59 protein-coding genes and 1 tRNA gene (2 of these 60 running past the window's edge) are annotated in these 56,171 nt (G+C 42.7%); 34 read left to right on the top strand and 26 right to left on the bottom strand.

The window, feature by feature from the left end; translation table 11 throughout:
- From LZG94_RS20835 to LZG94_RS20820, 4 genes are all read left to right on the top strand, one after another.
- Positions 1-545, top strand: the 3' portion of a protein-coding gene (locus LZG94_RS20835) for a hypothetical protein (protein WP_233793703.1). It extends 166 nt beyond the left edge of the window; only the last 545 of its 711 coding nucleotides appear in the window; the start codon falls outside the window, past its left edge; the stop codon is at positions 543-545.
- Positions 526-1,059, top strand: a complete 534-nt coding sequence (locus LZG94_RS20830) for a hypothetical protein (RefSeq protein ID WP_233793701.1) — start codon at positions 526-528, stop codon at positions 1,057-1,059. The genes LZG94_RS20835 and LZG94_RS20830 overlap by 20 nt, the downstream gene beginning before the upstream one ends.
- 224 nt (positions 1,060-1,283) lie before the next feature.
- Positions 1,284-1,613 carry a plasmid mobilization protein gene (locus LZG94_RS20825; RefSeq protein WP_233793700.1) on the top strand — a complete coding sequence of 110 codons (330 nt, stop codon included), beginning with the start codon at positions 1,284-1,286 and terminating at the stop codon, positions 1,611-1,613.
- Positions 1,610-2,428 (top strand): relaxase/mobilization nuclease domain-containing protein, encoded by an 819-nt coding sequence (locus tag LZG94_RS20820; protein WP_233793699.1) that lies wholly within the window; start codon positions 1,610-1,612, stop codon positions 2,426-2,428. The genes LZG94_RS20825 and LZG94_RS20820 overlap by 4 nt, the downstream gene beginning before the upstream one ends.
- Before the next feature lie 252 nt (positions 2,429-2,680).
- Here the strand turns inward: LZG94_RS20820 and LZG94_RS20815 are convergent, their stop codons facing one another.
- Positions 2,681-3,757 (bottom strand): type II toxin-antitoxin system antitoxin SocA domain-containing protein, encoded by a 1,077-nt coding sequence (locus LZG94_RS20815; RefSeq protein ID WP_233793698.1) that lies wholly within the window; start codon positions 3,755-3,757, stop codon positions 2,681-2,683.
- A 5-nt stretch (positions 3,758-3,762) separates the two neighbouring features.
- A complete protein-coding gene (locus LZG94_RS20810; protein WP_233793697.1) occupies positions 3,763-4,113 on the bottom strand; it encodes a hypothetical protein in 351 nt (116 codons plus the stop codon).
- A 299-nt stretch (positions 4,114-4,412) separates the two neighbouring features.
- Between LZG94_RS20810 and LZG94_RS20805 the strand changes: the two genes are divergently transcribed.
- The 3 genes from LZG94_RS20805 (at position 4,413) to LZG94_RS20795 (ending at position 6,305) form a co-directional block, all read left to right on the top strand.
- Entirely contained in the window at positions 4,413-4,691 is a 279-nt protein-coding gene (locus LZG94_RS20805) for a DUF2188 domain-containing protein (protein WP_233793696.1), read from the top strand.
- A gap of 117 nt (positions 4,692-4,808) precedes the next feature.
- On the top strand, positions 4,809-5,855 hold the full coding sequence (locus LZG94_RS20800; RefSeq protein ID WP_233793695.1) for a CHAT domain-containing protein: 1,047 nt from the start codon (positions 4,809-4,811) through the stop codon (positions 5,853-5,855).
- A 96-nt stretch (positions 5,856-5,951) separates the two neighbouring features.
- The gene (locus LZG94_RS20795) at positions 5,952-6,305 is read left to right on the top strand and encodes a hypothetical protein (protein WP_233793694.1); all 354 of its coding nucleotides are present in this window, start codon (positions 5,952-5,954) and stop codon (positions 6,303-6,305) included.
- 50 nt (positions 6,306-6,355) lie between these two features.
- Here the strand turns inward: LZG94_RS20795 and LZG94_RS26580 are convergent, their stop codons facing one another.
- From LZG94_RS26580 to LZG94_RS20755, 9 genes are all read right to left on the bottom strand, one after another.
- Positions 6,356-6,691, bottom strand: a complete 336-nt coding sequence (locus LZG94_RS26580) for a DUF6883 domain-containing protein (RefSeq protein ID WP_409013333.1) — start codon at positions 6,689-6,691, stop codon at positions 6,356-6,358.
- Between the two features lies 1 nt (position 6,692).
- Positions 6,693-9,422: a GIY-YIG nuclease family protein gene (locus LZG94_RS20790; RefSeq protein WP_233793693.1), complete on the bottom strand. Its 2,730-nt coding sequence runs from the start codon at positions 9,420-9,422 to the stop codon at positions 6,693-6,695.
- Entirely contained in the window at positions 9,415-10,977 is a 1,563-nt protein-coding gene (locus tag LZG94_RS20785; RefSeq protein ID WP_233793692.1) for an Eco57I restriction-modification methylase domain-containing protein, read from the bottom strand. Before LZG94_RS20785 ends, LZG94_RS20790 begins: the two co-directional genes overlap by 8 nt.
- Positions 10,974-11,627, bottom strand: coding sequence for an SAM-dependent DNA methyltransferase (locus tag LZG94_RS20780; protein WP_233793691.1), 654 nt, complete (start codon positions 11,625-11,627; stop codon positions 10,974-10,976). The genes LZG94_RS20785 and LZG94_RS20780 overlap by 4 nt, the downstream gene beginning before the upstream one ends.
- Positions 11,628-11,687: 60 nt before the next feature.
- Entirely contained in the window at positions 11,688-12,176 is a 489-nt protein-coding gene (locus LZG94_RS20775) for a type II toxin-antitoxin system death-on-curing family toxin (RefSeq protein WP_233793690.1), read from the bottom strand.
- Positions 12,177-12,178: 2 nt separating this feature from the next.
- Positions 12,179-13,264: a DNA-binding protein gene (locus LZG94_RS20770; protein WP_233793689.1), complete on the bottom strand. Its 1,086-nt coding sequence runs from the start codon at positions 13,262-13,264 to the stop codon at positions 12,179-12,181.
- Positions 13,265-13,812: 548 nt separating this feature from the next.
- Positions 13,813-14,277 (bottom strand): hypothetical protein, encoded by a 465-nt coding sequence (locus LZG94_RS20765; RefSeq protein ID WP_233793688.1) that lies wholly within the window; start codon positions 14,275-14,277, stop codon positions 13,813-13,815.
- Positions 14,278-14,279: 2 nt separating this feature from the next.
- Positions 14,280-15,548 carry a site-specific integrase gene (locus tag LZG94_RS20760; protein WP_233793687.1) on the bottom strand — a complete coding sequence of 423 codons (1,269 nt, stop codon included), beginning with the start codon at positions 15,546-15,548 and terminating at the stop codon, positions 14,280-14,282.
- A gap of 273 nt (positions 15,549-15,821) precedes the next feature.
- Entirely contained in the window at positions 15,822-16,079 is a 258-nt protein-coding gene (locus LZG94_RS20755) for a hypothetical protein (RefSeq protein ID WP_233793686.1), read from the bottom strand.
- Positions 16,080-16,284: 205 nt separating this feature from the next.
- Between LZG94_RS20755 and LZG94_RS20750 the strand changes: the two genes are divergently transcribed.
- The gene (locus LZG94_RS20750) at positions 16,285-16,542 is read left to right on the top strand and encodes a hypothetical protein (RefSeq protein ID WP_233793685.1); all 258 of its coding nucleotides are present in this window, start codon (positions 16,285-16,287) and stop codon (positions 16,540-16,542) included.
- Here the strand turns inward: LZG94_RS20750 and LZG94_RS20745 are convergent.
- Positions 16,539-17,120 carry a hypothetical protein gene (locus LZG94_RS20745; protein WP_233793684.1) on the bottom strand — a complete coding sequence of 194 codons (582 nt, stop codon included), beginning with the start codon at positions 17,118-17,120 and terminating at the stop codon, positions 16,539-16,541. The genes LZG94_RS20750 and LZG94_RS20745 overlap by 4 nt on opposite strands.
- 21 nt (positions 17,121-17,141) lie before the next feature.
- Entirely contained in the window at positions 17,142-17,927 is a 786-nt protein-coding gene (locus LZG94_RS20740) for a hypothetical protein (protein ID WP_233793683.1), read from the bottom strand.
- Between the two features lie 150 nt (positions 17,928-18,077).
- On the opposite strand from LZG94_RS20740, the gene ubiE reads away from it, so the two are divergent.
- The 3 genes from ubiE to LZG94_RS20725 all read left to right on the top strand — a co-directional run bounded on the left by ubiE (position 18,078) and on the right by LZG94_RS20725 (position 19,664).
- The gene (gene ubiE / locus LZG94_RS20735) at positions 18,078-18,800 is read left to right on the top strand and encodes a bifunctional demethylmenaquinone methyltransferase/2-methoxy-6-polyprenyl-1,4-benzoquinol methylase UbiE (protein WP_215235014.1); all 723 of its coding nucleotides are present in this window, start codon (positions 18,078-18,080) and stop codon (positions 18,798-18,800) included.
- Positions 18,801-18,811: 11 nt separating this feature from the next.
- Positions 18,812-19,480: a porin family protein gene (locus tag LZG94_RS20730; protein ID WP_233793682.1), complete on the top strand. Its 669-nt coding sequence runs from the start codon at positions 18,812-18,814 to the stop codon at positions 19,478-19,480.
- Between the two features lie 109 nt (positions 19,481-19,589).
- A tRNA-Val gene (locus tag LZG94_RS20725) sits at positions 19,590-19,664 on the top strand.
- A 320-nt stretch (positions 19,665-19,984) separates the two neighbouring features.
- Here the strand turns inward: LZG94_RS20725 and LZG94_RS20720 are convergent.
- From LZG94_RS20720 to LZG94_RS20710, 3 genes are all read right to left on the bottom strand, one after another.
- Positions 19,985-20,155, bottom strand: a complete 171-nt coding sequence (locus LZG94_RS20720) for a hypothetical protein (RefSeq protein WP_233793681.1) — start codon at positions 20,153-20,155, stop codon at positions 19,985-19,987.
- Between the two features lie 470 nt (positions 20,156-20,625).
- Positions 20,626-21,471 carry a sugar phosphate isomerase/epimerase gene (locus tag LZG94_RS20715; RefSeq protein ID WP_233793680.1) on the bottom strand — a complete coding sequence of 282 codons (846 nt, stop codon included), beginning with the start codon at positions 21,469-21,471 and terminating at the stop codon, positions 20,626-20,628.
- Positions 21,472-21,556: 85 nt separating this feature from the next.
- The gene (locus LZG94_RS20710; protein WP_233793679.1) at positions 21,557-22,714 is read right to left on the bottom strand and encodes a Gfo/Idh/MocA family protein; all 1,158 of its coding nucleotides are present in this window, start codon (positions 22,712-22,714) and stop codon (positions 21,557-21,559) included.
- 119 nt (positions 22,715-22,833) lie between these two features.
- On the opposite strand from LZG94_RS20710, the gene LZG94_RS20705 reads away from it, so the two are divergent.
- The 7 genes from LZG94_RS20705 to LZG94_RS20675 all read left to right on the top strand — a co-directional run bounded on the left by LZG94_RS20705 (position 22,834) and on the right by LZG94_RS20675 (position 30,822).
- Entirely contained in the window at positions 22,834-24,930 is a 2,097-nt protein-coding gene (locus tag LZG94_RS20705) for a bi-domain-containing oxidoreductase (protein WP_233793678.1), read from the top strand.
- 44 nt (positions 24,931-24,974) lie between these two features.
- A complete protein-coding gene (locus LZG94_RS20700; RefSeq protein WP_233793677.1) occupies positions 24,975-26,825 on the top strand; it encodes an alginate lyase family protein in 1,851 nt (616 codons plus the stop codon).
- A gap of 5 nt (positions 26,826-26,830) precedes the next feature.
- The gene (locus LZG94_RS20695; protein WP_233793676.1) at positions 26,831-28,075 is read left to right on the top strand and encodes a glycosyltransferase family 4 protein; all 1,245 of its coding nucleotides are present in this window, start codon (positions 26,831-26,833) and stop codon (positions 28,073-28,075) included.
- A 132-nt stretch (positions 28,076-28,207) separates the two neighbouring features.
- Complete coding sequence (locus tag LZG94_RS20690; RefSeq protein WP_233793675.1) at positions 28,208-29,473, top strand: 4Fe-4S binding protein; 1,266 nt, start codon at positions 28,208-28,210, stop codon at positions 29,471-29,473.
- A 33-nt stretch (positions 29,474-29,506) separates the two neighbouring features.
- The gene (locus tag LZG94_RS20685; RefSeq protein ID WP_233793674.1) at positions 29,507-30,028 is read left to right on the top strand and encodes an NADH-quinone oxidoreductase subunit J; all 522 of its coding nucleotides are present in this window, start codon (positions 29,507-29,509) and stop codon (positions 30,026-30,028) included.
- On the top strand, positions 30,025-30,336 hold the full coding sequence (gene nuoK / locus LZG94_RS20680; protein WP_233793673.1) for an NADH-quinone oxidoreductase subunit NuoK: 312 nt from the start codon (positions 30,025-30,027) through the stop codon (positions 30,334-30,336). Before LZG94_RS20685 ends, nuoK begins: the two co-directional genes overlap by 4 nt.
- Positions 30,337-30,375: 39 nt before the next feature.
- Positions 30,376-30,822: a DMT family transporter gene (locus tag LZG94_RS20675; RefSeq protein ID WP_233793672.1), complete on the top strand. Its 447-nt coding sequence runs from the start codon at positions 30,376-30,378 to the stop codon at positions 30,820-30,822.
- 53 nt (positions 30,823-30,875) lie between these two features.
- Here the strand turns inward: LZG94_RS20675 and LZG94_RS20670 are convergent, their stop codons facing one another.
- Positions 30,876-31,391, bottom strand: a complete 516-nt coding sequence (locus tag LZG94_RS20670; RefSeq protein WP_215235004.1) for a DUF6265 family protein — start codon at positions 31,389-31,391, stop codon at positions 30,876-30,878.
- A gap of 104 nt (positions 31,392-31,495) precedes the next feature.
- A complete protein-coding gene (locus LZG94_RS20665; RefSeq protein ID WP_233793671.1) occupies positions 31,496-33,388 on the bottom strand; it encodes an amidophosphoribosyltransferase in 1,893 nt (630 codons plus the stop codon).
- A 297-nt stretch (positions 33,389-33,685) separates the two neighbouring features.
- On the opposite strand from LZG94_RS20665, the gene recO reads away from it, so the two are divergent.
- A complete protein-coding gene (gene recO / locus LZG94_RS20660) occupies positions 33,686-34,381 on the top strand; it encodes a DNA repair protein RecO (RefSeq protein WP_233793670.1) in 696 nt (231 codons plus the stop codon).
- Between the two features lie 69 nt (positions 34,382-34,450).
- On the top strand, positions 34,451-35,155 hold the full coding sequence (locus LZG94_RS20655) for a hypothetical protein (RefSeq protein ID WP_233793669.1): 705 nt from the start codon (positions 34,451-34,453) through the stop codon (positions 35,153-35,155).
- 344 nt (positions 35,156-35,499) lie between these two features.
- On the opposite strand, the gene lptB is transcribed toward LZG94_RS20655, so the two are convergent.
- Together lptB and recJ are read right to left on the bottom strand one after the other, a co-directional pair.
- Complete coding sequence (lptB, locus tag LZG94_RS20650; RefSeq protein ID WP_215235000.1) at positions 35,500-36,231, bottom strand: LPS export ABC transporter ATP-binding protein; 732 nt, start codon at positions 36,229-36,231, stop codon at positions 35,500-35,502.
- 30 nt (positions 36,232-36,261) lie between these two features.
- The gene (recJ, locus tag LZG94_RS20645) at positions 36,262-37,974 is read right to left on the bottom strand and encodes a single-stranded-DNA-specific exonuclease RecJ (RefSeq protein WP_233793668.1); all 1,713 of its coding nucleotides are present in this window, start codon (positions 37,972-37,974) and stop codon (positions 36,262-36,264) included.
- A gap of 115 nt (positions 37,975-38,089) precedes the next feature.
- Between recJ and ruvX the strand changes: the two genes are divergently transcribed.
- From ruvX to LZG94_RS20630, 3 genes are read left to right on the top strand one after another with little or no spacing between them, the layout of a single operon-like run.
- The gene (gene ruvX / locus LZG94_RS20640; RefSeq protein WP_215234998.1) at positions 38,090-38,521 is read left to right on the top strand and encodes a Holliday junction resolvase RuvX; all 432 of its coding nucleotides are present in this window, start codon (positions 38,090-38,092) and stop codon (positions 38,519-38,521) included.
- 22 nt (positions 38,522-38,543) lie between these two features.
- A complete protein-coding gene (gene def, locus LZG94_RS20635) occupies positions 38,544-39,128 on the top strand; it encodes a peptide deformylase (protein ID WP_215234997.1) in 585 nt (194 codons plus the stop codon).
- 36 nt (positions 39,129-39,164) lie between these two features.
- On the top strand, positions 39,165-39,956 hold the full coding sequence (locus tag LZG94_RS20630; protein ID WP_233793667.1) for an amidohydrolase: 792 nt from the start codon (positions 39,165-39,167) through the stop codon (positions 39,954-39,956).
- 12 nt (positions 39,957-39,968) lie between these two features.
- On the opposite strand, the gene gatC is transcribed toward LZG94_RS20630, so the two are convergent.
- Complete coding sequence (gene gatC, locus LZG94_RS20625) at positions 39,969-40,256, bottom strand: Asp-tRNA(Asn)/Glu-tRNA(Gln) amidotransferase subunit GatC (protein ID WP_233793666.1); 288 nt, start codon at positions 40,254-40,256, stop codon at positions 39,969-39,971.
- Between the two features lie 624 nt (positions 40,257-40,880).
- Between gatC and LZG94_RS20620 the strand changes: the two genes are divergently transcribed.
- The 6 genes from LZG94_RS20620 (at position 40,881) to LZG94_RS20595 (ending at position 46,893) form a co-directional block, all read left to right on the top strand.
- The gene (locus LZG94_RS20620; RefSeq protein ID WP_215234994.1) at positions 40,881-41,720 is read left to right on the top strand and encodes a MotA/TolQ/ExbB proton channel family protein; all 840 of its coding nucleotides are present in this window, start codon (positions 40,881-40,883) and stop codon (positions 41,718-41,720) included.
- 64 nt (positions 41,721-41,784) lie between these two features.
- Positions 41,785-42,399: a biopolymer transporter ExbD gene (locus LZG94_RS20615; RefSeq protein WP_215234993.1), complete on the top strand. Its 615-nt coding sequence runs from the start codon at positions 41,785-41,787 to the stop codon at positions 42,397-42,399.
- Between the two features lie 38 nt (positions 42,400-42,437).
- Positions 42,438-43,019, top strand: a complete 582-nt coding sequence (locus tag LZG94_RS20610) for a biopolymer transporter ExbD (protein ID WP_215234992.1) — start codon at positions 42,438-42,440, stop codon at positions 43,017-43,019.
- A gap of 31 nt (positions 43,020-43,050) precedes the next feature.
- Positions 43,051-43,875, top strand: a complete 825-nt coding sequence (locus tag LZG94_RS20605; protein ID WP_215234991.1) for an energy transducer TonB — start codon at positions 43,051-43,053, stop codon at positions 43,873-43,875.
- 221 nt (positions 43,876-44,096) lie between these two features.
- A complete protein-coding gene (locus LZG94_RS20600) occupies positions 44,097-45,053 on the top strand; it encodes a substrate-binding domain-containing protein (protein ID WP_233793665.1) in 957 nt (318 codons plus the stop codon).
- Positions 45,054-45,129: 76 nt separating this feature from the next.
- Positions 45,130-46,893: a tetratricopeptide repeat protein gene (locus LZG94_RS20595; RefSeq protein WP_233793664.1), complete on the top strand. Its 1,764-nt coding sequence runs from the start codon at positions 45,130-45,132 to the stop codon at positions 46,891-46,893.
- A gap of 170 nt (positions 46,894-47,063) precedes the next feature.
- On the opposite strand, the gene LZG94_RS20590 is transcribed toward LZG94_RS20595, so the two are convergent.
- Positions 47,064-47,267, bottom strand: a complete 204-nt coding sequence (locus LZG94_RS20590) for a hypothetical protein (protein ID WP_229254738.1) — start codon at positions 47,265-47,267, stop codon at positions 47,064-47,066.
- A 183-nt stretch (positions 47,268-47,450) separates the two neighbouring features.
- Here LZG94_RS20590 and LZG94_RS20585 point away from each other — a divergent pair, with 183 nt between their 5' ends.
- Positions 47,451-48,752: a BatD family protein gene (locus LZG94_RS20585; RefSeq protein ID WP_233793663.1), complete on the top strand. Its 1,302-nt coding sequence runs from the start codon at positions 47,451-47,453 to the stop codon at positions 48,750-48,752.
- A 4-nt stretch (positions 48,753-48,756) separates the two neighbouring features.
- A complete protein-coding gene (aroC, locus tag LZG94_RS20580) occupies positions 48,757-49,836 on the top strand; it encodes a chorismate synthase (protein WP_233793662.1) in 1,080 nt (359 codons plus the stop codon).
- A 5-nt stretch (positions 49,837-49,841) separates the two neighbouring features.
- On the opposite strand, the gene LZG94_RS20575 is transcribed toward aroC, so the two are convergent.
- The 3 genes from LZG94_RS20575 to LZG94_RS20565 form a co-directional block, all read right to left on the bottom strand.
- On the bottom strand, positions 49,842-50,072 hold the full coding sequence (locus LZG94_RS20575) for a hypothetical protein (protein WP_233793661.1): 231 nt from the start codon (positions 50,070-50,072) through the stop codon (positions 49,842-49,844).
- Positions 50,073-50,179: 107 nt separating this feature from the next.
- Positions 50,180-51,523, bottom strand: a complete 1,344-nt coding sequence (locus LZG94_RS20570; protein ID WP_233793660.1) for a Gfo/Idh/MocA family protein — start codon at positions 51,521-51,523, stop codon at positions 50,180-50,182.
- A 29-nt stretch (positions 51,524-51,552) separates the two neighbouring features.
- Positions 51,553-52,539, bottom strand: a complete 987-nt coding sequence (locus tag LZG94_RS20565; protein ID WP_233793659.1) for a formylglycine-generating enzyme family protein — start codon at positions 52,537-52,539, stop codon at positions 51,553-51,555.
- Positions 52,540-52,678: 139 nt separating this feature from the next.
- Here LZG94_RS20565 and LZG94_RS20560 point away from each other — a divergent pair, with 139 nt between their 5' ends.
- Together LZG94_RS20560 and LZG94_RS20555 are read left to right on the top strand one after the other, a co-directional pair.
- Positions 52,679-54,586: an ABC-F family ATP-binding cassette domain-containing protein gene (locus LZG94_RS20560; RefSeq protein ID WP_233793658.1), complete on the top strand. Its 1,908-nt coding sequence runs from the start codon at positions 52,679-52,681 to the stop codon at positions 54,584-54,586.
- A 55-nt stretch (positions 54,587-54,641) separates the two neighbouring features.
- The gene (locus LZG94_RS20555) at positions 54,642-55,271 is read left to right on the top strand and encodes a DedA family protein (protein ID WP_233793657.1); all 630 of its coding nucleotides are present in this window, start codon (positions 54,642-54,644) and stop codon (positions 55,269-55,271) included.
- A 15-nt stretch (positions 55,272-55,286) separates the two neighbouring features.
- On the opposite strand, the gene LZG94_RS20550 is transcribed toward LZG94_RS20555, so the two are convergent.
- A complete protein-coding gene (locus LZG94_RS20550) occupies positions 55,287-55,805 on the bottom strand; it encodes a gamma carbonic anhydrase family protein (RefSeq protein WP_233793656.1) in 519 nt (172 codons plus the stop codon).
- Between the two features lie 145 nt (positions 55,806-55,950).
- Between LZG94_RS20550 and LZG94_RS20545 the strand changes: the two genes are divergently transcribed.
- A protein-coding gene (locus LZG94_RS20545) for a YqgE/AlgH family protein (protein WP_233793655.1) crosses the window boundary here: on the top strand, positions 55,951-56,171 show its beginning. 340 nt of this gene lie beyond the right edge of the window; the window shows 221 of its 561 coding nt (coding positions 1-221); it begins with the start codon at positions 55,951-55,953; its stop codon lies beyond the right edge, outside the window.

Genomic DNA, 56,171 nt, shown 5'->3' with positions numbered 1-56,171 from the left:
GCACTGAGATGGTATCCCTACTTAACGAAAAAGAGGTTTTGGTTAGAGATAATTTGGTGTCCTACCTGGAAAGCTTGGCAGAATCCCCATTTAATCGTGTCTATTTCGATTTCGGAGCTCCGGAATCTGAGCAACTACCTGCCTTGATTGAGAGAGATTTGCCATTCAGAGCATTTGTTGACGAGCTGGGATTCAAGGCTAATTTTCATGTGGTTATCGGTGGTGGCGGTGCTTACACATCGAGTGTAGATTACCTTCAAAAATTATTGATAGCGCTTCGGGGTGAGTTTGAGGTGACTGTTTGGCAAAGCATCACAACGTTTAACAATTTCTCTGCATTGGCAGATGAATTGAAAAATAATTGCGAAGCCTTGGGTTTGCGATTCCGGACATTTGGAGATTTCGATCCGGGTTCAAATTTGGGAAGTCAAATTCTGGATGGAGTAAGAAAAGGGTACGGTATCAATGAATACCAGACAGGTGCGAGAATGAGATTGAAAAAAGAACTTAACGACCATTTTAAAGATGAGCTCACAAATCACTAAGGAAGAACTGACCCGGATTAAAGGCAGTTTTCAAGCCAAGTATGGTTACGAAATGGATGAATGGACAGCCGTAATACTAACTGAATTGAATGACAGATTTGGCAGTTTCAGTCAAACGGTACAGCAGTCTACCAAGGAGGTTGGCCATGCAGCTCAACTGATCAAAGGCCAGGTACATGCAGTCCACTTTAAGGATAACCTGCAAGCGTTCTCATTTGGTTTGGGCAAATTCCTCATTCCTTCGCTGGTAGTATTAATAGGGGTCTTCTTTACTGCACATTTTGTTGGTCAGTCGGAAAAGTATGAAACGATCTCAGAGTTTGTAAACCGGTATCCCAACTTCGATGCATTTCGACAAATGATTGAGGTTGCAGAGATACGAGAACTGAAATCTCAGAAGTATTTGATTCTTCGTCCAGCAGCAAATATCAAGTCAATTGAAGTGGGTAAAGAGTATCAATACCTCAAAGAAGAAAATGTTGTTGTGGTTCCGTTAGGATCTGATAATCAGTAATTAGTACAGTATTTTCTGCTAAAATAGACCAAGTTCGACCATTTTCGACTCGTTTATTACGCCTTGTTTTGGCTTTGGTAAGCAAGCCATGTGTTTGTAACTACAATTCTTCCGCTGCGCTCCGAATTGCAGTTACAAACACACCGGTCGTTCCTCCCTTGACTTGTCGGGGCTACGCCCCGAACCCCATCAACATTCAATATCGACAAGCAACCATCAACGCCATGGATGAAAATTCTCATGAAGGAACCCGTCAGCCAAGCCAGGCTAAAAGGGAAACCAAAAACAGAACGATCCCGCTGCGGGTCACGCAGCAGGACTACAATAAAATCAAATCAAAGGCCACCCTGGCCGGACTATCAGTGTCTGAGTATCTGCGTAAACTTGGAACAGGACATCCGGTTCAAGCCAGGTTTGACAAAGACGAAAAACGGAATCTGCAAGGGATCGGAACCAACCTCAATCAGCTGGCCACCTTCGCTAACAAAGGCTATTTCTACGAAAAGCCAATCACAGAAGTCTTGGAAGAACTTAAACGCATTTTGAAAAAATGATAGCAAAGACAACCATTGGATCTAGCTTCCTTGGGGCGATCAATTATGGAGCCGGATATAGTTTGGACGGGAAGGAAATTGAAGGGAAATCAGAGTTGCTGCTTCTGCACAATGTTGTTTCCTTCGATCCACTAGGTATTGCATTGGAAATGCAGCAAGAAGCAGCAGGCAGCCGGTGTAAAAGACCGGTGTGGCATTCTTCGCTCAGCTGGAAGCCGGGAGAGAACCCTACCAAAGAGCAGATGATTGCGGCCGCTAACCAATATTGTACCAAAATGGGCGCCGATCCCGGGGATCACCAGATTGCTGTTTACCAGCATCATGACAAGCCCCACAAGCACATACACATTTACATTAACCGAGTGCCAACAGATGGGAGTAAAGCGTTGGAGACTTCGCACAATTATGCTCGGAATGTGAGGATTTGTAAGGAGATTACGCAGGAGCTTGGTTTTGGTAAGGTAGAGAAGCTGCAAGAAGGGAAACTACGGCGCGTTGACGAGAACCAGAAAGAGGCTCAGAAGTTTGTAAACTTGGCTATTAGGGAGGCTTTTAAGAAGAAATGTAGTTCGCTGGATGATTTAGAACGGCGGTTGAAAGAGAAGGCGATTGAGTGTAAGTTCACGATGGAAGAGGGGAAGTTGAAGTATTCGAGTTACAGCTATCACGGAGTGCCGATTAAGGGGCAGGATGTGGGTTTTACTGCGAAGGAGCTTCAACGCAAATTGGACATTAATATTGGAATGCATTTAAGTCACGCGCATCAGAGTAAGGAAGCAGATCAACGTGAACATCCAAGCAAGTATTTACGTTGATTTGTATTTTAGGAGAAGTTAATCCTGCAATTCATTCCATCAAGTGATGTTAACAAGAATGCATTGTACGCGCCTTACTGAGGAAACGTACTATGGTGGCGAGTAAGTCGTCAGGGATACCTAGGTAGACGGAAATGAAAAGGGGCTAAGAATTTCCCAGCCCCTTCCTAAATTTATTTTTTGAGCAATTTCTAAAAGACCATACTGCCGGAGCTCGTATTACCTATTAAATTGAGCTTTAGGAATTTTATCCTAATTACTGTCATGCTCAATTTCATAACCTTTTTTGCTGAGATCACTAGCTATGTCAAATTTGCAATTAATTGCCTTTGCTAGTTCAAAGGCATATTTATAACTAATCAAAGAACGGCTCTCGTGATTCTCTTTCCAACCACTTTCTTCGTGGCTTTCCTTAACAATCTCATCTGTTGATAATTCACCAAGCATTTCTGCTACTGATTCTAAAATACTAATCTCCACCTTGCTAAAATATGAATCGTTAAATGCAGATTTACTTTGGATTTCGTCTCCGTAGTAGCCATTTCCAAAGTCCTTTTCATTGACTGTCAGTTGCCCATCGTCGCATAACTTTATGTAAAGTTTATCAAAGTGCGATGGAACCGGACCGAATTGAATTGCCCTATATTTCATGCCTGACATTGAATATCCAGATAGCTTGTAGGAATTGAAATCAGCATAAAAAAGCAGCTTGTTCAATTTTGTTTTATAAAGTTGAATCTGTTTTACATCATTAAAATAGCAAATCATGTTTGATATTTTGTGTAAATCTGGAACTCGATATCCATTGTATTCACAAGGTTGGGAGCTTTCGAAAATCTTGTCGGTCAATATTATATCCCATTCATGATTTTTTTGATCGATCATGAGCGACTCACCCTTTCTTAGCAATCTATCGGTTTCTTTTGGTGTTAAAAGATGTGAACTAGCCTTGACCTGCTTTATAAATTGGGCAGGTTGCTTTATTGACAGAAGCAATCTCCCAATAGCGACAGATGGCATTTCACCAGCTTCATAGAGCCGAAATGAATTTGGTCCCAAACCAAGTATTTCCGACATCTTGCTTGCTGAAACATCATACATTGTCCTCAACTGTCGAATTTCGTCAGGAAACGGAATTCCATATTTCTCGCGATATTGATTGTATACTTGATTGAGATTTAAGTTATCCAGGTTATCATTGGTGAATTTCTCCCCCGAGTCTTCGCAAAAGTAATAATGGCTAATAATTTTAAATTCTTCTTTTCTAAACGATAAAGCGGCGACTTCCCGTCGCACTTGCATTTCTTTACCTGTAATAGGACTTTCCATGATGTTCATTTAAATGGATAGGACATGCTGTATTCAGCTATGTGAAATGATATGCAGAGCACGTTTGAATTTGGTCTTCCCAGCGAAATCTTAACGTACAACTCTTCTTTTTGGTGGGCTTTACCAAATACCCATAAACTTGAACCACCGTATAGAGTATCATCTAGCGGACCAGCAACATAGTCCTTGAATGTGAGTGATTCAATTATAGTCCGACGTTTTGCTGGTGATATTTCCAGCAGTAAAAGGGTTTGAGCATTTTTTGGATTAGTTCTCTCGATAAACAGAATGTTAAATATTTTATACTTAACAAAGAACTCTCGTAAAAATTGTTCCACTTCAACCTGTGATGCCACAAATATATAAAATTTTGGTGATTAAGTGGTTTTTGCTGACCATGTTGGGTAAATATGCAACTTTATAGTGGATTTTCGTAGAAATAACTTTGATGAATTCTTGAAAAATGGCCAAACTTATATAGAATACCTTTAAAGTTTAAACTATTTACTAAAATAACTAAAATATCAACTATAAAGTTGAACTAATCTATTGCTCTCATGGTTGTGTACGAAAGATCATATTAACGAAAGGAGGTGTACAATGGCAAGGAAGGTAATAAAAAGCGCAAAGACTGGCAAGTTCGTAACTGCCGCTTATGCAAAGACTCACAAGAGCACAACATTTGTTCAAACAGTTAAAAAGTCAAGTTAAGATGGGAAAAAACCAGCATGTTGTTCCCCACAACGGAAATTGGGGCGTAAGAGGAGAGGGTAATTCCCGTGTAACAGTTGTGACCGATACACAAGCGGAAGCAATTCAACGTGCACGTGAGATAGCAACAAATCAGGGTTCGGAAATGTTGATTCACGGAAGGAATGGTCAGATTCGTGGCCGGGACAGTTATGGCAATGATCCTTTCCCTCCTGAGGGGTGAAATATATGGAGTGGTGCTCAAACGCATCACTCTTTTATAGCATTTTATACCAACTATTATCGCCTGGAGATTCAAATCTATATGCGATAGGATATAAACATCTAACATAAATGTATAATGGCACTTATAGATACCTATCACAGTAATGCCCAGAGAAAAAGCGATGAAGTCGCGCGCTTGCAGCAAGAGCGGGCAAGGGAGGTCAAGAAAATAGCTGAGCTCCTCGGTAAAATCAACACGTCTAGCCAGGCCTTGGCACGAGCATCTAGTCCAAGCACGGTTAGGTCGCGAATGAATGAAATTGCCCGGTTTCGGAATGATCATGCTTCAACTGAAAAAAAACTGTCTGGCATAGATTCCAAACTGACGCAAAAACAAAAAGAACTGAGTGGGGAGCAACGAAAGATTCACAAGGAAGAAGAAAGCATCCAGAAAAAAACAGCACGAACGAATCAGGACCAGATCAATAAAATGAATGCTGCTTTGGCCAAACATGACCGCCTCCACTCAACCGTATCTTCCAGGTTGGACCAATTGGAACGGCTGCCCCAAAGTGTCACAGTTCTTTTCTTGGCCTCGAATCCCGTTGACCAACAGCAATTGCGTCTTGACGAAGAAGCGCGAGAGATCAATGAAATGATCAAAAAAGCGAGACATCGCGATTCAGTGAAGCTGGAAACTCGCTGGGCTATTCGCACTGGAGATATCTTGCAAGCGATCAACGAGCTTGATCCGACAATTATTCATTTCAGTGGCCATGGCTCTAATTCAGATCAGATTGTAGTTTTAAATCCTGATGGTACAGCCAAGTTTGTAAGCAAAGAAGCGATCGTCCAGGTAATCGTTACATCAAGTGATAAAGTCAGACTAGTTTTTTTCAACACTTGTTATTCGTTCACTCAGGCGGAGGCTGTATCCCAATACGTTGATGCAGCGATCGGAATGAGTACAAGTATTGGGGACGATGCTGCAAGGATATTTGCATCTCAGTTTTACTCGTCGATCGGTTTCGGACTTTCCGTAAAGAGAGCATTTGACCAGGCAAGGGCCGCTTTGATGCTGGAAGAAATTGGAGAAGAGGATACTCCTGAGCTGTTTGTGAAAGAGGGGTTAAATGCTGATCAGATATTTCTAGTGGAGCCAGAGCTTAATCCAAACTCCTAGGCTACCTAATAGTAATGCAAGGCGTTAATTTAGAGCGACTTTACTCATCCTTAAATGATAAGTGCCTGATATTCTAATTTAAAATCCAAACTTAAGATGAAAATAACATTTACTAACTGTCGTCGAATTAACCCTGATCGGGATGGCCTAGATCTGCAATATTTTTATAAGGTGGATATGAGCCCAGAGCTGCATGTAATTCATGTCGTTTTAAGGCTCGGAGCACAAATATCGTGGCACATGTCCGCTGATCAACTAGTTAACTATTCCAAGAGCGCCTTTCCTCGCATAGTTGATTTTGTAACCGATCATTGGCTGCACTATAATGAACTCCCTGCAGAAAATAAAGAATATTGGGAAGGGAAGGATTTTGCCCTTGTCAGTTCCGAGGCACTGGAATGGATGAACTACTCCATTGAATTGCCAGGGAGGACTGAAGGCATCTTCTAGAATTCTGGCATTTAGAATTTCGAAGTCTGTTATGAAAGTTCGGTCAGTATTTATTTTCCCGGGTATGCGGTTATGAATCTTGGATCTTCCTGACCTTTCTCCACAATCCAAACTGTCACTACACAAGGATTTCGTTCGTCAGGTGTTTTGATTTCACATTTTAATTCATACCTGACTCCATGGTCTGAATTATTCGTTTTTTCAATGTCTCTATCAATAGAATGTTGCATTAGCGCACTTTTGAACGTGTGTAGATCGGATATTTTAAAACCGAAACGCTTGAAAAAGTCTGCCTTGTGCTTCCCAATTTCGTGTGTATCACTCAGCAAGTACTCCGTTATTTTTCGGTCAGCTACAAAAGATTGGTCGTTATTAGGTATCTTCATTTTACTGTCTTTCTTCTATTTGGTTACTTGATACCGTTTCAACTACACTTGAATCATTTACCAGAAATTCAACTTCATAGGCGTCTTTATTTTCATAAACGTGAACTACTGTTCCAATAGAACCTTTGGGAACTTTTAAAATGTTACTATTCGCTACTACAAGAGCGTATTCATTTATTGATTTTGGTATATTTTCAAAACTCTCTTCATAATCCTTTCGACTAAGTACAGTGTCAAATAGGCCAACGTCCTTACCGCTGTGTCTGCTGATACCAATGTATTCCAAACTCGCATCTTCATAGCGTTTGAATTTGTACACAGCATCATTCATCAATGCTGAATTGAAAACGCCAAGACTTACCAATAATTCAAAATCCCTTACAACCAAGCCAGTTACTTTCCTGAATAATCCTGGTTCTAATTGTGTGATTATGTCTTTTAATGCATGTTCACGAAAATCTGTCAAATACATAAATACAGGGACACGAGTAGCAAACTTGATAAGCTTATCCTGAATCTGTTTTCTTAGGCTTTTGTATTCTTTCTCTTGGTCCGAAAGTTCTTTTTTCTCTTTCTTGGTCAATTCTCGGTCATTCGCGTCCTTTTTTGCTTTTTTAACCGCCTCCGATTTATTGATGATTGTCTCAATCTCCTGGTTTAAGTTTCTGAAACCCTCAATATTCATCAGGGCTTTCATTGCCTCTTGGTTGGCCATCAAGCGGGCAAGCGTATTGTTGTCCACATTCACGAGCAAAGCACTTTCCCAGCGTCTTGCCAAAAGTGTTGCTGTGGTACCACTCATTGCCATATCCAAAATTCCTGCGGCATCAACTTGTCTCATGGAGCTGCCGTCGTAGGCGAGCACAGGTAAGAAATTGATAAATTCAGCAACTTTTGACTCAGGGTTGGACTCATTTATATTAAGTCGACAGCTGTAATCTGCAATTTGACGTAATGCCCGGTCAGGAGCAAAATCAAACACATAGCACTCTTCTTTGAGGATTACTTCCTTGTTGGGCGATTTACTATCCGGGTTTTTTATAACCCAAGGTGTTTGCACCCGAAAAGCTGCCTGAAAGTAAGTTTCAGGACTGGAAGAATTACGTAGCATAAAAATGCCTGTCCAGGGTTTTACTGACACACCAGTGGTGAGTTTGCCACAGGACAGCGTAATTGTTTTTGATTCCAATGGATTATCAGTCATTGCAGCCAAAACGGGCGGCAATGCTTCGATACCAACACCAGCCTGTGTTCCAGCGGCAACTACTACTTTATAGTCATTGTAAAAGGTATTTTGTCGTTTTTCCAATAAACTTGCCATTGCGTTGCAGGCAGCAACGGTAGGCAAAAACCAAAAAGTATGATTTAGCACTCTGAGCAAAGGAGCGTGAGAAAATGGTAAAGGTGGTTTCTTTGCACCCATTTTCAGATTGTCAACAGTGGTTTCACTGAAAGAACCCCGAATTAAATCCAACCACTTTTGTACTTCATCTTCGTATTTGAAACGTGCTTTGTGTCCTTCGCCTTCGGCCGAGAAGAAAATGTTTAAGTCAAACCCATCGAATTCGCCTTGCATTGCAATTTGGCGAATGGAATCAGGTAGTTGATACGTAAGCATTACCATTCTGGGCAAGGATGCATACGGATTTGGACCTTTTGAATCGTCCCAATTTTCTTTGGCTCTTTGTTCGTCCGAGTACGTCCAATTGAAAATTTGTTCTTCAATAAATTCTCCTGAACTAATTGCCCTAAACGGAGTGCCCGATAAATACAAATAGTGATTGGTACTGATCGGTATAATCTCTTCTAAATGTTCAACTTTGTCTTCCTCAGAAAATCCATTCTTTTCTATTTTCTTATATTCTTCTATTTCTTTTTCGGCTTCTAAATCCTTTCCAAACAGATCTCTTGCATTTTCTCGCCAGGCACCATAATGGTACTCATCAAAAATGATACAATCCCAAACCGTGGCGTGTACCCATTCATTTTTTGTCTTTATACCGCCTGTGTTGGTGTTCTTTCCCAGATAATCTTGAAACGACCCGAAACAAACCAATGGCTTTTTGAAGTCAATATTTTTCTCCTCAAATTCACCTTCGTGTTTGGAATAAAACTGCCAACCTTCAAAATCCACGTGTGATAATAAATCTTCTTTCCAGGCATCTTCAACGGCTGGTTTGAATGTAAGGACCAACACTTTTTTCCAACCCATTTTTTTTGCCAATTGGTAACTTGCAAAGGTTTTTCCGAAGCGCATTTTGGCGTTCCAAAGGAAATGGGGCGTTCTGTCTTTGTTTTCTTTCTTGAAACTCCTGAAATAAGCAATGGTCTTATCTACGGCTGTTTCCTGCTCGGGCCGCATACCGAAAGTAAGTACTCTGTTCTCTTCTGTTTTTTCGCCTGTTTTAATTTGATGAATGGCTCTACGCAAGTCGTTTAAGGTGCATTTAAACCATTCTCCACTTTCGTTAACTACTTTCCATTCTCTCAACAACCGGTGAACCTCGTGGTCAGTAAAAGAACTACCGTCACGCTTCATAGCCGATTCTTCAAATACAATTTTGTATTGAATGGCAGCCGTTCCCAGCTGCTCTTTTATGCGTTGTTGCGCATTACGGTCGGTGAAACCGATTTTGAGTAAACCCTTGTGCGTAGCCACGCCAACCAATTCGTAAGCATAAATGGTGGGGTTTATTATCGGACGTGGCGGGAAAAATTCTTTTTTACTCATCCTCTCCACTATTTTGTGATAAGTCCATTGGACGAATCATTGAATCAATGAAAATAATTTCTTCTTCTGTTAAACTATATTTTGTGTAGAGTTTTTCATCAGTCCAAGGTTCTGAAAAGTCTTGAATAGGTACAAATTCATAAACACCCCGTCGAGCTTCCTGAGTTATCTTTTTTAATGAAACCAAAAAGTGAAAAAATTTTGTAGCAATGTAGGATTGAACATTATCCATAATTTTTTTGGATTGGAATGGCCCAATTACTAAGTATGTTTCACTTGAACAGGAGTTCAGGTCTGGAACAAATGGTTTAATTAAATCAGTTTTAGCATTGCCAGTGCCGATTGCTTTTGCTACAAATAATTTATTCTCAGCCAGCCAATCTTCATTTTTTTTAACATATTTCTTATCAATATATCCTAGCCCTTCTTTTCTCCATCCATTATAGTAAAATTTGACAGCTTCCTTGAATGGAGAAAGTTTGTATTTCGGTTTTATACGCGTCATACTTCCCTCAATTCTAACATCAAAGCCAAAGGGATCATTTGCACTTACGAGGTCTGAAAAGCTCTTCTCCTTTTTTTCTTGAATCTTCTTAAGAATTGGAATCGCTTCATTATTACGAATAAAGGTGGATGCCCCTTCTTCTAAAAGATATCTTTCGGATACCGAAACTACACTTTTTCCGATATGGGTATGAACCTTGCATTTACCTTTGTTGTCTCTGTCCCATAAAAAGTAATTTACTCCTCCTTTGATTTCAACACCAGGAAAGCAATCGCGAGCATCTTGAAAATCATGTATAATTCTTATTCGTTTATCCTTTAGCATTTCATCTCTGAAATTAGACAGTTCGCCAACTCTGCCCCCTGCAAACCACCTTGCAGGAATGATCATTGAAATATATTTTGGATTGAGTTTTTGAGCTTGTTCAACAAATTTATGATAGATCGGCTTTGCACTAGCTCCATGTCCACCATCACTTAATTGATAAGGTGGATTACCAACGATAACGTCAAACTTCATATTAAATATTTTTTCTGGTTCGTCTGTATGAATAAAATTGTAGGCGTAAGTTTCTGAGGCATCTTCCCGGTCGTATACTTCTTGATTTGCTCCACAGTATATGCATTTTTCGCCTTGCCAAGTATGTTTCATTCTTTCGTAGCGAATGTTTCCTTGTTCATCAACAAAGGTTTCGCAAACAGAGTATCTGCCATTGGCAGTTTTGGAGCAATATACACTTCTGCGCGAAAGTAAAGAGGTTAAGTCAGTAATGGCAATGCCGTACAATTGTTGGCTAAAAATGTGATTAATGCGTTTTTGCTTGTCGGGTATTTGGCTTTCCAAGCCAAGCATTAATCGCTTTGCCATTTCTCTCAAAAACACGCCGCTTTTTGAAACAGGGTCTAAAAACCTGGCGTGGGGGTTACTCCACAATTCGGAAGGAAGTAAATCCAAAATATCATTCGCCAAACTTGGCGGTGTAAATACTTCGTCATTGCTTAGGTTGGCAAGGCAGGAGAGAACGTCAGGGTTATAGCTCGTTTGCGTCATTTCAGGCCAATTTTGAGATAATGGATTAAGGGGAATTCGCGAACTGGTTCGTCTATCGCAGCAGCATTGCCTTCGTCGTTGAACAAAGAAAATTGATGTGTTTTCTCAACCAAAAATCGAAAGACGTAATCTCTTCGTTTTACAAGATCTCCTAGTGAAAAGCTCCATTCCGAGAAAACAATCGGTTTTTTTGAAATTGGATTGGTAAAGTCAAGTGCGTCGCCCCACAAAATATTTCTTTTAAGAAGGAATTGTACACTTTTTAAAAATTCGAGGTTACCATTTGTACCAAAATTGTTAAAATAGGTTTTAGATACAATCGAAAATAACCGCTCCCGACATTCAATTGCGTTATCTTCCAATATATCCACTCCATAAATTGTTGACACAGCAATAAATGCATTTCGCTCCCATTCAATCTGACTTTTACTATATCGGCTATTCACAACTTCTAGTTTTCGCCTCAATACTTCGGCAAGAAAATTTCCGTTTCCACAGGCCGGTTCCAGGAAGCGTGAATCTATACGTTCTGTTTCATGTTTCACCAAATCGAGCATAGCGTTTACTTCCCGGTCATTAGTAAAAACTTCTCCATGGTCAGTTACACGCTTCTTAGATTTGACTTGCTTTTCAGCTGATAATTTATTCATTAGCCTTGTTACTAATTATATAAAATCTTGGTTTTCAAGAAGTCATCAGAACCTATGCCATCAAAAAAGATCTTTGTAAAATTCTGCACCAAGATTAAGTGCTTCATTCTCCTCTTTTACCTGGCTTAGTGCCGAAATAATTTTCAGTTTTAATTCTTCACTATAATCTTCTTCGTTAATAATTGATGTAATGATTTCTTGGAGTAAGTCTTTATCAATGATGTTATCCGCAACGGTAACAGCAATGTTCTCCATCTCGATGATAAACTTATTTACAAAAATATCAAGTCCATTTATTTCGAGAAAAAAAGCTCCTAATGCAATTGAGGTTCGTTTGTTACAATCATTAAAGCAGTGGAATTTATTGATGGAAAAGACTAAATGACATAGCTTTTCTTCAAATGTTGGATAATAGTCGTCATTTTGGATATGCTGCAAGGGGCTGCTGATATCACCATCCTCTTTAACTCCTTCTAATCCACCTGAAATTTTAAGGATTTTATCATGGATTATGATTGCATATTGTTCCGTGAAGTAATTTAATTCCATGATTAGCGATCTTTAAGACGTTCAAACACATCTTTATTGTCTTCAAGTCGCTTTTCCAGATCCATGCTCCGCTCGCCTAAAAACTTTTCGAAATCGTCAGAGCTTACCGCATCCACGTATTCCTTGAGTTTCTCATGTAAAGCATCCCTAAAAGCCAAATCCCTACTTGCCATCAAGCTTCTGGCTTTTTCCCTTAAAGGGCTTACGAAGGCTTCCATTGTTTTATCAAATTCGGCAAATAGCAAATGAGCTTCCGACAGTTTCAATTTTCTACCAAGGCTTTCAGAACGATTTTTCAGAAAACTCGCGTAACCATTTTCATAACTCGAAATCAGATCTAAAACCTCGGAATACATTGTGCTCCGGACGCTCTCTTTAGAGTTCAAATTTAGGATTTGTCGATATTCTTTGGCGTTTTCTTTGAATATGCATTTGTAAATTTTGTCAGTAAGCTGCCCATACTTGAACTTATTATCGTCAATATAGTAATCTAACGCATTGGTAAATTCCTGCCTATAATTATATTCACGGATTATGCTTGGTATGAATTCTTCCTCCCGCTGGTTGATATATTTGGTTTTACCACCCAGTTTTTTATTCAAGACATCAATCACAATGTCCAGGATGACTGTACGAAGCCTTTGGGCATTTTCAGACCCGGTAAGCAGCATACCTATATTTAGAAAGGCCTTATAAGTGAACGTTCCGAGCTGCGGAGTTTTGGATAGGCTATCTAGTTCATGATCAGTAAGTTGAAGGATGTTCACGACATTCATGTCGTGAACATCCTCATTTTCTCTTGCAACCCTCACGAAATCAACGACTTCTTCTTTAAATCGTTTAAGTTTTAGGCCATTGTATAATTCATAGCCGCTCTGCTCGAGTTCAGCTTTGTTATTCTCAAGCAGCCGGTCAATTGTCCGAATGTCGACATCAAAATAATGGGCAACCTGCTGCTTCGTAAAGCGGTATTTTCCATCAAACTTGATACCATAAAAGCCTACTTGGTCATAGACTTCCTGTAGAGCAAGGTTGTTGTTCAATATGTTTTTCCTGTCAAGGCTTGATTCGGTCAAATTCTTGCTCATGATTGTGCTCAATTAACTATATTCTTAATGCTGCCAATTTATATTATCTACTAAGGCAGCGTTCACAGCATGAGTGTCTAGACTTCACTCACGCGCTACCTAAGTCATTTTTTCAAATTTAGGTCTATTTCAATTCTAACGTGGGTCATCTTTTCAGTTTTTGACCCACGTTCAGAAGAACGTGGGTCAAAGAATCGTTTTTCTACACACTTGAACGAAAACACGAGTCGTTTTTCGCCGTTCATCAGCGTATTGACTTCTTGGTTGATGGTCTAGGCAGTTGGAGAACCTGAGGTATTAGTTGCCAAATGACTGATTGATTATCCCTTCCTCTTTGATCCGTAGAAAAATGATCTGAGCTCTTCTTGTAAAGCAATAGGGATATTATTGATTTTCTTAATATCAACTGCATCTTTTTGAAGTGTGGATAAAGCTGATTTTTTAAAGCATTCAAATTGGTGGAGGATTATTGCTGTGCCCAAAGTAGAAGCCTTCATAGCATAGTCTGGGCCATTTGGATTTTTTACCTCATTGAACAAAAAAGAGAATTAGCGGAGAATTCTATCCTTATCCTCTCCTTTAATCTGTGCCCTGGCTCCAATGTAAATTGGTTCCATTTTATAAGACTCATAAATATCAATAACCCAGTCTAAGCAAGTTTGGAGGCGAACTTTATCCTCCTTTTTGGATATAAGCTGAATTCTAGAAGGAAGCGAGAACTTGAAGTACCGTAAAAATTTCTCTTTATTGTCGAAGTGATCATAATGATACTCAAGGCACTCTATTGCTTCTTCAACTGACCCAAAGTAACATAGATAATTGACTATCTCATTCTGGTACCTTATCCTCGATGGCTTTTCTGGAAATGATAAATTGTAAGGATGAGTTGCAGCTCCTATCTCATACAGAAAGTAAGGAGTAAAATCGAGGCTGTCCTGACTCTTAAATCCGAACATTTTTTGTGCTCTTTGAAATTCAGAATATTCAGAGCGATAGTCGTTGTTTTCAGCCATAATTATTCATCTTTAAACCGTTCTTTCCAGATCTCGGAAAGCTGGCGTGCGTATTGTTTTTTGGTTACTTTGATATATGTTAAAAATGCTTTTTCAGTCCTATGACCGGTAATTGCCATGATGGCATAAGTCGGTGTGCCAGCAAGATACTCATTGGTTGCAAAGGATCGCCTGGCGGTGTGGGATGTTATTAATGAAAATTTACTTACCTTTTTCTGAGTCCGAACCTTTCCTTTCTTTTCAAATAACGCCACATCCTCACTCAGATTGGCTTTTTCACCGACTTCCTTCAGATATTCGTTCATCTTTTGATTAGATATAGCTGGGGGCAAATGATTCGGCGTCCGATCTTTGTATTTCTCCATAACCTTCCTGACAATCGGGTGAATCGGGATTTCCAGGTATTCATCTGTCTTTACAGTCTTGGTTTTCAAATATTTGAAATCAGGGGATACGTTTTCAGCTTGTAAAGTAGTAAGGTCAGAAAACCGTAGACCCGTAAAGCAACCAACAATAAAAAGATCCCGTACTTTCTCTAGTCTTGGTTCAGCAGATAGGTCGAGCTTCATAAGCAACTTTATCTCTTCTTCATCGAGATATATTGAATCAACCGCTTTCCGTGGGGTTGAAAACCGCCTACTCTTGAATTCCAGGTTTTCATTTTCTTTGCGTTCAGTTGCCTCGTTAAGAAAAAACTTTAAAAGGCCAGTGTGTTTGTTCTGTGTGTTTTCATTGTACTTCTTAATCTCTACCATAAAACTTTTGAGATCATGATAGAAGTCAAGCGTAATCTCATTAAAACTGATGCTTTTCTTTTTTGATTCTACCTGGAACTCTAAGAGCATCTTTAAGTGTGAGTTATACGTTTTAATCGTATTGGGATTTTTGAATGCTACTACGGATTGAATGTATTTGGCAATGAATTCCGTCAGTCCGGATTTCTGTTTCAATGGAGCAGCTTCGTATCTGTCGATCCTGATTTCACGCTCAAAAAGCGGCTTTAAATCGGCAGGAGTAATAGGAAGCCTTTGGTATAAACGTTGCTGATATATCTTCTGAACTTCATTTCGCCATTTTTCCAAGTTGGCATTTAGCTCTGAATATCCTTCATGACCTGATTTTAATTTTTGGTTTTTAGAATCCCAGAACTTGGGCTTGGCGAATAGATTTGTCGATATGACAACTTGCTCAGTACCATACCGAAAGTACAGGGAAATCAAGCAGATCCCGTTTGGGTTTGGCTTCTTCAAGTAGTATTTTACAGTTGCCATCAGGTGTTTTACTTTATTTAGACAAAAATATTGTATCCACGCTGGTTTACAAACTGGTTTACAGTAAAATGTTGATAAAGGTTATATTTAATTTAATCCTATTTAATATATTTGTTACTAATAAGCCTGAAAGGCAATAATTTAGATTAAATACAACAATGATGAAGTTCAAAGGTTCGATTCCGTCCATCACCACAACTTAAAGCCGCTACGAGCAATCGTGACGGCTTTTTTTGTTTTGGTGAGGATTTGAATAGGATATCAGTGCCTGTGTTATCGGAACAAGTCGAGGTAGTCTTTGAAAACATACAGTTTATTCCGTTGCCCGCCTGAAACCTCTTGAAGTATCTCCAATCTCTCGAAATCGGCCAACAGCTTATAATTGGTGGCCTTAGATTTCTCAGTGATCGCTTCGATTCTGGATACGTCTATAACCGGTTGTTCGTATAAGTACTCGACAATTTTTTTGGCCTCTGCGGAGCGCGTGCCGAAAGATTGAAGTTTGAAGTCAAGGTTTCGTTGTAGCTGCAAAATTCCATCAAAGGTTGAACTAACAAATTGCTTAGTTTAGAAAAGTGACTAAAATAAGGAAATCGCAAGTTTAGTTTCAATCACAAAACTGAACTAAGTATAGCTTCCATATTAAATTATAACGTTACAACTGATTCGTTGTACGGATTTATTTTGGGCTAATATACCTTCGTAAAATAAATCACGGCAAACAAACTATACATCCATGAACTTCAAAATCATCCACCTCCCAAAAACACAAACCGAAATCTGCCTCCACCGTGATTGTAATGAAGCAGGTGAAGAAATTGTTTGTATCAAAACATTCGTGATCAATTCAGATGGAACAGAGCTCATGCTGGAAACGCAGGCGAAATTTGCTAGTGCAAAATCTGCACAAAGTTTTGTCAGCGATTATTCTGAAACGTCGGCAAAAAGCTTTTTACAGCATTGTCTGAAACAAGACAAAATCTGGACAAACTAACCCCCAAAAATCCGCCGATCTGTAATCACAGCCCTATTCATTTCCAAAAACTCACAAAATGATCTAATCTGCATTTCCTGCTGGGAAAGGTCGAGGGAATGGTCGTATTCTTCTTCGTACACCTGGGTAAAATCGGTGATAATATAGCGAAGACTGCGGATGCCTTTTGAGCGTAAGGCAGGGAGGTAAAAATTCTGGTGATTTACTGCGTAGTTGCCTGGTTTATAGTTGCTTGTCGTCTTAATATCCACGGCGAGCATTTTTCCTAAAACATCTACATAACCATAAAGTAAGACGTCATTGAGCTGGTATTCGCAGTAAAATTGCGTGCGTAACATCGGGCGCGGGAGCAACGCCCGGACTTGCGACAGAATCTCCGGATCGAACATTTCCTCGTCAATACCTTTGATCACAGCATCCTCAAAAGAAATCCCCTTTTTCTGCGCGTCGGTTTGCGGAGTCGGCACGCGGTTAACTCTGTTAATCAGCTCCTGCTCGCTCAGATAACCTTTTTCATAGCGGTCGTAGCAGTTCAGGAGGGAGGGGTAAAGTTTGTAGTTAACGTTGTTAAAAGGCATTTGATCGATGTTAGTAATTGTCTATTTTGGCTTCCCGAATTTGTAGTTCAAAGAAAGTGAAAGAAAGCTGAATTTGTCGTCGGGCGTGCTGCTGTACGATTCGGCTTCTTCCGGATTGATCAGCCTCTGGCCGGAAGTCGCATCCATTTTGTCCGTCCGCACAAAATAAAACCGGTAGTCGACGCTCATTTTCATAGCAGGCAACAATGTAAATTCCAAAGTAGTGCCGACGGGCAATATACCTTCACGCGTTTTCTCAATTCCAAGAGGGCCTCTCGCAGGTCCCCAGCGCAGAAAAAGCGGATTTCTTGCGCTTAACTTACTATTCGTGAACCGCACCATTTCATTGTTATCCAGATCGAATGCATTTGCAGCAAAGTAGATCTGCCCAAATCCTCCATAAACCGACAAATGCAGCGGCCCGGGTTCGAGCCGGTTAAATTGCTCAGTCAGGTCCCATTTTGCGAGCAGTTCGATCGTGTTGAATTCATTGATAAAATATGAATTGAAAAACCGCGATTTCTGACCTCCAACTTTGCCGGCATTGTAATCTGTCTGAATAGCAAACTCTTTTGTCAAATACTTCCCCAAACTCAGCCCAATTACCATTTGCATATCCTGTTCATTCAGTTCACCAAAAAATTGTGTCATCCCGCCGCGCAGGGTCAGGAATACAGGCTGCTTTTCTTTTCGATTGTAACTCTTCTTTCCACTAATACCGTTCGTTGAATATCGATTGGAGGCCGGTTGTCCGTAAACTGTAACCGTTAGAAAAATTGCCAGGAAGGCGAGGTATAATTGTCGCATAGATATTGGTTTTTAGCACTTCACCATTTACCTATTTAGACGCCGGTTTACGCTTTTCGTCAACCAGTTACCGTAATATCGCCCGCCCCGTAAACGCGGAACCGCAATTATCTGTTAGATTTGTTCATAGTTGTATTTACCGAAAACGAAATGAGCGTAGTACCATATAAAGACAAAGAAGGCAGCAAACGGGAGCAGGTGGCCGAAATGTTCGATAATATTTCTCCTAAATATGATCTGCTGAACCACGTGCTCAGCGCGGGTGTGGATATCTATTGGAGAAAAAGAGCGATCAAATTGCTGAGAAAACAGCAGCCAAAGATTATTCTGGATATTGCCACTGGTACAGGCGATTTCGCGATCGAGGCGCTGGCGTTGAATCCTGATAAAATTATCGGCGTCGATATCTCTGAGGGAATGCTCGCAGTGGGCCGGGAGAAGATCGCTAAAATCGGTAAACAAGACATTATATCCCTTCAAACGGGCGATTCGGAAAGTTTGACTTTTGCAGACAATTATTTTGACGCGATTATCGTTTCGTTTGGAGTACGCAATTTTCAGAATTTGCTGGCAGGGTTGACAGAAATGAACCGCGTGATGAAGCCAGGAGGAAATTGTGTGGTAGTGGAATTTTCCAAGCCCCGCAGCTTTCCGTTCAAGCAGTTTTACAATTTTTATTTCAAATACATATTACCAATCATAGGAAAGACCGTCTCAAAGGACAGCGCAGCATATACTTATCTGCCAGAGTCGGTTCAGGCGTTTCCTGATGGAGAAGCCTTTCTGGAAATCTATAAGAAAGCAGGTTTTATTAATACCAAATGCATATCACTTACCTTCGGGATCTGCTCCATTTACATCGGGCAAAAATAGTTTTCGGATTCTTGCTGCTACTTTTCGCAGTGCAGGATATTAAGGCGCAAGGTTTGGGTTATAGGCGAAAGCACCTGGAATATTACGACGACAAGCCGATCCATTATGGGATTCTGTTTGCAGTGCCTTTTACCAGATTTAACGTCAAGCATAATAGTGATTTCCTTGCAAAGGATTCGGCATTTGTGATTCAATCGCCCACCCAGGCTTCGTTCCGCATGGGCTTTACCGTTAATGCTTTCCTGACCGAGCATTTTGACCTGCGTACTACCCCATCGGTTTCTTTGTACGAGCGACAGGTTAAGTTCAGTTATCCAAATGGGACGGATAAAATTGAAAAACGCGAGTCTACCTGGATTGAGGTGCCTTTGCTGCTCAAATATAAATCGCTCCGCCGCGTCAATTCCAGAATGTATATGGTGGCGGGGGTTACGCTGGGAATTGAGACGAATGTGAAACGCAGCCGGGGAAACTCTTCGCGACTTGATACGAAATCGACCGATTTTTCAATAGATTATGGTGTGGGTTATGAGCAGTTTTTCGAGTTTTTCAAATTTGCGCCCGAGCTTCGTTTTTCTCACGGATTGACGAATATGTTTCAGCCTTCTAAAAATTCTATCGGTTCCGGGATCAATAAACTGTCCACACATACCGTAACGCTGTATTTAAACTTTGAGTAATTGTCATTTGATTCTCAGTTATTTGTAAGTTTTTTTAATTTTTTTGTCTAAAATATTTGCAGAGGAAGAATTAGTCGCACATATTTGCACTCCGAAACGACGGGGAAAAGGGAGTTTAGCTCAGTTGGTTCAGAGCATCTGCCTTACAAGCAGAGGGTCGGGGGTTCGAATCCCTCAACTCCCACGATAAGAAAAAGGCGCTATTTTTAGCGCCTTTTTTCGTTTCTGATACAATTCCAGAGCATCTGCCTTACAAGCGGAGGGTCGGGGACGGTCGGCCGCTGCCGTTCGAATCCCTCAACTCCCACGATTACAAAAAGGCGCTAGAAATAGCGCCTTTTTTCGTTTCTGATACAATTCCAGAGCATTCGCCTTACAAGCGGAGGGTCGGGGACGGTCGGCCGCTGCCGTTCGAATCCCTCAACTCCCACGATTACAAAAAGGCGCTATTTTTAGCGCCTTTTTTCGTTTCTGATAATTTGATTGAGCATCTGCATTGCAAGCTCAATCAAACTCATACTTCATCTCCAACTTCACTTCGCCCTGGATCTTTGGCACCAGCGAGGTGAAACCAAACCATTCGCCGCCTTGTTCCAAGCCGCTGCCTTTTCGGCCTGTTACAGTTACTTGTAGCTGGTAGTCTCCACTCGCGTCCTTCGATAAGTTCTGTGCCATTTTACGAATATTAACAGGCGAATCGATAGGATTTCCCGAATCAGCTTTCATCCCGACCAGCAAAGAATTTTTTGAAAAATCTATGGATTGCGGTACAAGACCTTGTTTACAACTAAAAAATGAAATGTAGGTCGCCGTATCGTTGATCACCCTGAAAACGATCGGGCCTTCTTCCTCGTAAGTTTTTGCATACCAGTGGTCCAGGAGACACTGGATCTCGTTTTCCTGAATTTGATATTTACTTCATTAAAATAGGGCATCTCGAAAGGACCCGGATCCGGCTGAACCGGAGGGCGGCAGCTACTTGCCAATATCAAACTTAGAAAGAGGAAGCAGATAAGGTTTTTCATGGAGCTAAGGTTTTGATTGAGAGGAATATACTCAGTCAACGAAGGTGACAAATATTCATTATGTACAAATTAATATTTTTATTATAATAATGAATTGTCCTGATTGAAGACGGCCCGTTTTTATTTATGGTAACTTTCTAAACCTTCTTGGTCGCCGAGTAGGCCTAGTATTTTTTTCAATCCTGCAATATTGATCTTCAATCCATCTTCTGCATCTGGCGCAAATTCTTCATTAATAATGCCAATTGGGCCGTTGTAGCTGCTTTTTTGAATAATCCGCATTATTTCCAACTCAGCGTTTCCCTGACCAACCGGTACCACTTTAACCGGATTACCTTTTACCAATCCCGCCAGATTGATTGCCAGTAAATGCGGCAGTATTTTGGGGTAAAATTTAGGGAAGGTTTCGAGGTCAGCTTCGGCATGATGCAGGTTATATACGATCCCGATATTCGCTTTATTAACGTATTTGATCAGTTCCAACTGATTTTCAGGATCTCCGTACCAGCCTCCATGGTTATAAACGCCCACTTTGCAGCCAATTTCAGCTGCCCTATCTGCTATATACGTCAGTGGTTTTGCATGCGCTTTGATTTTTTCCTGCTGCGACATTTTATCGAGATCCTTAATCCCGGCGATCATACACCAGATCTCTGTTTTGATATTGTGTCTTTTCAAAACGTCCAAAATAACAGGCAGCGTTTTGTCATTTTCAGGATTTGGCCCGGAATGCAGCCAGAATGCCTGCAATTTAATATTGTGACTTTTGAGCGCCTCCATTTCAGCGTCAAACTCTGCAATATGCTTTTCACGCCAGTCGTAAGCCAGCATTCTAATACCCAGCTTATTAAGCATTTCCGACCTTTCCACCGGCCCCCGGTTTTTGCTATCGTAAGGGACAATACACCAGGCGATCAGGTTATCCTTTCGAAAAACACTTTTTTGAGCCTGGGATGAACTTGGCATCAACAGTAAAATAAGAATGCATTTTATCAAAAATGCTGCTGTTTTTCTCATGAGTTTGCGCCTGTTCATCCCGGTTTTGTTTTTGTTATAAAAGAATTTGCTGACCTGATTTGGAAGATTTTAATCCGGCTTCCAAAACCTGCATGATTTTCAGACCGTCAGAAAAATCCGGGCTGATAGGCGTTTTTTCTTCCACCGCTTTTACAAAATCCACAACTGCGTGCACAAATGCATGTTCGTAACCAATAATATGCCCGGCCGGCCACCAGTTACCTACATAAGGATGGCCCGATTCCGTTACCAATATCGTCCGGAATCCCTGGTCGCCTTCGGGATCTGCAAGCGAGAAATATTGCAGCTCATTCATTTTTTCCATATCAAAAACCAAACTTCCCTTACTTCCATAAATTTCAAAGGAAAGGCGGTTTTTTCTGCCCGTAGCAAACCGGGTTGCCTCAAAAGAGCCGACAGCACCATTTTTGAAACGTACCATCATTAATGCCGCATCTTCCACGGTTACTTCGCCCTTTTCACTTCCCAATGCTTCGGCGGACAGATTTCCCGACGAATTTTCATTTGCAATCGGACGCTCAGTAATGAAATTGGAGGTTAAACAGGAAACAGTTGAAATGTCGCCCACCAAAAAATGCGCGAGGTCGACAGCGTGTGAATTCAAATCCCATTGCGGCCCGGCCTGAGCCACTTCCTTTTTTAGTTGCCAGGTAAGTGGAAATTCGGGATCCACGATCCAATCTTGCTGGTAACAGCAGCGCCAATGAAAAATGCGGCCAATCTTTCCGTCTTCGATCATCTTTTTTGCGTGTGCAACAGCGGGTACTCTCCGGTAATTATGGTTGAGATAATGGACAACTTTGTTGTCTTCGCACACTTTCAGCATTTCCTCAGCTTGCCGGCTGCTCATTGATAGCGGCTTTTCGCAAAATATATGCTTCCCCGCTTTGGCCGCTGCGAGTGCAATTTCATAGTGTAGATTTTGGGGTAATGCGATGTCGATCACATCAATATCCGGACGTTCAATAAGTTGCCTCCAATCCGTCTCAGTTTCTTCCCAGCCCCATTTTTGAGCAAAATCTGATACTGATTCCAGCTGTCTTCCGCAGGCAACTTTGAGTACCGGATTAGCAGGAATATCAAAAAATAATGGTGCTTTCAGCCACGCATTGCTGTGTGCGCGGCCCATAAATTTATAACCTATAATACCGATATTGAGCTGTTTCTTCATTATAAAAAGTCAGTTGTACTGGAAAATGGAAAGGGGAATTTAGGAAAATTATAAAGCAGAGTTCATTGTATTGGCCGACAAATTAGTCGCCGCTTGCAAACAAATCACACACAAACACCATGAAACAGCTCGCGCTAAGTCTACGCACTGGAAAAGTTACTATTCACGAAGTTCCAGTGCCAACGATCAGGAAAGGTTACATTCTGATCAAAACCCGAAAAAGTCTTATTTCCGCAGGAACAGAGCGGAAGCTGGTCAATTTCGGCAAATCGTCGCTCCTGTCAAAAATCCGCCAGCAGCCCGAAAAGCTGGACGATGCTTTTGCCAAAATCCGGTCGCACGGTTTCATCAATACAGTGAATATGCTTTCCAGCAGATTGGATCAATTGATGCCGCTCGGTTATTGTCAGGTTGGCGAGATAATGGCAATTGGAGATGGTGTGGGAGGTTTTCGGGTTGGCGATCGCGTTGTCAGTAATGGTTGTCACGCAGAGGTAGTGTGCATTCCGGCCAATCTCGTAGCGAAAGTGCCAGAAAATGTCAGCAATGAAGATGCCGTTTTTACGGTAATAACTGCGGTGGGAATGCAGGGTATAAGGCTGCTGAAACCAGCATTGGACGAAGTGGTAGCAGTTATTGGTCTTGGTTTAATAGGTCTGTTGACGGCCGAACTGCTTCGGATCAACGGCTGTCGGGTGATCTGCGTGGAGACTGATGAGAAGAGGATACAGCTGGCGCGGGACAGAGGATTGCAGGTTATCAATCCAGCGCAAAATCCAATTCAAAATGAAATTTCAGGTCTGAACGGAGGAAATGGTGTTGATGGTGTGTTGATAACTGCCACCTCTACTTCCGATTCGATCTTGCGACAAGCCGCTCGAATTTCAAGAAAACGGGGAAAAATCGTTGTTGTCGGTTCGGTGGGGATGAATATACGTCGAGCTGATTTTTACGAAAAGGAGCTGACTTTTCAAGTTTCCTGCTCTTACGGCCCGGGGCGCTACGACCGGCAATATGAAGAGCAGGGCATTGATTATCCCTATTCGTACGTGCGCTGGACGGAAAACCGGAATTTTCAGTCGGTACTGCATTTATTTGAATCTGGGACACTCAATGTAAAAGGACTGACTTCGGAAACGATCGCTCTTGAAACTGCGCCTCTGATCTATGAAAAAGATTTCCGATCCAATTTGGTCACTGTAATTGATTACCCCACTTCATCAAAAGAACCTGTTAAGCCGCTCAAACAGTTGCTTTTCAAACCTACGGACGCGGTTATTGGCATTATTGGCGCTGGGAATTTTACCCGGCTAACCATGCTGCCGCTGCTGAAAGGTGCTGCTATCAAATACATATCCAGTGCAAATGGGCTGACTGCGTCTGAACTGGCACAAAAGTACCGGATACCGTTTGCGACGACTGGCAGTCGGGATATTCTGGAAGACAGTGAGGTGGATCTGGTGATGATTGCAACCAGGCACAATGAGCACGCGCGGCAGGTAATTGAGGCTCTGAACGCTGGCAAGCATGTTTTTGTAGAAAAGCCGCTGGCAATCTTTCCGCACGAACTGGATGAAGTGATAGCAGCTTGGAGTTTCTCAAAGAAAATGGTGTTTGTTGGATTCAATCGCCGCTTTTCTCCTTATATATTAAAAATGAGGGAATTACTAAGAGATAGTTTAATGCATGTGACCATTTCGGTGAATGCGGGCCACTTGGCGGAAAACGCGTGGCTGAAAGACCGGCAGGTTGGGGGAGGCCGCATTTTGGGTGAGTGCTGCCATTTCATCGATCTGGTCGCATTCCTGACCCAATCACCTACTGCCGCTGTGTGCAGCAATGCATTTCCGACGACTCCGGGGCAGGATCAGGAGAACGTAAGCATTTTGCTACGGCAGGAAAACGGATCCACAGCAGTTGTGAATTACTTTGCTAACGGTCATCATCATTATCAAAAGGAGCGGATTGAAGTCAGCTCGTTGGGTCGAACATTGATTTTAGATGATTTCAAATGTCTTACGGGGTATGGATTCAAGTCTTTCAGTAAAATGAAATCTGCAACTGATAAGGGACACAAGGCTCAGTTTGCACAACTTCTAAATGCTGTTAGAGATGGTGGAGAGCCGCCTGTTTCAAGCCAGGATGTTATTGGTACTACCCGGGCAACATTTGCCGTGGTTGAAAGTTTGTCAACATCCGGCTGGATCTACCTTTGAAGTACCTTCCCCTCGTTCGCGTTGCATTTCAAACGATTAGGTTAATGGGAATCAACTACGTAGTCTTTCGTATATGCTACGAAATTCAACGTAGGGCAGGCTTGCTGGCGAGGCGGTTTCCGAAAAGCTATCGAAAAGTCTCTGCGATTGACGTGTTGAAGTGGCGCGAGCAAAGCGTTAAGTTTTTTATCAATCCAAACTTGAATATCACAAAAAAGCACAGCACGGTACACTTGAACGAGCGGGTTGAGAGAATCAGAAATAACCAATACCTGTTCTTCTTTCACGAATGGTTACAAATGGCAGACTGGCATTCTAATCCAAAATCCGGCTTTTCATATAAACCAAGGATGCACTGGACAAGCATTCCTGATTTTCAGGAGCAGGCCGGAGATATCAAATACGTTTGGGAAAAGTCTCGATTTTGCTTTTTATACGACCTGATCCGCTACGATTATCACTTTGCCGACGATCAGGCCGAGCGCGTATTGAGCAGAATCGAAGATTGGATAGATAGTAATCCTGTCAACCTGGGGCCAAATTGGAAGTGCAGTCAGGAAATTTCCTTGAGAGTGCTGAATTGGATATTCGCGCTTTACTATTATCAGTATTCAGCTCATCTTGATCAGCGGATCTTCGACAAAATCACTTACAGTATCTATTGTCAAATGCGTCATGTGCATTCGAATATGCGCTTTTCACTGACTGCGTTGCATAATAACCACACGCTCACGGAGGCACTGGGGTTATATGCAACTGGCCTGTTATTTCCTTTTTTTCCAGAAAGCGATGTTTGGAAAAAGCAAGGAAAACAGTGTTTTGAATCAGAGATTTGCTCTCAAATTTTTGAAGACGGGACTTACCCTCAATTTTCGATGAACTACCATCGCATTACTGTGCAGTTGCTTTCGTGGGCACTGCGGCTTAGTGAAATCAATGGCGACAAGTTTGATGAAGAGGTTAATAGAAAAGCCCGAAAGTCACTGGCTTTTCTATCTTCTTGTCAGGACAAAACGAGCGGCTGGCTACCCAATTCAGGTAACAACGACGGCGCTTTGTTTTTCCCCCTTACCGCATCTCATTTTCGCGATTTCCGACCGCAACTTAATGCGCTGGCTGCTATTCTGAATATAGATCTGGGTTATTCACAAGGAGGTTGGGAAGAGGAATGTGAATGGTTTGGCATAAAGCAGCCAGTCTTGCCGAAAGTGGATACTGTTCCAGCTACGGCAGTTTTCAGCTATCCCGATGGCGGTTATTACATTGCCCGGGACACACACAGTACTACCTTTTTACGCTGCGCAAAGTATTCAAATCGCCCTTTTCAGGCTGATAATCTGCACCTGGATATTTGGGTAAATGGCGAAAATATCATGCGCGATGCGGGCACTTACCTCTATAACACCACTCCCAAACTGACCCACTATTTCGCCGGAACTGCCTCTCATAATACGATCCAGTTGGGCGACAATAATCAAATGAAAAAAGGACCCAGATTCACCTGGACGCATTGGATCAGAAAAGCAAAAGGGTCAATCAGCGAAGAGAATGGACTTGTGATAATTGACGGCGAGTTTGAGGGATATTCTTTTTTAAAAAAGGGTATTATTCACAAAAGAAAAGTCTCAAAGCGACATAATGAATTGAACTGGCTGGTCGAGGACTGGCTTGAAAATGTCCCCGAGAATATTCCGATGCAACAGATCTGGCACCCTGGTAATGGTTTTTTCGAACAGTATACTATTTATGCTCAGGATGCTGCGGGAAACGAGATTATGCCAGAAACAGGTTGTGGTTGGTATTCCGAGACTTATGGGAAAAAAGTGGAAACTCCGAGATTAACATTTTTGCTGCGCGGCAATTATATCCGCACAGAGATCAAAAAGCTGGATTAGACAAAATGCACATACTTCTGATACATCAGTTTTTTCTCAAAGACCATGAAGGCGGTGGCGCGCGTTGGAACGAAACGACGAGAATCTGGATCGAATGCGGGCATAACGTAACTGTACTTGCTGGAAATGTACATTATATGTCGGGCTTCGGTAACGGAAGGCATCCGCGGTTTTCTGAATATACCAGTGCCGGTGGCGCGCGGGTAATTAGTTGCTACGTTGCGCCCGGGTATCATTCCGGATTTGTTGGCCGGATTTGGAGCTACTTGTCTTTTGTATTGTGTGCTTTGTACGCAGGTTTATTTTTGGTAAAAATCAAATGCGATGCTGTAATAGTGACTTCTCCACCTTTGTTTGTCGGTCTGGCGGGTTGGTTGATTTCTGTTGTGAAACGCATTCCGTTTGTGTTTGAAGTCAGGGACTTGTGGCCCGAATCTGCGATAGAAACCGGCATACTAAAAAATCGCTTGTTGATTCGGTTGTCATTTTGGCTGGAAGCAACTTTATATAGGAAAGCCAGCCTGATCAATGTATTAACCCCAGCTTTCAGAGATTTTTTAATCAGTAAAAAAAGCGTTAGAAATGGGAAAATTGTCGTGATCCCCAACGCTGCGGATTTTGTTTTAGCAGATAAAATTCTGGCAGAGGTAGACAGAAATGCAGTTAGAAACAGGCTCGGTTGGGAAAATCGTTTCGTGCTGATTTACGCGGGTGCACACGGTGTGGCAAATAGTCTGACTCAAATTCTCCAAGCCGCCGCTTTGCTTTCTGATACCAACGCACACTTCGTACTGATTGGAGACGGGCCGGAAAAACGCAGTTTAATCGCAGAAGCTCACGCGAAAGGATTGAACAATATCACATTTATAGATCCACTTCCAAAGCCGGAAGTGTTGGAATATATATGTTCAGCGGATGCCGGAATGTCGGTTTTGAAGCAGGCGGAGATTTTTAAAACGATTTACAGCAACAAAACCTTCGATTATTTCTCCTGCCAAAAACCGGTTTTACTGGCCATCGGCGGCGCTTCCCGCGAGCTGGTTGAATCGGCCAATGCGGGAATTTTCGTTGAGCCCGAAAATCCACAGGACCTTGCTGAAAAAATAAGATATTATATGGATAACCCGAGCGTGGCGGCAACTCAGGGAATGAATGGATATTTATTTGCAAAAAAGCATTTTGACAGGGAAGTTCTCGCAAAGCGGTATTTGACGCATATTATTCAAATGGTCGAAGGTGAGTGTTCTTAGCCTGTGATTTCACCTGAATCAGGCAATATTATTGAACCGAAATGCAGATCAGTAAGTTTTTAAATAAGCAGTATTAAACCAGTTACTCTATCTTTGCCACAGGGCATAGATAGTGTGTTAATATAGATTGATTTGTCAACCTACTTTAAAAATATATCAGAAGGGATCTCGACCACGGTCACAGGGATGCGCCTCACACTCCGGCATTTTTGGAATGCCCGGAAGCGACGCAGCCTTGTAGACATTCGATCAGGCGATTTTTACGATCAGCAGGATGGAATGGTGACGATCCAATACCCGCAGGAAAGTATTCCTATTCCTGACAACGGGCGTTACCGATTGCACAATGAGATGGACGATTGCATTGTTTGCGATAAATGTGTGAAAGTTTGTCCCGTTGATTGCATTGAAATCGAGCCTATTCGTGCAATTGAAGAAGTGGGCCGCGCCTCCGACGGTTCCCCGATCAGGCTTTATGCGGCTAAATTCGACATTGATATGGCAAAGTGCTGCTACTGTGGGCTTTGCACAACGGTTTGTCCGACGGAATGTCTGACAATGACCAAGACTTTTGATTACAGCGAGTTCGATGTCAGGGATATGGTTTACAACTATTCCAATCTGACAGCCGAACAAGCCGATGAAAAGCGTCAGTTGCTCGATCAATTCCAAAAGGAAAAAGAAGCTTTGAAAGTTGCTGCAAAACCTGCTGCCAAGCCTGAAACGGCTGAAACTTCGGCCACAGCGGCTCCTGCTGCTCGCCCGGTTTTCAAACCGAAGCCAAAGCCAGTAGTAAGTGATGAAAATCTTGCGCCTGCGATTGAAGAAAGTAAGGAAGTAAAACCAGCTGCGCGACCAATTTTTAAGCCAAAAAATCCCGCGGCTCCCGTTGCAGATAGTGAACCAAAGATAGAGGCTGAAAAGTTGGAAGAAGCACCTGTCGCGAAGCCTGCATTTCGGCCCACTTTGAAGCCTAAGGTTGTTTCTGAGCAAAAGGAGGAAGAAAAGCCTGTTGCCGAGACGCCAGCGGAAATACCTTTTGCTGCCAAACCTGCATTCAAACCATCGATGAAGCCGAGGGTAGCTCCGACGGAAAAGCCGGAAGAAAAGCCTGTTGCTGAAACGCCAGCGGAAATACCTGTTGCTGCCAAACCTGCATTCAAACCATCGATGAAGCCGAGGGTAGCTCCGACGGAAAACCCGGATGAAAAGCCTGTTGCTGAAACTCCGGCAGAAGCGCCTGCTACTCCAAAGCCTGCATTCAAACCGACGATGAAGCCGAAGGTGGTTGCGGCAGAGAAGGAAGAAGAAAAGCCGACAGCTGAAACTCCGGCAGAAGCGCCTGCACCTGCGAAGCCAGCTTTTAAGCCAACAATGAAGCCCAGGGCGAAGGAATAAGTAGTATTTTAAGAGATCACTAGATTGGAAACAATGGAAGTAGCCGCATTTTATGGATTTTCAGCACTTGCGATTCTGGCTGCGCTTTTCATTTTGTTTTCTAAAAATCTGATATACGGTGCATTTGCATTATTATTAGCGTTTTTGGGCATCGCTGCATTATTCGTTTTAGCCGGCGCCGATTTTCTGGGAGTTGCTCAGATCATGATTTATGTAGGTGGCATTCTCGTATTGCTGATGTTTGGAATCATGCTAACCCAACGCGCCAGTCAGCAGGATGGACCTTCCAGGCACAATAGGGTAGAGGTACCGATCACGCGGAGATTGTGGGGTTTTGCGATTGGAATTGGAATTGTGGGTGTGCTTGCAAAAATCATTTTTTCGGCCAATTTCCGAATGTCAGGCGATGCAGTGAGTCGGAAATCGACGATTAAGACTATTGGCGTGGAATTAATGACTTCACATTTGTTACCTTTTGAGATTGCCGCAATTTTACTTCTTGTAGCGTTGATTGGTGCTGCTTATCTCGCCCTAAACCGTAATCCGGCACAATGAGCGCTATTTCCATATATCATTACTTAATCGTCGCAGCGATACTGTTTGCTACCGGATTGGCTGTGGCGATCACAAAACGACACTTTGTCGGAATTTTATTGGGTATCGAATTAATGCTGAATGCAGTTAATCTAAATCTGGTTGCGTTTAGCAGGTATGACTCAGATCGGCTAAGCGGACAACTTTTCGCTTTATTTGTGATGGTAGTTGCGGCTGCCGAGGTCACGGTTGCGCTTGCGATTGTATTGCGGGTATATGGTCATTTTAAGACTGTCGACCCGGACAAGCTGGACGAATTGAAAAGATAGGCAATGCATTTGTTGCGAAGCTGTATAAATCCTTTATAAATGAATTGGCTTTTCCTGTTTCTGGCTTTTCTGATCGGAATTTCTAATGCCGTGCAGTCGGGAGTCAATGTGCAGCTCCGCGAATCGATTAACAATCCTATCCTGGCTGCAATCAGCTCTTTCTTTGTTGGATTAGTGATCCTGCTGATTGCTTTTGCCTGTTTCAACCAAAATCCTGTTCCTTCTCTCAGCGATTTAAAGCAAATCTCCTGGACGCGATTTATGGGCGGCGCGCTGGGTGCTTTCTATGTTTTGACTGTGATCATGATCGTCAGGCACATCGGTTCGGCGAATATGATCTGTCTGGTAGTAGCCGGACAAATGGTCGCAGTGATGACTATTGACCATTTTGGTTTGCAGGGTTTCGTAGTTCATCAGATTTCTTTCCCAAGGATTGTGGGTGCGATATTACTGGTTGCAGGAGTTTACCTGATCATAAAAAATTAAAGGCGGCAGCTGAATATACAACTTGCCGCCTCTTTTTTGTTTTCGGGCAAAAATTAAGGGATTCTGTTAAAAACAAAAAGGTCTACAAATACCCATTTATTGTTCTCCATTTTTCCTCTCTGTATAACCAGTTGATTCTGAGAGCGTCTTTCGTAGATAATTCTCACAGAGATATCATCTTTTTCAAATAGCGCCTGGTTCTTTTTTGCTTCAATAAAATTGTAAGTATCTGAAACGTCTTTTTCTTCCAAGGCAATCAGCCCGGGTTTGAAATGCTTAACCCTCGCAACCGGACCTTTTTCTGTCTGTTCAAATGCGAAAACCTCGTAAAGTGCAGGCTTGTCGTCTTTGATCATACGAATATAACCCATAATGTTGCCACCTGCCGGCGCAGTCCACGAAGCTTCGATCGGGCCGCCGTTGTATGTTCCCAGCCAGTGACCTTCCAGGAAATTGAGATCATTGAGGGTTCCTGTGGCGGTTTGTGCATTCGAAACACCGCCCAGAAGCAGGAATGTAAAAAGTAATGAAAAGATCTTTACAGATCGGATTTTGTTAAAATGTAGCATCGGTTACAGGTTAGTTTTAAGCCGGCAAGTTAGCCGAATCAGGTCTTTAAAAAAATAGCCGCCCTGGAACAGGGCGGCTGATCTTCTAATTTTTACTCTGAATATTAATAGGCACGTTCCAATTTTCCTTCGTACGAGTTGGAAAATGCTTTGTTAACAACTTTATTTCCACCTTGGGTAGGATAATTTCCAGTGAAATACCAATCACCCAAATGCTCAGGGCAAGCTTTATGCAAGTTCTCGACGGTCTGAAATACAACTGAAATTTCTGCATTCAAATCCTTTGGACGGATGATCTCAGCTATTTTCTGTGAAATCTCTTCATCAGTAAAAGGTTCGTAAAGCGCCTTGACAAAATTGGTATGATATGGATTTTTGGTCGCTATTGAAGTTACACTCTTGGTATAAACATCTTCCAATAGATAATCCAGATCCCGCTCTTCCAAAAGCTTCAAAACCGCTCTGAAAGCCACAAAATCCTTCATTTTTGACATATCAATACCGTAGCAATCCGGAAAACGGATCTGCGGAGCAGATGATGCTACTACGATTTTCTTCGGTTTTAACCTGTCAAGCATAGTCAATATGCTCTTTTCCAGGGTGGTACCCCGAACAATAGAATCATCGATTATCACGACAGTATCAACATTTTTACGCACCACCTCAAAAGTGGTATCGTAAACACTGGATACCATATCATCGCGCAATGCGTCAGCAGTAATGAATGTCCGGGATTTTACATCTTTCGTAACCAACTTTTCGATCCTTGGCCGGAAAGATAATACCTTTTCCAGATCCTCCTCGAACAAGATACCTTCCATAATAGCCTGTTTGCGCTTCTTGGCAAGGTATTCTTCCAAACCTTCGATCATCCCAAGGAATGCGGTTTCAGCAGTGTTTGGAATGTAAGAGAAAATGGTGTTTTCGAGATCGTAATCGATTTCCTTCAAGATCTGAGGAATCAATAATTTACCGAGCTGCTTTCTTTCGTAATATATATTCGGGTCAGTTCCTCTTGAGAAATAGATCCTTTCAAAGCTGCACGAACGTTTTTCAAGTCTCGGCAGAATCGGAAATTCGTTGTACTCTCCGTTTTTATCAACGATCAGCGCAGATCCTGGCGTAATTTCAAGAATTTGATCATAATCCACATTGAATGCAGCTTTGATCGCTTGTTTCTCGGATGCAACTACAACTACTTCATCGTCAGCATAATAATATGCCGGGCGAATACCTGCCGGGTCACGAATTACAAACGAGGCGCCATATCCTGTCAGTCCGCACATTGCATAGCCACCGTCAAAATCACGGCATGAACGGTACAATACACGTTGGAGGTCAATATTATCTTCAATAACGTCCGAAAGTGTCGGATTTTCGTAAACTCCTTTGAAGCGTTCGAATACGCGCTGATTCTCTTCATCCAGAAAATGTCCTATTTTCTCCATGACCGTCACAGTATCAACTTTCTCCTTAGGATGTTGACCTAATGACACCAGTTTTCCGAAAAGTTCGTCAACATTGGTCATATTAAAGTTACCCGCCATCACCAAGTTGCGGCTTCTCCAGTTGCTCTGTCGAAGCATCGGGTGGCAGTTCTCCACTTCGTTGGTTCCATGGGTACCATAGCGAAGGTGGCCAAGCCAGACTTCTCCGGTGAATGCAAGATTTTCCTGCAACCACTTAGCGTCCATAGCACGGTCCCGATGGTTCTTAAGACCTTTGCGAAACTTCTTATGAATTTTGGAGAAAATATCCGTAAGCGGCTGTGGCTCAACGGATCTGTAACGGCTGATGTATCTTTTGCCGGGAGGAACTTCAATTTTAATATTGGCTACACCGGCTCCATCTTGCCCCCGGTTTACCTGTTTTTCCATCATCACCGAAAGCTTGTGTACTGCGTACATGGGCGTTTCGTACTTGTCGATGTAGTATTGATAAGGCTTTCTAAGACGGATAAGTGCTATGCCGCACTCATGCTTAATGGCGTCGCTCATAGGAAGAGAAATGCGTTACAAATATGAATGTTTGCAGCTATGCAAAGCGTATTACCTCAATGTTAACACAACGAATCTGAACTGCTGTTTAGTTCGTTATTTCTTACAAAGGTACAAATCCTTTAGCTCAAAAAACTTCAAAATCAGGTGGATTTTTACTCCCATCACTGATCGCTTCGAAACGCCGATAAATTTTCCGGGACAGCCGCTGGATAAATTGTGTTTCAATCTCATTGCCGCCGGCAGAGAATCTATCTAACAGAAAGATAAGTATTTTTGGTTAAAAAGTGAGTCAATATGCTTCATAAAACCCGTGGGATTGCGCTGAGCTACATTCGTTACCGGGAATCGTCCATTATCGCTAAAATATATACCGAGTCTTTCGGGATTCAGACTTATATCGTCAACGGGGTCAGAAGCGCCAAATCGAAAACGAACAGAATCGCTTTCTTTCAGCCACTTACGCTGCTGGATATGGTGGTTTACCACAAAAGCAAAGAAGATACCATTCACAGGTTGTCGGAAATAAAATGTTACGCGCCGTTCGCATCGATACCTTTCGATGTGGTCAAGTCGAGCCTTGCGTTATTTGTGACGGAGATTTTGGGCAAAACGCTCCGGGAGGAGGAGAGCAATGAACCTTTGTTTCAATTTATACAGGATTCAGTGCTCTTTCTCGATCAGGCAGAAGACAATTTTGAGAATTTTCACATTCAATTTCTTTCCCAATTATCTTCTTACCTCGGCTTTGGTACCGAAACCGGAGAGGACCTGGAAAATGAATTGAGTGAAAATAATTATCCCCGAACGGTCGATCCTATTGAATTGGAAGCAGCCAGGCAGCTTTTGGTTTCCCGATTTGGTAGCGTTGTTCCGCTTGACAGGACCCGCAGAACCAGGATTTTAGAGAAGCTTATTTTCTTTTACAAAATCCACATGGACGGGCTGGGGGAAATCAAATCACTGGAAGTGTTAAAGGAAATTATGCGGTAGCTGCCGCAGGCGCAACCAGACTTGGCATAATTTTGATAACGTATATACCAACATTTAAATGCTGCAAAAATGAAATACATACTGACAACCACCCTGCTATTAATTTCATTAATTACGTTTGGACAGGTCCCCAAAGGTGCCTGGAAATCGCAGGAGCCCACAGGTAGCGCTTCCACACTGATCGTGGCTGACAATTATTTGGTCATTGCATCCTATAGTGTAGGTAATAAATACTTCGAGCGCACGGAAGGTGGCCCTTTTACGATGAGCGGCGATCAAATGACTTATACGCCGGAATTCAATTCTGCTGACACAGCTAAAATCGGCATTCCTATTGTCTTCACTGTTTCGGTAAAAGACAAGATATTAACCCTGAGGTACGAAGAAGCGATGGTTTGGATGCAGGTTGATGATGCGGCGAGTACACCGATGGCGGGTGCGTGGCACATTACCGAGCGCGCAGAGCCGGGAGGGGGTGAACTGGTTAAGATTCACCAGGAAGGCACAAGGAAAACCCTAAAATTATTATCAGCAAGCCGTTTTCAATGGTTTGCGATAGATCCGGCGGTGAAAGGATTTTATGCAACCGGCGGCGGGACTTACACAGTAAAAGACGGAAAGTATACGGAGAATATTCAGTTTTTCTCGAAAGATAACAATCGGGTAGGAACCTCTCTTACATTTAATCACAAGCTCGAAAACGGCCGGTGGGATCACAGCGGAAAGAGCAGCGACGGGAAAGCGATCCATGAGATTTGGGAGAAAATCAAATAAAAGTTCACTGTTATTTAGATTTGTTCAAAACAAATATCTCCAAACATTTGAATCATTCTAAATAGGTATTACATTTGCTTAGGTTTAACTGTCGACGGAATGAGTGTTTTTGGAATTAGCGAATGCAATACGGTTTCTGATCAAGGAAATCTTTGGATGAAATCATTTCCTGATAATTCGGAATGTGTATTCAAAAAGTGTTGCGAGAAGTACAAAAAGAAAGGAAAGCATTGTAAAAAATGCCCGAAGAAATGAGACAGTTGGGCCGTATTAAATTGTAATACAGTTCATGGTGAATAATTATAAGAGAGGGAATGCCTTGTAGCGTTCCCTTTTCTATTTGGCTATACCTTTCTTTTTAGCTCGAAATTCTGCCCCAGATACACGCGGCGCACTACTTCGTCTTCTGCCAGTTCCTCGGCAGATCCCTGTTTCAGGATTTTACCCTCAAATAAAAGATAGGCGCGATCGGTAATAGAAAGCGTTTCATTTACATTGTGATCGGTGATCAGGATTCCAATATTCTTGTGTTTCAGCTTGGCCACAATGCTCTGGATATCCTCAACGGCGATTGGGTCAACGCCGGCAAAAGGTTCGTCTAGTAGAATGAACTTGGGATCTACCGCCAGTGCACGGGCAATCTCAGTTCTTCGCCGCTCGCCTCCGGACAGTACCATACCCTTACTTTTCCGAACATGGGCAAGGTGAAATTCTTCGATCAGCTCTTCTACTTTATTTTTTTGTTCGCTTCTGGAAAGATCTGTCATTTCCAGAACCGCCTTGATATTTTCCTCCACAGTTAGCGACCGGAACACCGAGGCTTCCTGCGCGAGGTAACCTAATCCCAATCGCGCCCGTTTATACATCGGCAGATTGGTGATATCTTTATCATCCAGAAAAACTTTCCCGCTATTCGGCTTTACAAGTCCCACAGCCATATAAAAGGAAGTGGTTTTCCCGGCTCCGTTTGGCCCAAGCAATCCCACAATTTCACCTTGTTCAACCTGGTAGCTTACATTATTATTAACCAACCTTACCCCGTATTTCTTGACAAGGTTTTCTGTTCTGAGTATCATGAGCGGTTTTTCAAATAGCTGACCTGCATTTCAGTGCAGCTTAATGTCTTTCAAAGAGAGTTGTAACGTTTTTTTGTCACGAAAGTTATTTTCTTCCAGGCAATAGCAGATTGAAAACGGCCTGCCCATACAGATATCCGGATAAAAATGTGCCATACCAAATCCTACGGCGGTATAAACCTGCGAACTACCCTGTCTCACATCGAATTTGATATGCTTTTCCTTCATCAGGGAAGGCTTGCCGGTCAGTGTAACGTAGCTGGATTCAAATACCGGTGTCATATTTCCCGGACCGAACGGTCCCATTTGTCTTAGGATATTGTAAAATTTCGGTGAGATCTCTTCCAGATGCAGCAGCAAATCGATATTAATCATCGGCACTAGCTGATCGGGTAGAATGCGACTGCTCACGATTTCATTGAAACGCGACTTAAATGCTTCCAGATTGTGCAGCGGCATTGTGAGACCGGCCGCGAATGTGTGACCACCATATTGTTCCAGCAAATCTGCACATTCCTCAATCGCTTCATACACATCGAATCCAGGAACTGACCTGGCCGAACCGGCTGCTTTTCCGTGAGATTGCGTGAGGATAATGGTTGGTCTGTGGTATTTTTCAATGCACCGGCTTGCTACAATTCCTATCACGCCTTTGTGCCAGTCTTCTTTGAACAAAACTGTACTCTTCGCGGTGGCCGACCAGGAATCGCTTTCTATCATGAAAAGCGCCTGTTCAGTGATACTTGTGTCGAAATTGCGCCGCTCACTGTTGTGTTTGTTGATTTCCATCGCAAACTCCTGCGCCTCTTCATCAATTTCGGAAAGCAGCAATGCAACAGCTTCTTTGGCGTGCTTGATCCTGCCTGCCGCATTAATCCGCGGGCCCAATCCAAAAACTACATTCGTAATATCCAGCGTTCCGGTTATACCCGCAACCTGGATCAAAGCTTTTATCCCAGTGCGCGGAGAATCATTCAGCCTTTTCAGACCATAATAAGCGAGTATCCTGTTTTCACCGGTAATAGGAACAATATCCGAAGCAATGCTCACAACAAGCAGGTCGAGGTATTGATAGAGCGATTCAAGATCAATATCATGCTGAATGCAAAATGCCTGTAACAGCTTGAAACCCACGCCGCAGCCGGTCAGCTCTTTATAAGGATAAGGACAATCTTCTCTTTTTGGATCCAGCACAGCCGCTGCCGCAGGCAATATATTTCCTGGCCTGTGGTGGTCACAAATGATAAAGTCAATGCCTTTTGTCGCCGCCAGCTCTACTTTATCCAAAGACTTTATGCCACAATCCAGGGTTACTATAAGAGAGAAGCCATGTTGCTCCGCCCAATCAATACTTTGCCAGGAAACTCCGTAACCTTCTTCATAGCGATCTGGAATATAGTAGTCGAGATTAGCGTATATTTTTTTCAAAAACCCATAAAAAAGGGCGACTGACGTAGTCCCGTCTACATCGTAATCTCCGTAAATGAGTATTTTCTCACCATTTGAGATCGCCTTGGTCAGCCTCTCAACCGCCAGATCCATGTCTTTCATCAAAAATGGATCGTGTATCTGGCTCAGGTCCGGACGGAAGAAGTTCCGGGATTGTTCGAAATCCAGAATGCCGCGGCGGACAAGCAACGCAGCCAAAGCAGGAGTTACTTTTAAAGACTCAGCGAGTTCTTCGACTATCTGTTGCTCGTCGGGCGTAAATTCAGGATGGTGTATCCAGCGCTTATCAATCATAGGGCAAATATAGTTGGATTATGTCACGCCTGTTCAATTCCGATTATCCGTTAGATCAACAGGAAAAGCTAGTTGAAAGGTCTTATCTTTGCAACCTGTTAACATTCTTTAAGATATGGGGCGACTACTTGCAATCGATTTTGGATCTAAACGCAGCGGCATTGCTGTTACTGACCCTTTACAGATCATTGCAACAGCCCTGGATACCGTTGCCACCCACGAGCTCAGGAATTTTTTAAAGAAATACACTGAAAAAGAGCAGCTGGAAGCGTTCATTATAGGTATGCCAAAAAAGCTGGACAATACAGCGAGTGAGAATGCCGCCCGTGTTACCGCTTTCATCAAATTGCTCCAAAAAGATTTTCCTGAAATACCTGTGCACGCGCACGACGAAAGGTTTACTTCTTCAATGGCGCTGCAATCGATGATTTCGGGAGGTTCGAAGAAAAGTGACAGGAGAGAAAAAGGGAATATAGACAAGATCAGTGCGACTATTATCCTGCAATCTTTTATGGAAAGCAGAGCTAATAGCAAGAGGTTTTTATAATGTCAATTCAAGTTTTAATAAAATGATTTACCCAATTGTAGCCTACGGAGATCCGATTTTAAGAAAAGCAACCCGTTTTATAGAACAAAATGAGGTTGATCTGAAAAAACTCTCGGAGGATATGTTCGCGACCATGCATTCGGCCAATGGCGTCGGATTGGCGGCTCCGCAGATCGGGTTGAATATCAGGGTTTTTGTTGTTGACGCAACCCCGTTCAGCGAAAAAGACGACGACGAAGACGATGAGCCGGATCTGACACTTGTCGATTTTAAGAAGACTTTTATTAATCCCGAGATTCTGGAAGAGAGTGGTGCCGAGTGGCCATTTGAAGAAGGCTGCCTGAGCATTCCAGGTATTCGCGGGGATGTATACAGACCGTCGAACCTTCGGATAAGGTACCGGGATGTGGAATGGAACGAGCACGAAGAAGAATATTCGGGAATGGCTGCCAGGATCATCCAGCACGAATATGACCATTTACTCGGGAAGCTTTTCGTTGATTACCTGCCAGTCCTGAAAAAGCAATTTATTAAAAAGAAATTGACGGATATTTCGAAAGGTAACGTGGACGCAGATTACAGAATGCGTTTTCCAAATCGCAAATAGTACATATATATATAGTACATCTTTCAGCTTTGACAAATGTCTGAAGACAGCACAGAAATTCTGAGAATTGCATTGGTCCAGTCGGATCTGTATTGGGAAGATGTAACAGCTAATTTATCTTCCCTGGAAGAGAAAATTGCAGGCATAGCCGATGCTGTTGATGTGATCGTGCTGCCAGAGATGTTCAATACCGGCTTCACAATGAATAGTGCGCTGGCCGAACCGATGAACTTGACTACTACAAAGTGGATGAAACAGATCGCGGCGCAAACGCAGGCACTGGTTGTAGGAAGTTTTGCAGTTAGTGAAGCGGGACACTTTTATAACCGGATTCTGTGTGTGAAACCCGATTCGACCTTCTTGTACAGTGACAAAAGGCACTTATTTACGCTGGGAAAAGAGCATCTGGCGTTTCAGCCAGGAACGAAGAGGCTCACGGTCAATTGGAAGGGTTGGAAAATCACGCCGCTGATCTGCTACGATCTCAGATTTCCTGTGTGGAGCAGAAATGCAGCTTCGGATCCTTATGACCTGTTAATATATGTAGCCAACTGGCCTTCCAAACGTGCCCATGCGTGGAATACTTTATTAAAAGCCCGCGCCATTGAAAATCAATGTTATGTGGCGGGAGTTAACCGAATAGGTGAAGATGGAAACGGGTTGAAATACCAGGGGGATTCTGCCGCGCTTGATTATCTTGGAGAGCCAGCCTGTATGCTGGGCGATAGCGATGTAATCAAGATCGCCCGTTTCTCAAAAACAGATTTGAAGGAATACCGTACTTCCTTTCCCGTGCTCGCTGACTCAGATCAGTTTACAATAGGTTAGCACACAACCAATTTATTCAATCACTTTCGGTACCATAATGTACCGCTCGTTTTTCAAAGGAGCATTAGCCAGCGCCTCAGTTCTCGAAAGGGTATTGGAAGCATTATCACTACGCCAGGAGTTCACTTCGTCCGATATGTGTGTGAGCGGTTCTACACCCTCCGTATCGATTTCATTCAGCTGATCCATCCAGTTCAGTACGGAGTCCATACTTTTCAATATTGCATCCTCCTCTTCAGGGCGGATTTCCAAACGCGCAAGGTGGGCAACTTTATAAAGCGCTTCCCGGTCAATTTTCATTGTATTAAGGTTTTGTTAAGATAAGATCTTCGGCATAGCTGAAACCCAAATTTACCTCATTTTTGTCAAACGACTCTTGTTATGGGGCGTGCTTTCAAATTTTTGAAGACGATTGTTGAGGAAGTCAAAGCGGTACCCAATGTTGTTTTCTGTCAAAATCCGTGGAAAGAAGGGCACTTGCGGGCTTCCATATTTTAAATTGTTGCTAAGACACTTAGTAGGAGGAAAATATTATTTGCTTTTCTGAGTTAATCTTGAAATATTTTGAAACGCTATTTGTCACTTTGAAAAACATGTCGGCTGACTTTCGCTTAAAGAGTACAATTTTGTAACTGTTTGATACTGCGGTATATTTTGGCTCAAATGGGTATTAAACTTAGAATTTTTACTAAAATTGCTTGCGGTCAAATCTTCAAAATATACAATTTAGAATATCTCAGTTCGAAAAAGGAAGAAAAAATCTGACGAAATGCTTGCTTTTTTTTAAAAGGAAAACTCATACTTTTGTAGATGTCGATAACTGAAAATGGCAATCGAAATTTTATTTTACCAAATCCAGTTTTTACCAATAATTTTATTTAATTCACAACCAAAATCTCAATTTAACCTTTAAAAGTAAGTCTGATGGAAAAGAAAGCTACAAGTCCGGCACCTGCTCCAAAGCCTGCTGCGGCGGCAACAAAAGGCAAAGGCGGTTTAAACCCGGCATTGGTAATCCCTCTACTATTTGCGATTGCATTATGCGTTTACATTTTCGTTTTAGGAGCTCCCGAGCACTTTAAAGATGGCGATCACGCAAAAGGCCCAATAGATGGCGATTACTATGGAATCGTTTACAAAGGAGGTCCTATCGTACCAATTTTGATGACCTGTTTCCTTATCGTATTAACTTTTACAATCGAGCGTTTGATCACATTGAACAAAGCGAGTGGCTCAGGAAGCATCGATGCATTTGTTCGTAAAGTGAGAACTCTGCTTGACAAAAACCAAATCGAAGAAGCAATTAAAGAATGCGATAGACAAAAAGGTTCTGTTGGTAACGTAGTTAAAGCTGGTCTTTTGAAATACAGACAACTAACTACCGAAACTGCACTTGACAAAGAACAAAAGCTGGCCGCTCTTCAGAAAGAGATCGAAGAAGCAACTACGCTTGAACTTCCAATGCTTCAGAAAAACCTGACGATTATCGCAACGCTTGCTGGTGCATCTACACTTCTTGCACTTCTTGGAACGGTAATCGGTATGATCAAAGCTTTTGCGGCTCTTGGTACTTCTGGTTCTCCTGACTCTGCTGCACTTGCAACTGGTATCTCTGAGGCCCTTATTAACACGGCACTTGGAATTGGTACTTCTGCGATTGCAACAATCTCATACGCTTATTTGAACAGCCGTGTTGACGACCTTACTTACAGCATTGACGAAATTGGCATGAGCCTTCAGTCAAACTTTGCTGCACATTATTGATAGGTCCTTGAACTATTTAATAGTGAAGTTTCGTTAATATAAAAAAAACTTATATATTTGATATATGGCAAAGGTAAGACCTAAGAAGCACGCCCCGCATACGGATATGACGGCGATGACTGACGTGGCGTTCTTACTATTGACCTTCTTCATTATGACCGCGACTTTTAAGTCGAATGATGCTGAGATTACTACTCCATCTTCGATTTCGCAAATCAAGGTTCCAGATGATGATATCATGGTCATTAGTATCGACAAAGCGGGCAAAGTGTTCTTCGGAGTGGATGCGAAACCTGTTCGTGCGGCAATGCTTGAAAATATTGGTCAATCCAAAGGCATTACATTCACTGAAACTGAGAAAGCTAAATTTGCATTACAGAGCAGCTTTGGATTTCCTTTGAATCAGTTGAAGCCTTGGCTGAACATGTCAAAAGAGCAAATGCCAAATGTGAAACAACCAGGTATTCCGGTGGACTCGACTGGTGCTAGCGAACTCGCTGACTGGGTTTATGCAGCTCGTAAAGCTAACAGCCAGCTTCGTATTGCTCTGAAAGGAGATAATTTGTCAAAATTCCCTGTTTTCAAGGATGTGTTGTCAAATTTGCAATCTCAGAACATTAACAAGTTTAACCTGATCACAGGTAGTGAGCAGGCGCCTGCCGGCTACACCAACGATTAAGGGTTGTTATTAGTAATCATTTTTAATTAAAGCAAGAAATGGCAGCAATTGAAGAATCGGGTGGTGGTGGCAAAGGCGACGGTAAGGTTCGGGGTAAAAAGATGTCCACCCGTGTGGATATGACACCTATGGTAGATTTGGGATTTTTGCTAATTACATTCTTTATGCTAGCAACAACCATGTCAAAACCTACTTCCATGTCGCTGGCTGTGCCGGATAAGACTGATAAGGAAGATCAGGAAAAAACCGAACCTTTAAAAGCATCAAAAGTATTGACCCTGTTTATGGGTAGTAATGATGATGTTTACTATCTCGATGGAGTAGCAGCTGATGACGATAAAGCAGAAGCATCTTTGAAAACTGTCCGTTACGGATTTGATTTGAGAAGCGTGATTTTTGCCTCACAGAAGCGCATCAACGCAGCGAATCCAAAAGATGAAAAAGGGAACGATCCATTTGTGGTCGTGATCAAGCCGACTCCGGTTTCAACTTACAAGAACATGGTTGACGTACTGGATGAAATGGCGATTACGAAATCAAAAAGGTATGCATTGGTAGAGTCTTTGACGGATTCGGAAAAGAAACTATTGGGCGACAAGATTGTTCCAGCAGATCAATAATTATTTAACTAACTATCAATCAATACGCGCCATGGCAGAACTAGGCCCGAATGCAACACTTGATGATATAGTGTTTGCTGATCGTAATAAGGCGTACGGTGCATTTGAACTTCGTAAAGGCTATCGTGCAGATGTTACGAAGGCTACTCTAATCGGAGCTGTACTCTTTATTCTTGCAATGTTTACGCCGTCAATCATAAACAAATTGACAGCGGGTGAGGAGGTAGAGGAAGTGATGGTTGAAGTGGATTTAATGAAAATACCACCGCCGCCAATTGACCCGGCAGAACCGCCACCACCACCACCGCCGCCAGTTGAGCAGCCTAAGGTGAACACAGTGAAGTTCTTGCCTCCGGAAGTTAAAAAGGATGAGGAAGTACCTGAGGAAGTTCCACCTCCAACAGTTGAAGAGATTAAAGAAGCTGTTGTTGCGGACAAAACGATCGAAGGTGATCCTAATGCAAATGAGATCATTGTAGCACCGGAAGCTGTTGCAGCTCCAAGTAAAGGAACCGTTGTTGAAGCGGCACCTGAACCTGAAAAGGTATTTACGGTGGTTGAGCAGCAACCAGAATTTCCAGGTGGTACAACAGAAATGTATAAATACTTAAGCAAAAACATTAAGTATCCTAGTGCAGCTTCTCGTGCTAACGTTTCCGGAAGGGTTTTTATGTCATTCGTAGTTAATACGGATGGAAGTATCCAGGATGTGTCAGTGTTGAAAGGACTTGGTTTTGGTTGCGATGAAGAAGCTATCCGCGTTGTGAAAGCAATGCCGAAGTGGAAGCCAGGAAAGCAATCAGGACGTGCAGTTCGTGTTAAGTACAACCTGCCTATCAATTTCCAACTGGAGTAACTCATGAAGGAGAAACCATTGCATGAGAAGATCAGTGATCTAACCTCTGTGGTAATGGCTGTGACATACATAGGAGGAGGGGTCTTTTTGATCCTCTCCTCTTTGTCTTTTAGGTTGTTACCTATCGGAAGTGTTGAAAGGTATGCGTTTGCTGGCATACTTATTTTGTACGGAGGTTATAGAGGGTATAGGGTTTGGAGAAATAGAAATCAGGAAGATCTATGAGATTGAAGGCAATAGGACTATTTGCGTGCGGATTAATTAGTGTCTTCGTCCTGACCAAATGCAATTCCGGTGGTGAAAGTCTTGACAATCCCAGGCAGGGTACCATTACAATAGCTTCCGACGAGTCTTTCAAACCTTTGGTCAATGCGTTAACGAATGCTTACGAAGGAATTTATCCGAGTACGCATTTCAAAATTGATTATAAACCTGAGCAAGAGGCAATCAGACAACTTCTCAACGACAGTGCCCGCATTATCTTTGCGACCAGACAGCTCAATGAGAAGGAGTTGGAAATAATCAAAAGGCAAAAGGGAAGTCAAAAATATCAGCATATTGCTACAGATGGGCTTGCGCTTGTAATAAGTAAGGGGAATGCTGACAGTCTGATTACAATGTCTGAAATCCAAGCAATTCTGGAAGGAAGAATTAAGGATTGGTCGCAACTGAAAGGTGGAAATCAGAGAGGGCTTATTACGCTTGTATTTGATAATGCAAATGCGAGCAACCTGAATTACATTCTGGACAAATTCAAGGTGAAAGATATTAGCAAACTGAGGATAATTTCAGCAGGTTCTAATGAAAAGGTAATTGAAGATGTGCGAAAAGATCCTTTGCATCTTGGATTTATTGGGGTTAACTGGATAAGCGATGGTCATTCGCTGGCCTCCGAGGAACTCTCCAAAGGAATTCATGTAATGGGAGTTGCAAAGAAAGTAAACCCGGATTCGCTATCGGATTATATACAGCCATTTCAGAGTGGATTGGAATTTAAAAGGTATCCCTTGTTCCGAGACTTATATATAATTAGCAGGGAGGGATATTCAGGTTTGGGAGGTGGGTTGATGACTTATATTGCGCGGGACGTTGGCGGATTGATTATTCAGAAAATGGGATTATTACCGACAATACCTTATCCCAGAGAGCTGGAAGTCACTACTGGCAAGAACTTTTAGAGTAAACAATTGTAATAGATTTGGATTTGTTATTGAAAAAGCCAAATTTTTTATCACTATTTTAACCGGGTAAAAAATGAACAGAAACATGAGATTGAAATTAGTTGCACTGGTATTTGGATTATTCGCGTTTGTGAATTTAAAGGCGCAAACGGTTCAGGATGGCTTGGCATTGATACACGGAGAACGTTACAATGAAGCAGGCGCGTTGTTTAAAAAGCTTGCTCAAGGCACACCGTCTGGTGATAACCAGTTTTATCTTGGTTATTATTATCTTAAAACCAACCAGTTGGATTCAGCGCAAGTTGCGTTTGATAAAGGTTTGCAGGTAGATGATAAATCATATCTGAATAAAGTAGGTCAAGGAGCAGTAGCGCTGGGCAAAGGTGACAGAGCGAAGGCGAAAGAGCTATTTGACGAAGCTGAAAAGAAGAAAAAGAAAGACGCGGAAGTTCTTTATCGTATAGGTGAAGCTTACACGCTGTTCGAAAAGAATAATGATCCTGCCGAAGCGATCAGACTTTTGGATGAAGCGGTAAAAAGAGATAAAAATCTGGCTGACGCTTATATTGCAAAAGGTGATGCTTTAATGCTTCGTAATGAGGGTGGAAATGCTGTAACTGCTTATGAATATGCTTTGACAGCAAAACCAAATTATGCAGTAGCGCACAATCGCATTGGTCAGATCTACCTTCGTGGAAAGAACTATAACCTGGCTCTTGAAAATTATAAGAAAGCAATTGAGGCTGACGCTAATTTTGCTCCTGCATATAAAGACTTAGCTGAGCTTTATTTCTTCGCTCAGAAGTACAAGCAAGCTGCTGAAAACTTCGATTTGTTTATTCAAAAAAGCGGGACTACTGATCCTGAAATGAAATTGCGTGCAGCTCAGTTTGCATTTACAGCTGACGATTATACAAAATCATTGCAGCTGCTTGACGAGATCAAAGGGAAAATCAATAACCCGATCACATTGCGTATGTATGGCTGGTCATATTTCAAACAAAATGATCCAGACAAAGCGATTGAAAACCTGAACGAGTTTATGAAAGTTGCTCCTGACAAACTGATCGGAGATGACTACAAGTATCTTGGTCGCGCTTACAATCAGAAAGCAGGTGGCGAGAAAGGCTACGATTCAACCGGTGTGCTTTACATGTTGAAAGGTGCTGATATGGATACCAGCAAAACTGAGGCCGCAACAACTTACAAGGAAGTAGGAGCACTTTATTTTGCCGCCAAAGATTTCCCTAATGCAGCTACTGCATTTGCAAAAGGAATAGCTTTGGATACTGCAAAAGCAAGCGCAAATGACTATTACTACAATGGTCTTTCCAACTTCCAATATGCTTCCAGCTTCATCGTGCCGACCGCAGCAGATTCGAACTTTGCTGACAGTGCTAAAATCGCGATGGATAAAAGGAGCCTGTATCTGAAAGCGGATTCGATATTTGCGACAGTGACGCAAAAGCTGCCAGACTGGCCTTACGGTTACTACTGGAGAGCGAGCTCGTTGTATAATGCTTACGATAGACAAGAAAACGTAGATAAGGGTATTTCTGCACCTTACTATCAAAAGTTGACTGAGCTTGTTGAGAAAGATCCAGATCCTTCAAAATTCAAGTCTTACCTGAAACTTGCATACAGCTACCTGGCATTTTACAGCCAGACTACGTTGAATGATCCGGCGAAAGCTAAGACTTACTGGGAAAAGCTTCTCGCGGTAGACCCGGATAATGTTGCGGCGAAAGAAGCGTTGGGCCTTGCGGTAGCAACGCCGGCGGCTCAGCCAGCAGCTACTACCGGAAAAGCGAAAGCGCCGGCTCCTAAGAAGAAGTAATAATTCAATATAGCAACAAATAGCCGCCTGGAGTTTCCGGGTGGCTATTGTTGTTTATACCAATGCTAAGTCTACCAATTGATACCTCACAAAAGAAAACTCCCCACCAACTTTCGTTAATGAGGAGTGTAGATATTAGCTTAATTAATAACAAATAACAATCAGCTGTCCTATATAGGAGCCACTCGTGAGAAACAAGTATTGAGAACTGGTAAATGCATTGTTGCGTAGTTATCGTAGCACCATTGTTTCAAACGTTTTACCTCAAATGGCATTAACATGCGAATCGCCTTTCTCAATTCTTTTTCAAATAGTCTTCGATCGAAGCTAACTTTTTGCAGAATAATTTTTATGTATTCAAGCATCGAGGCCATATCATTACGTAATTTTGGTTTAGGGAAGGTCAATCAATGACCGGACGTAGCAATTGCTATTAAAGATAACGAATTATATTAATGAAATTATATGCGTTATTGTATATTTTTTTGTGTTATTCTGGTATCGCTTTTTGCCAGGGTTTAAATGAATCTGCAACAATTGAGCTTGGCCCGAAAAATTTGTCAATCGACCAACCTTTTACGATTTCCGTAGTTTTAAGAGATGCTGAAAACCGGCCTGCTGTTTTGTTTCCGGAGATAAAAGACCTGGAAAAGCGTAGCAAATCTGCTACCAGCTCAATAAGTACGGTAGACGGGAAGAAAGTGGTCATCCAGACTATCACGCAGGAATATTACGCTTCAAAGCCCGGCAACTATCTGATTCCTGAATTCACAATCACTGTAAATGGGCATGGTCTCCACTCTGCGGAAACCATGGCCGTATTTGCACTTGGCGAAGCTGCTACAATCACTCAGAGAGAGGCGTCACTTGAAGCGCAGGGGAACGACTTTCAATCTATAAACGAAGCAGTATTTCTTTCTGTTCTGACTGACAAGAAAACTGTATTTATCAGGGAGGGGTTTGCGCTGCGCATTTCGCTTTATATAGCAGAAAATGCGCCTGTTGAGATGGAATTTTACAGGTTTAATATCCAGCTCCAATCCATCCTGAAAACCTTGCGTCCTGCGAATTGCTGGGAGGAGAATGTAGGAATTGAGGAAATTGTTAAAAGAAAAATCAAAATAAAAGGGAAAAACTACACCGAGTACAACATGTACCAGGCCAGGCTATTTCCTATTACGACTGAGAATATTGTGTTTCCCAGTATCAAGCTGGATATGTTAGTAACTGATAACTCGGCCGCAGTGAATGTTGAAAAGAAGGTGGTCAGGACTTTCCGCTCCAAGGCGATGATCGTGAATGTAAAGCAACTGCCTGAACATCCACTCCGGGATCAGGTAGCAGTTGGGCAATATACACTGAGAGAAACGCTTTCGTCGACACTGGTATATCCCGGGGAAAGCATCCGTTATATGTTTAAGGTCGAGGGAATCGGAAATATTGCGGCTATTCCAGCTCCCGCAGTGCAGGGAAATTCGAATTTTGATATATATCCGCCGGAAGTCAGTCAGATTATAAAGCGAAGTTACCAGAACGTAACGGGAGAAAAGACTTTTGACTACTTTGTTGTGCCCCGGAAAGATGGTACTTTTCCGCTTGGAAGATATTTTCAATGGGTGTTTTTCAATTCGCAGAAGGCAGCATACGACACGTTGCGGTCGGAAAAGTCGCTGGAAGTAAAAGGAGAAGATTATAAGCTGGCTAATTTGTCATTAACCGGATCTTCCGGCCTGTACGATAATATCGAGAACCTCGACAGCAGTAAAAGAGGTTTCGATTACAAAAAGATATTAAGAGAAATTACGAATGCAGTTGTGATTGTATTGTTGATCACGCTGATTTGGGTATTTAGAAAGTAAACTGATGGGAAGCACTTACGGAAAGATTTTTAAGATATCGACCTTCGGCGAATCGCACGGAGTGGGTATCGGAGTTATAATTGAGGGTTGCCCAGCCGGGCTCGAATTTGACGCTGATTTCATTCAGAGTGAACTCACAAGACGCAAGCCCGGGCAATCGAGGATTACCACGCAGCGCAAAGAAGCTGATGAATATGAGGTAATGTCGGGTGTATTCGAAGGAAAAACAACCGGTACACCCATCGCTTTGATCATTAGAAACGAAGATCAGCGCAGCAAGGACTATTCTCACATTGCAACGCAATACCGCCCGTCACACGCCGATTTTACATACCAGGAGAAATATGGCGTAAGAGATTATCGCGGAGGTGGCCGGAGTTCCGCCCGTGAAACTGCGGCGCGGGTTGCGGCGGGTGCTGTGGCTAAATTGTTACTTAGGAAAATCGGTATTGAAATTACCGGGTATGTGTCGCAGGTTGGCGGGATGAAATTGGGAAAACCCTACCAGGAGCTGGACCTCCGCAAAGCGGAAGAGAATGCAGTTCGTTGCCCTGATCCTGAAATGGCTGAACAGATGTTCGATTACATTGACAGCGTCAGGAAATCGGGCGACTCCGTAGGTGGGGTTGTGAGCTGTGTGATTACCAGTACGCCGGTAGGTCTGGGAGAACCGGTTTTCGACAAGCTGCATGCAGAATTGGGAAAAGCAATGCTAAGTATTAATGCTGTCAAAGGGTTTGAATATGGTAGCGGCTTTGAAGGAGTGAATTTGCTCGGCTCCGAGCATAATGATGCATTCTATACCGATGAAACCGGTGCTGTTCGTACCCGTACCAATCATTCCGGCGGGGTGCAGGGTGGGATTTCAAATGGTCAGGATATTTATTTCAATGTCGCATTCAAGCCGGTTGCGACTATCATGCAGGATCAGGAGAGTCTGGACCAGGATGGGAATATTGTGGTGGTTCAGGGAAAGGGAAGGCACGATCCGTGCGTTGTACCAAGAGCTGTGCCGATTGTAGAAGCGATGGCTGCATTAGTGTTGGCTGATTTCTATCTTCGGAATAAATCGAGCAAAATATAACATTGTTATAACCGGTGCCTTTTGCGACGCTGATTCAAACTTAATACCAGCCAGATCGTACCGATAAATTCAATGGCAAGTCCGCCGAGGATTACGGGGTTACTCATTTCAGCCTTTGAAGAATGTAAGAACGCGCCGGTTAACACAACCAGCATCCCGGCGAGCAAAATAAGTCCGGCATTTGTGAGACTAAGCTTCACCAGCAATATGTTTCGTTCGACATTAAAAACCAGCATGGAGATCTATTATCTAATATAGAAAGATTGATTGATATTTAAATAGTTAAGAAACAAAAAATGGCTCGCGAGGAGCCATTTTTTGTTTCTTATTAAAATAATTAGTCTTAGATAACCTGGCTTTTTCCTGGTACAGCCACAGGATACAGACCATCTGCGCCTGGAAGGATTTTCGGCGAAGCGTCCCATGCAAGTTTATCAGGGAACAGGTTAATATCGGAGTTAAGTGCTTCTTTCCAGGTAACCATTTTACCGGAATAAGTTGCCATACGTCCCATAATTGCAGTCATCGTACTTTTTGCTCCGTTTTCAGCGTCCGCAAATTTGTATTCCCCTTTTGCAATAGCGGCGAATAGTTCGTCGTGCTCTACCTGATAAGGGTTTTTGTCAGCTTTACCATCGTGTTGATAAATAACGCCTCCTTTGTAGTCTTTCAAAACTGCCTTGTTTCCTTCAAAGCTGTCAATGCGGCCTTTTGTTCCTACAAATGCCTCATCAACCCGGTTCCACGTTCCTTCGAACTGGCGGCACTGGCTTGAAATAACAGTTCCGTCAGCATAAATAAGGTCCAAAGTATGGTGATCGTAAATCTCACCATAAGCTTTACCAGTACGCACCTGGCGACCGCCTGTTCCTTGAATTTCTACCGGATAAGCTCTTTTAACCCAGTTTGCAACGTCGATATTGTGTACGTGCTGCTCAGAAATGTGATCTCCGCACAACCAGTTGAAGTAATACCAGTTTCTCATTTGGTATTCCATTTCCGTTTGGTTAGGCTTGCGCTCCTTCATCCAGGGGCTGCTTCCTACCCAATATACCTGGCCGCCTACTACATCGCCAATCGCGCCGTCGTGGATCCTTTTGATCGCCTCGATATAATTCGCCTGGTAGTGTCTTTGCAGACCGACTACCACGTTCAATTTCTTCTTTTTCGCTTCTTCCGCTATTTCAAGCACTTTACGAATTCCGGGAGCGTCAGTTGCTACCGGTTTTTCCATAAAAATATGCTTATCGTTTTTCACAGCCTCCTCAAAGTGTAAAGGTCTGAAACCCGGAGGAGTAGCAAGTATAACTACGTCAACGTCTTTCAGCGCAATTGCTTTTTTGAATGCATCAAAACCGACAAATTTGCGATCCTCAGGAACATCGATCTTCAATTTCGTGTCAACGATCTTTCCAGTTGCGTCCTTGTATTTTTTTGAAGTCAAATTCTTGTAAGCATCATCCAGGCGATCTTTGAATGCGTCCGCCATTGCTACAATCTGTACATTTTGAGAAGTACTCAATGCCTGCGCAGCAGCACCGGAACCTCTTCCTCCGCAACCTATCAGCGCGACTTTGATTGTTTCGTTTACAGAACTATTGAAACCATATCCTGTGAGGGGATTCAATAGCGCACCGCCCGCGAAGAGGCCAGATGCTTTCAAGAAATTACGTCGGTTTTGTTCCATTCTTTAAGAGATTAAGAGTTTTAAGTTGATCAATAGTCTTCAATCAGTGCAGGGCTGTAATAAGCCTTGATTTCTTCCGGTGAAGGTGTTTTCAAAGGTCTTACAACCCTGAATCCAACGAAAGACGCACTTGTGAGCCACCATTCGCTTTTCGGCAATTGCGGATCAAGTATTTTCCAGTCTGCTTTTGAAGGGATTCGCGCAGCACTTCTCAAATCAGTCGGCTCGTCATCCCAGGATCCGCCTCTAACTGAATTCGGGTAAAGCTCGGTTACGGGCGCAAATTTTTCACCAGCAGGCTTTTTAGCATAATAGTCAGGAATATATTGGTCTAGGGTCCACTCCATTACATTTCCATGCATATCGTGAAGTCCAAATGCGTTTGGTTTTTTCTGTCCGATCTTTTTGTAAGCAGCGTCACTATTGCCACGGAACCAGGCATATTCACCCAGTTTAGAAGCGTCGTCTCCAAAAGAATAGGCTGTTTTAGAACCGGCCCGGGCCGCATATTCCCATTCTGCTTCTGTCGGCAAACGATAGAAGATCCCGGTTTTTTCATAAAGCCATTTACAAAAATGGATAGCAGCATATTGCGTCATATTGATCGCAGGATAGCCGGCTCTTCCCATTCCGAAGGACATATCTACGTAAGGCGGGCTTGGGCGCGTGCTCGCATCCGTTTTTTGAACTGATTTGTCAGGATCAGGGTGGCGGGCTGCCATTTCCTTTTCCATATTTTTAAAAGAATACAGATCGTAAATGTCCCAGATCACTTCGGTTTTCCCCATCCAGAATGGTTCGATTTTTACTTTGTGCTGTGGACCTTCATCGGCCCTGCGGCCTTTTTCTGCGGCGGGGCTGCCCATCATAAATTCGCCGCCCGGAATAGCGACCATTTCATAGATTTGGGGACTGCCACCAATTTTTTGTGTGTAATTTTTGAAGTTTGCATCCTGGGCAAGCGCATTAAAACAAAAAAGAAGCGTTGAGAGTAAGAAAAGAGATTGTTTAGACATAATAATAAAACGGGTCGGTTGGTACCATCTAACTGAATATAAGTGGCAATATTAGCCTATTTACCCAATGAAAACGAATTTTTTCTAAGTTGTTTGATATCTGTCCTAACTTTGCAGACTTCGAATTTTAGCATTCATTATGAATTACCTTTCAGCAGAAAACATAGCAAAATCATTTGGTGACAAATGGTTATTCAGGAACATCAGTTTTGGTATTAGCAGGGGAGACAAAGTGGCTCTGATCGGAACGAACGGAACCGGGAAAACTACATTCCTGAACATACTTACAGGAAAAATGCCGCCTGACGAAGGCGAAGTTGGTTTCAGGAAAGATATCCGCATTGGTTATCTGGACCAGAGCCCTGCATTTGACGAAAGTCTGCCGGTGCTGGAAGTCATTTTTTCTTCTAATAACCCCGTAGCCCAGGTTGTGAAACGTTACGAACACGCGATCGAAACGGATAACCACGACGAGCTTGCCGAGGTAATGGAAGATATGGACAAGTACAATGCTTGGGATTTTGAATACCGGACGAAAGAGGTTTTGGGCAGATTAGGTATTCACCATACGGATAACGCGTTTGGGACACTTTCTGGTGGACAGAAAAAACGGGTCGCGATGGCGAAGGTACTTCTGGAAGATCCCGACCTGCTGATCCTCGATGAGCCGACCAACCATTTGGACCTCGATACGGTGGAGTGGCTGGAAAATTATCTGAATACCTCCAATACCACATTACTGGTAGTGACGCACGACAGGTACTTTCTAGATACGGTCTGTAACCAGGTACTCGAACTCGATCACGGTTCTGCCTATTCTTATAAGGGTAACTATTCGTATTTTCTGGAAAAAAAGGCAGAGCGGGAAGAACTGGAAGCGGCCGGCATTGACAAAGCCAGAAATTTAATGCGAAAGGAACTGGACTGGATCAGAAGACAGCCCAAAGCAAGGGGAACGAAGGCGAAATACCGCGTCGATGCTTTTGAAGAACTGAAAGAGAAAGCAAGCCAGAAGAAGTTTGATACCAAATTGGAACTGAATGTTCGTACGTCCAGATTAGGCAGTAAAATTATTGAGCTGGAACACGTGAGCAAAGGTTTTGGCGAGCGCCAGCTGATCGACGATTTTGAATATACATTCAGAAAAGGTGACCGGATCGGGATCGTGGGTAAGAATGGAATGGGCAAATCCACGCTGCTGAATATGATTACCGGCGAATTACCTCCTGATAAAGGCCAGATCGTAAAAGGTGAAACCGTGCAGTTTGGTTACTACAAGCAGACTGACCTCGCATTTAATGAGAACCAGCGGGTTATAGATATTGTAAAAGATGTGGCCGAAGTCGTGCAGCTTGGAACCGGCGAAACAGTGACGGTAGGCAAATTGCTCGAAGCATTTCTGTTCTCGCCTTCCAAACAATATGATTTCATTTCCAAGCTGAGCGGTGGGGAGAAACGGCGGTTGCAATTGCTTCTGATCCTCATCAAACAACCCAACTTCCTGATCCTCGATGAACCGACCAACGATCTTGATATTGCGAGCTTGAATGTATTGGAAGATTTCCTGATGAATTTTCCAGGCTGTCTGATCATCGTTTCCCACGACAGGTACTTCCTCGACAGGCTGGTAGAGCACATTTTTGTTTTTGAAGGTGAAGGTAAGATCAGCGATTTCCCAGGAAACTATACAGAGCTGCGCGATTACCAGGATGAACAGGAATCTGATAAGAAAACCAGTTCATCAGTGGCTAATAAATTACCTGTAAATACTGCCCCGGCTCCGGTGGCTGAAAAAGTAGCTGCACCTGTTGTTCAAACCGCAAATGCGCCGGCAAAGAAAAAGCTGAGCTATAAGGAGCAGAAAGAAATGGAGCAGCTGGAAGCTGATATCGCAAAAATGGAAGAAAGGAAGGCGGTTTTGGTAAAAAAATTGAATAGCGGCGGAACGCACGACGAGCTGGCAAGTTGGTCAAAGGAAATTGAGCAGCTTACAGATGGCCAGGCGGAGAAGGAAATGCGCTGGCTTGAGCTATCGGAAAATGCTTAGATTTGGCCGGTAATGTTCTTTGCCAGCTACCCCTCAATCGTTTAATATCTGAACTATGACTTCAATCACCGAGTTTTTCCAGTATATACTTAATTCAGAAGAAATCATCCGTACCGGCGGACTGCTGGTAATCACATTTATCGTCTTTGCCGAGAATGGGCTGTTTTTCGCCTTTTTTCTCCCGGGCGATTACCTGGTTTTTCTGGCCGGTGTATTCTGCGGAACCGGGATTCTGGATGTGCCGATCGGCATTTTACTGTTGTGTATGTTCACTGCCGCGGTATTGGGCTCTCTGGTAGGTTATATTTTTGGTAAATATTTTGGGGATATCTTTGAAAACAGGCCGGATTCATTCTTCTTTAAAAAGAAACATATTGATACTACGCGGAAGTACTTCGAAAAGTACGGAAGCCGCACCCTCATCATCAGCAGATTTTTGCCGGTGGTCAGGACTTTTGCTCCTATCCTGGCCGGGCTCGTGAAAATGTCCTTTCCTTCTTTTCTGTTAAATAATGTAGCAGGAGGAGTAATCTGGATCGGTACGCTCACTGGCGGCGGGTTTTTGTTCGGCGAAAGGTTTCCGTGGATTGTTGACTATGTGCAATATATCATTCTCTTCTTCCTTGCAATCACCACATTTACAGTGATCAAGGGATATTTGAATGCAAGAAAAGAAATGGGGTGAGTCTTAGATTCAACCCTATTCTTCTTCTCTAAACCAGCCTGAATATATAATGTAGTTATTGGCAGTTCTGTCGATAGCTGCATTCAATTCTGGGGAAACGTCTTTCAGATATTTCGCCGGATTTCCTGCATAAATCGTCCCCGGCGGTACTTTGGTACCCTGCGTCACGATCGCCCCGGCGGCTACAATAGAACCTTCACCAATTACAGCCCCATCCATCACGATCGCGCCCATCCCGATCAGCACGTGATCTTCGATCGTGCAACCATGAACGATCGCATTGTGAGCGATGGACACGTAATTACCGATCGTGGTCGCGAATCGCTGGTAAGTACAGTGTATAACTGCCCCGTCCTGCACATTGGAATGGTGGCCGATACGAATACTGTTCACATCGCCGCGTATCACTGCATTGAACCAAACTGTACAATTTTCTCCCAAAACCACATCACCGACGATTGTTGCATTCTCTGCAAACCAGCAACTATCGTCATAAGCAGGCTGAAATCCACGGACCGATTTTATAAGTGCCATATTTATTTTAAGAATTGCGTAATGAATAAGGCGGTTTTTTAGTTGAAGAACCGGTAACTTTTTCAGCCATTAATTTCTGATTTCGCTCAAAATTGTCACCAAAAAATAAATATATTCGTTTTGTATTAAAATTTCAGCCGGGAGTATGTCTGCAAGTATGAATGTCGCAAAAGGTAGCCTGTTGATTGCAAAACCTTTTTTGGGGGACCCCAATTTCGAAAGGGGGGTTATTCTGATGTGCGAGCACAATGAGCAAGGAAGTTTTGGATTTGTGCTGAACCAGACTACCGAACTATATCTAGGCGACGTACTCGAAGAAACCATTTACCAGGATATCACGCTTCACCTGGGCGGACCGGTCGAGAA

The organism is Dyadobacter sp. CY343 (assembly GCF_021390335.1).
In the GTDB taxonomy this organism is placed as follows: Bacteria; Bacteroidota; Bacteroidia; order Cytophagales; family Spirosomataceae; genus Dyadobacter.
The sequence above is the reverse complement of the archived record's forward strand: the minus strand, read 5'-3'. Positions and strand labels throughout refer to the sequence as shown.

What these genes read in the sequence shown, in the direction of transcription:
- LZG94_RS20775 (WP_233793690.1), bottom strand. Translation starts at nt 12,176, where the DNA reads ATGGAATTAAATTACTTCACGGAACAATATGCAATCATAATCCATGAT.
- LZG94_RS20825 (WP_233793700.1), top strand. Translation starts at nt 1,284, where the DNA reads ATGGATGAAAATTCTCATGAAGGAACCCGTCAGCCAAGCCAGGCTAAA.
- LZG94_RS20620 (WP_215234994.1), top strand. Translation starts at nt 40,881, where the DNA reads ATGGAAAAGAAAGCTACAAGTCCGGCACCTGCTCCAAAGCCTGCTGCG.
- LZG94_RS20705 (WP_233793678.1), top strand. Translation starts at nt 22,834, where the DNA reads ATGAAACAGCTCGCGCTAAGTCTACGCACTGGAAAAGTTACTATTCAC.
- LZG94_RS20675 (WP_233793672.1), top strand. Translation starts at nt 30,376, where the DNA reads ATGAATTGGCTTTTCCTGTTTCTGGCTTTTCTGATCGGAATTTCTAAT.
- LZG94_RS20630 (WP_233793667.1), top strand. Translation starts at nt 39,165, where the DNA reads ATGTCTGAAGACAGCACAGAAATTCTGAGAATTGCATTGGTCCAGTCG.
- LZG94_RS20550 (WP_233793656.1), bottom strand. Translation starts at nt 55,805, where the DNA reads ATGGCACTTATAAAATCGGTCCGTGGATTTCAGCCTGCTTATGACGAT.
- LZG94_RS20565 (WP_233793659.1), bottom strand. Translation starts at nt 52,539, where the DNA reads ATGTCTAAACAATCTCTTTTCTTACTCTCAACGCTTCTTTTTTGTTTT.
- lptB (WP_215235000.1), bottom strand. Translation starts at nt 36,231, where the DNA reads ATGATACTCAGAACAGAAAACCTTGTCAAGAAATACGGGGTAAGGTTG.
- LZG94_RS20760 (WP_233793687.1), bottom strand. Translation starts at nt 15,548, where the DNA reads ATGGCAACTGTAAAATACTACTTGAAGAAGCCAAACCCAAACGGGATC.
- gatC (WP_233793666.1), bottom strand. Translation starts at nt 40,256, where the DNA reads ATGAAAATTGACCGGGAAGCGCTTTATAAAGTTGCCCACCTTGCGCGT.
- ubiE (WP_215235014.1), top strand. Translation starts at nt 18,078, where the DNA reads ATGAGCGTAGTACCATATAAAGACAAAGAAGGCAGCAAACGGGAGCAG.
- LZG94_RS20815 (WP_233793698.1), bottom strand. Translation starts at nt 3,757, where the DNA reads ATGGAAAGTCCTATTACAGGTAAAGAAATGCAAGTGCGACGGGAAGTC.
- LZG94_RS20765 (WP_233793688.1), bottom strand. Translation starts at nt 14,277, where the DNA reads ATGGCTGAAAACAACGACTATCGCTCTGAATATTCTGAATTTCAAAGA.
- LZG94_RS20560 (WP_233793658.1), top strand. Translation starts at nt 52,679, where the DNA reads ATGAATTACCTTTCAGCAGAAAACATAGCAAAATCATTTGGTGACAAA.
- nuoK (WP_233793673.1), top strand. Translation starts at nt 30,025, where the DNA reads ATGAGCGCTATTTCCATATATCATTACTTAATCGTCGCAGCGATACTG.
- LZG94_RS20830 (WP_233793701.1), top strand. Translation starts at nt 526, where the DNA reads ATGAGCTCACAAATCACTAAGGAAGAACTGACCCGGATTAAAGGCAGT.
- LZG94_RS20710 (WP_233793679.1), bottom strand. Translation starts at nt 22,714, where the DNA reads ATGAAGAAACAGCTCAATATCGGTATTATAGGTTATAAATTTATGGGC.
- recO (WP_233793670.1), top strand. Translation starts at nt 33,686, where the DNA reads ATGCTTCATAAAACCCGTGGGATTGCGCTGAGCTACATTCGTTACCGG.
- def (WP_215234997.1), top strand. Translation starts at nt 38,544, where the DNA reads ATGATTTACCCAATTGTAGCCTACGGAGATCCGATTTTAAGAAAAGCA.
- LZG94_RS20670 (WP_215235004.1), bottom strand. Translation starts at nt 31,391, where the DNA reads ATGCTACATTTTAACAAAATCCGATCTGTAAAGATCTTTTCATTACTT.
- LZG94_RS20745 (WP_233793684.1), bottom strand. Translation starts at nt 17,120, where the DNA reads ATGCCTTTTAACAACGTTAACTACAAACTTTACCCCTCCCTCCTGAAC.
- LZG94_RS20740 (WP_233793683.1), bottom strand. Translation starts at nt 17,927, where the DNA reads ATGCGACAATTATACCTCGCCTTCCTGGCAATTTTTCTAACGGTTACA.
- LZG94_RS20610 (WP_215234992.1), top strand. Translation starts at nt 42,438, where the DNA reads ATGGCAGCAATTGAAGAATCGGGTGGTGGTGGCAAAGGCGACGGTAAG.
- LZG94_RS20790 (WP_233793693.1), bottom strand. Translation starts at nt 9,422, where the DNA reads ATGAGTAAAAAAGAATTTTTCCCGCCACGTCCGATAATAAACCCCACC.
- LZG94_RS20695 (WP_233793676.1), top strand. Translation starts at nt 26,831, where the DNA reads ATGCACATACTTCTGATACATCAGTTTTTTCTCAAAGACCATGAAGGC.
- LZG94_RS20795 (WP_233793694.1), top strand. Translation starts at nt 5,952, where the DNA reads ATGAAAATAACATTTACTAACTGTCGTCGAATTAACCCTGATCGGGAT.
- LZG94_RS20715 (WP_233793680.1), bottom strand. Translation starts at nt 21,471, where the DNA reads ATGCCAAGTTCATCCCAGGCTCAAAAAAGTGTTTTTCGAAAGGATAAC.
- LZG94_RS20780 (WP_233793691.1), bottom strand. Translation starts at nt 11,627, where the DNA reads ATGAATAAATTATCAGCTGAAAAGCAAGTCAAATCTAAGAAGCGTGTA.
- LZG94_RS20820 (WP_233793699.1), top strand. Translation starts at nt 1,610, where the DNA reads ATGATAGCAAAGACAACCATTGGATCTAGCTTCCTTGGGGCGATCAAT.
- LZG94_RS20605 (WP_215234991.1), top strand. Translation starts at nt 43,051, where the DNA reads ATGGCAGAACTAGGCCCGAATGCAACACTTGATGATATAGTGTTTGCT.
- LZG94_RS20615 (WP_215234993.1), top strand. Translation starts at nt 41,785, where the DNA reads ATGGCAAAGGTAAGACCTAAGAAGCACGCCCCGCATACGGATATGACG.
- recJ (WP_233793668.1), bottom strand. Translation starts at nt 37,974, where the DNA reads ATGATTGATAAGCGCTGGATACACCATCCTGAATTTACGCCCGACGAG.
- LZG94_RS20800 (WP_233793695.1), top strand. Translation starts at nt 4,809, where the DNA reads ATGGCACTTATAGATACCTATCACAGTAATGCCCAGAGAAAAAGCGAT.
- LZG94_RS20770 (WP_233793689.1), bottom strand. Translation starts at nt 13,264, where the DNA reads ATGAGCAAGAATTTGACCGAATCAAGCCTTGACAGGAAAAACATATTG.
- LZG94_RS20685 (WP_233793674.1), top strand. Translation starts at nt 29,507, where the DNA reads ATGGAAGTAGCCGCATTTTATGGATTTTCAGCACTTGCGATTCTGGCT.
- LZG94_RS20805 (WP_233793696.1), top strand. Translation starts at nt 4,413, where the DNA reads ATGCAAAGACTCACAAGAGCACAACATTTGTTCAAACAGTTAAAAAGT.
- LZG94_RS20600 (WP_233793665.1), top strand. Translation starts at nt 44,097, where the DNA reads ATGAGATTGAAGGCAATAGGACTATTTGCGTGCGGATTAATTAGTGTC.
- LZG94_RS20570 (WP_233793660.1), bottom strand. Translation starts at nt 51,523, where the DNA reads ATGGAACAAAACCGACGTAATTTCTTGAAAGCATCTGGCCTCTTCGCG.
- LZG94_RS20655 (WP_233793669.1), top strand. Translation starts at nt 34,451, where the DNA reads ATGAAATACATACTGACAACCACCCTGCTATTAATTTCATTAATTACG.
- LZG94_RS20700 (WP_233793677.1), top strand. Translation starts at nt 24,975, where the DNA reads ATGGGAATCAACTACGTAGTCTTTCGTATATGCTACGAAATTCAACGT.
- LZG94_RS20750 (WP_233793685.1), top strand. Translation starts at nt 16,285, where the DNA reads ATGAACTTCAAAATCATCCACCTCCCAAAAACACAAACCGAAATCTGC.
- aroC (WP_233793662.1), top strand. Translation starts at nt 48,757, where the DNA reads ATGGGAAGCACTTACGGAAAGATTTTTAAGATATCGACCTTCGGCGAA.
- LZG94_RS20720 (WP_233793681.1), bottom strand. Translation starts at nt 20,155, where the DNA reads ATGGCACAGAACTTATCGAAGGACGCGAGTGGAGACTACCAGCTACAA.
- LZG94_RS20785 (WP_233793692.1), bottom strand. Translation starts at nt 10,977, where the DNA reads ATGACGCAAACGAGCTATAACCCTGACGTTCTCTCCTGCCTTGCCAAC.
- ruvX (WP_215234998.1), top strand. Translation starts at nt 38,090, where the DNA reads ATGGGGCGACTACTTGCAATCGATTTTGGATCTAAACGCAGCGGCATT.
- LZG94_RS20575 (WP_233793661.1), bottom strand. Translation starts at nt 50,072, where the DNA reads ATGCTGGTTTTTAATGTCGAACGAAACATATTGCTGGTGAAGCTTAGT.
- LZG94_RS20555 (WP_233793657.1), top strand. Translation starts at nt 54,642, where the DNA reads ATGACTTCAATCACCGAGTTTTTCCAGTATATACTTAATTCAGAAGAA.
- LZG94_RS20590 (WP_229254738.1), bottom strand. Translation starts at nt 47,267, where the DNA reads ATGGCCTCGATGCTTGAATACATAAAAATTATTCTGCAAAAAGTTAGC.
- LZG94_RS20595 (WP_233793664.1), top strand. Translation starts at nt 45,130, where the DNA reads ATGAACAGAAACATGAGATTGAAATTAGTTGCACTGGTATTTGGATTA.
- LZG94_RS20665 (WP_233793671.1), bottom strand. Translation starts at nt 33,388, where the DNA reads ATGAGCGACGCCATTAAGCATGAGTGCGGCATAGCACTTATCCGTCTT.
- LZG94_RS26580 (WP_409013333.1), bottom strand. Translation starts at nt 6,691, where the DNA reads ATGAAGATACCTAATAACGACCAATCTTTTGTAGCTGACCGAAAAATA.